51 protein-coding genes (2 of these 51 only partly in view) are annotated in these 57,671 nt (G+C 63.0%); 30 read left to right on the top strand and 21 right to left on the bottom strand.

The features are described 5' to 3' along the window. The 10 genes from ACVJ19_RS41615 to ACVJ19_RS41570 form a co-directional block, all read left to right on the top strand. Positions 1–784, top strand: partial view of a chemotaxis protein CheA gene (locus ACVJ19_RS41615; RefSeq protein ID WP_453954846.1) — the final stretch only. Its footprint begins 1,292 nt before the window's first position; only the last 784 of its 2,076 coding nucleotides appear in the window; its start codon lies off the left edge, out of view; its stop codon occupies positions 782–784. Next, entirely contained in the window at positions 784–1,245 is a 462-nt protein-coding gene (locus tag ACVJ19_RS41610; RefSeq protein ID WP_453954845.1) for a chemotaxis protein CheW, read from the top strand. Before ACVJ19_RS41615 ends, ACVJ19_RS41610 begins: the two co-directional genes overlap by 1 nt. Before the next feature lie 37 nt (positions 1,246–1,282). Further along, positions 1,283–2,980 (top strand): methyl-accepting chemotaxis protein, encoded by a 1,698-nt coding sequence (locus ACVJ19_RS41605; protein ID WP_453954844.1) that lies wholly within the window; start codon positions 1,283–1,285, stop codon positions 2,978–2,980. 64 nt (positions 2,981–3,044) lie between these two features. Continuing rightward, positions 3,045–3,533, top strand: a complete 489-nt coding sequence (locus ACVJ19_RS41600; protein WP_260385685.1) for a chemotaxis protein CheW — start codon at positions 3,045–3,047, stop codon at positions 3,531–3,533. A 61-nt stretch (positions 3,534–3,594) separates the two neighbouring features. Next, positions 3,595–5,397, top strand: coding sequence for a methyl-accepting chemotaxis protein (locus ACVJ19_RS41595; RefSeq protein WP_453954843.1), 1,803 nt, complete (start codon positions 3,595–3,597; stop codon positions 5,395–5,397). A 132-nt stretch (positions 5,398–5,529) separates the two neighbouring features. Beyond that, a complete protein-coding gene (locus ACVJ19_RS41590) occupies positions 5,530–6,384 on the top strand; it encodes a CheR family methyltransferase (RefSeq protein WP_453954842.1) in 855 nt (284 codons plus the stop codon). Positions 6,385–6,400: 16 nt separating this feature from the next. Continuing rightward, positions 6,401–7,492 (top strand): protein-glutamate methylesterase/protein-glutamine glutaminase, encoded by a 1,092-nt coding sequence (locus ACVJ19_RS41585; RefSeq protein ID WP_453954841.1) that lies wholly within the window; start codon positions 6,401–6,403, stop codon positions 7,490–7,492. 5 nt (positions 7,493–7,497) lie between these two features. After that, positions 7,498–9,225 (top strand): chemotaxis protein, encoded by a 1,728-nt coding sequence (locus ACVJ19_RS41580; RefSeq protein ID WP_453954840.1) that lies wholly within the window; start codon positions 7,498–7,500, stop codon positions 9,223–9,225. A 157-nt stretch (positions 9,226–9,382) separates the two neighbouring features. Further along, the gene (locus tag ACVJ19_RS41575; RefSeq protein ID WP_453954839.1) at positions 9,383–9,829 is read left to right on the top strand and encodes a hypothetical protein; all 447 of its coding nucleotides are present in this window, start codon (positions 9,383–9,385) and stop codon (positions 9,827–9,829) included. A gap of 125 nt (positions 9,830–9,954) precedes the next feature. Beyond that, a complete protein-coding gene (locus ACVJ19_RS41570) occupies positions 9,955–10,239 on the top strand; it encodes a hypothetical protein (RefSeq protein ID WP_453954838.1) in 285 nt (94 codons plus the stop codon). 22 nt (positions 10,240–10,261) lie between these two features. Here ACVJ19_RS41570 and ACVJ19_RS41565 read toward each other — a convergent pair whose 3' ends face one another. The 3 genes from ACVJ19_RS41565 to ACVJ19_RS41555 form a co-directional block, all read right to left on the bottom strand. Then, positions 10,262–10,627: a VanZ family protein gene (locus ACVJ19_RS41565; protein ID WP_453954837.1), complete on the bottom strand. Its 366-nt coding sequence runs from the start codon at positions 10,625–10,627 to the stop codon at positions 10,262–10,264. Positions 10,628–10,803: 176 nt separating this feature from the next. Beyond that, a complete protein-coding gene (locus ACVJ19_RS41560; protein ID WP_453954836.1) occupies positions 10,804–11,055 on the bottom strand; it encodes a hypothetical protein in 252 nt (83 codons plus the stop codon). A 237-nt stretch (positions 11,056–11,292) separates the two neighbouring features. Continuing rightward, positions 11,293–11,466 (bottom strand): hypothetical protein, encoded by a 174-nt coding sequence (locus tag ACVJ19_RS41555; RefSeq protein WP_183246004.1) that lies wholly within the window; start codon positions 11,464–11,466, stop codon positions 11,293–11,295. A gap of 716 nt (positions 11,467–12,182) precedes the next feature. Between ACVJ19_RS41555 and ACVJ19_RS41550 the strand changes: the two genes are divergently transcribed. The 3 genes from ACVJ19_RS41550 to ACVJ19_RS41540 all read left to right on the top strand — a co-directional run bounded on the left by ACVJ19_RS41550 (position 12,183) and on the right by ACVJ19_RS41540 (position 13,312). Next, positions 12,183–12,338 (top strand): hypothetical protein, encoded by a 156-nt coding sequence (locus ACVJ19_RS41550; protein ID WP_212346726.1) that lies wholly within the window; start codon positions 12,183–12,185, stop codon positions 12,336–12,338. A 197-nt stretch (positions 12,339–12,535) separates the two neighbouring features. Next, on the top strand, positions 12,536–12,838 hold the full coding sequence (locus tag ACVJ19_RS41545) for a hypothetical protein (protein WP_453954835.1): 303 nt from the start codon (positions 12,536–12,538) through the stop codon (positions 12,836–12,838). 51 nt (positions 12,839–12,889) lie between these two features. After that, positions 12,890–13,312, top strand: a complete 423-nt coding sequence (locus ACVJ19_RS41540; protein ID WP_211414815.1) for a hypothetical protein — start codon at positions 12,890–12,892, stop codon at positions 13,310–13,312. 18 nt (positions 13,313–13,330) lie between these two features. Here ACVJ19_RS41540 and ACVJ19_RS41535 read toward each other — a convergent pair whose 3' ends face one another. Beyond that, positions 13,331–14,065 carry a metallophosphoesterase family protein gene (locus tag ACVJ19_RS41535; RefSeq protein WP_453954834.1) on the bottom strand — a complete coding sequence of 245 codons (735 nt, stop codon included), beginning with the start codon at positions 14,063–14,065 and terminating at the stop codon, positions 13,331–13,333. A gap of 170 nt (positions 14,066–14,235) precedes the next feature. After that, positions 14,236–14,514, bottom strand: coding sequence for a hypothetical protein (locus tag ACVJ19_RS41530; RefSeq protein ID WP_453954833.1), 279 nt, complete (start codon positions 14,512–14,514; stop codon positions 14,236–14,238). 341 nt (positions 14,515–14,855) lie between these two features. Here ACVJ19_RS41530 and ACVJ19_RS41525 point away from each other — a divergent pair, with 341 nt between their 5' ends. The 3 genes from ACVJ19_RS41525 to ACVJ19_RS41515 all read left to right on the top strand — a co-directional run bounded on the left by ACVJ19_RS41525 (position 14,856) and on the right by ACVJ19_RS41515 (position 18,707). Further along, on the top strand, positions 14,856–16,280 hold the full coding sequence (locus ACVJ19_RS41525; RefSeq protein ID WP_453954832.1) for an undecaprenyl-phosphate glucose phosphotransferase: 1,425 nt from the start codon (positions 14,856–14,858) through the stop codon (positions 16,278–16,280). Between the two features lie 144 nt (positions 16,281–16,424). Next, positions 16,425–17,519 (top strand): hypothetical protein, encoded by a 1,095-nt coding sequence (locus ACVJ19_RS41520; RefSeq protein WP_453954831.1) that lies wholly within the window; start codon positions 16,425–16,427, stop codon positions 17,517–17,519. 27 nt (positions 17,520–17,546) lie between these two features. Beyond that, entirely contained in the window at positions 17,547–18,707 is a 1,161-nt protein-coding gene (locus ACVJ19_RS41515) for an acyltransferase family protein (RefSeq protein WP_453954830.1), read from the top strand. Positions 18,708–18,831: 124 nt separating this feature from the next. Here the strand turns inward: ACVJ19_RS41515 and ACVJ19_RS41510 are convergent, their stop codons facing one another. From ACVJ19_RS41510 to ACVJ19_RS41485, 6 genes are all read right to left on the bottom strand, one after another. After that, positions 18,832–19,626, bottom strand: a complete 795-nt coding sequence (locus tag ACVJ19_RS41510) for a hypothetical protein (RefSeq protein WP_453954829.1) — start codon at positions 19,624–19,626, stop codon at positions 18,832–18,834. Continuing rightward, positions 19,610–21,820 (bottom strand): GNVR domain-containing protein, encoded by a 2,211-nt coding sequence (locus ACVJ19_RS41505; protein ID WP_453954828.1) that lies wholly within the window; start codon positions 21,818–21,820, stop codon positions 19,610–19,612. The genes ACVJ19_RS41510 and ACVJ19_RS41505 overlap by 17 nt, the downstream gene beginning before the upstream one ends. 20 nt (positions 21,821–21,840) lie before the next feature. Continuing rightward, positions 21,841–22,425, bottom strand: a complete 585-nt coding sequence (locus tag ACVJ19_RS41500; protein WP_453954827.1) for a hypothetical protein — start codon at positions 22,423–22,425, stop codon at positions 21,841–21,843. A gap of 336 nt (positions 22,426–22,761) precedes the next feature. Continuing rightward, positions 22,762–23,403 carry a transglutaminase-like cysteine peptidase gene (locus tag ACVJ19_RS41495; RefSeq protein WP_453954826.1) on the bottom strand — a complete coding sequence of 214 codons (642 nt, stop codon included), beginning with the start codon at positions 23,401–23,403 and terminating at the stop codon, positions 22,762–22,764. A 159-nt stretch (positions 23,404–23,562) separates the two neighbouring features. Continuing rightward, positions 23,563–24,213: a hypothetical protein gene (locus ACVJ19_RS41490; RefSeq protein ID WP_453954825.1), complete on the bottom strand. Its 651-nt coding sequence runs from the start codon at positions 24,211–24,213 to the stop codon at positions 23,563–23,565. 23 nt (positions 24,214–24,236) lie between these two features. Then, positions 24,237–25,616: an O-antigen ligase family protein gene (locus ACVJ19_RS41485; protein WP_453954824.1), complete on the bottom strand. Its 1,380-nt coding sequence runs from the start codon at positions 25,614–25,616 to the stop codon at positions 24,237–24,239. 366 nt (positions 25,617–25,982) lie between these two features. On the opposite strand from ACVJ19_RS41485, the gene ACVJ19_RS41480 reads away from it, so the two are divergent. From ACVJ19_RS41480 to ACVJ19_RS41455, 6 genes are all read left to right on the top strand, one after another. Continuing rightward, positions 25,983–27,173 (top strand): acyltransferase family protein, encoded by a 1,191-nt coding sequence (locus ACVJ19_RS41480; RefSeq protein WP_453954823.1) that lies wholly within the window; start codon positions 25,983–25,985, stop codon positions 27,171–27,173. Positions 27,174–27,179: 6 nt separating this feature from the next. After that, positions 27,180–28,532, top strand: coding sequence for a hypothetical protein (locus ACVJ19_RS41475; protein WP_453954822.1), 1,353 nt, complete (start codon positions 27,180–27,182; stop codon positions 28,530–28,532). A 263-nt stretch (positions 28,533–28,795) separates the two neighbouring features. Further along, positions 28,796–29,668, top strand: coding sequence for an acyltransferase family protein (locus tag ACVJ19_RS41470; protein WP_456739511.1), 873 nt, complete (start codon positions 28,796–28,798; stop codon positions 29,666–29,668). 48 nt (positions 29,669–29,716) lie between these two features. Continuing rightward, positions 29,717–31,171 (top strand): lipopolysaccharide biosynthesis protein, encoded by a 1,455-nt coding sequence (locus ACVJ19_RS41465; RefSeq protein ID WP_453954820.1) that lies wholly within the window; start codon positions 29,717–29,719, stop codon positions 31,169–31,171. Positions 31,172–31,202: 31 nt separating this feature from the next. Then, on the top strand, positions 31,203–31,754 hold the full coding sequence (locus ACVJ19_RS41460; RefSeq protein ID WP_453954819.1) for a serine O-acetyltransferase: 552 nt from the start codon (positions 31,203–31,205) through the stop codon (positions 31,752–31,754). A 343-nt stretch (positions 31,755–32,097) separates the two neighbouring features. Next, positions 32,098–32,829 carry a class I SAM-dependent methyltransferase gene (locus ACVJ19_RS41455; RefSeq protein WP_453954818.1) on the top strand — a complete coding sequence of 244 codons (732 nt, stop codon included), beginning with the start codon at positions 32,098–32,100 and terminating at the stop codon, positions 32,827–32,829. A 64-nt stretch (positions 32,830–32,893) separates the two neighbouring features. On the opposite strand, the gene ACVJ19_RS41450 is transcribed toward ACVJ19_RS41455, so the two are convergent. After that, complete coding sequence (locus ACVJ19_RS41450) at positions 32,894–37,252, bottom strand: RHS repeat protein (RefSeq protein WP_453954817.1); 4,359 nt, start codon at positions 37,250–37,252, stop codon at positions 32,894–32,896. A gap of 877 nt (positions 37,253–38,129) precedes the next feature. Here ACVJ19_RS41450 and ACVJ19_RS41445 point away from each other — a divergent pair. Further along, positions 38,130–39,350 carry a glycosyltransferase family 4 protein gene (locus ACVJ19_RS41445; RefSeq protein WP_453954816.1) on the top strand — a complete coding sequence of 407 codons (1,221 nt, stop codon included), beginning with the start codon at positions 38,130–38,132 and terminating at the stop codon, positions 39,348–39,350. A 123-nt stretch (positions 39,351–39,473) separates the two neighbouring features. On the opposite strand, the gene ACVJ19_RS41440 is transcribed toward ACVJ19_RS41445, so the two are convergent. From ACVJ19_RS41440 to ACVJ19_RS41420, 5 genes are all read right to left on the bottom strand, one after another. Continuing rightward, a complete protein-coding gene (locus ACVJ19_RS41440) occupies positions 39,474–40,865 on the bottom strand; it encodes a hypothetical protein (protein WP_453954815.1) in 1,392 nt (463 codons plus the stop codon). A 71-nt stretch (positions 40,866–40,936) separates the two neighbouring features. Beyond that, the gene (locus ACVJ19_RS41435) at positions 40,937–42,148 is read right to left on the bottom strand and encodes a glycosyltransferase family 4 protein (protein ID WP_453954814.1); all 1,212 of its coding nucleotides are present in this window, start codon (positions 42,146–42,148) and stop codon (positions 40,937–40,939) included. Between the two features lie 57 nt (positions 42,149–42,205). Continuing rightward, a complete protein-coding gene (locus tag ACVJ19_RS41430; protein WP_453954813.1) occupies positions 42,206–43,402 on the bottom strand; it encodes a glycosyltransferase family 4 protein in 1,197 nt (398 codons plus the stop codon). Between the two features lie 33 nt (positions 43,403–43,435). Continuing rightward, positions 43,436–44,749: a hypothetical protein gene (locus ACVJ19_RS41425; protein ID WP_453954812.1), complete on the bottom strand. Its 1,314-nt coding sequence runs from the start codon at positions 44,747–44,749 to the stop codon at positions 43,436–43,438. A gap of 139 nt (positions 44,750–44,888) precedes the next feature. Further along, complete coding sequence (locus tag ACVJ19_RS41420) at positions 44,889–46,118, bottom strand: polysaccharide biosynthesis/export family protein (protein WP_453954811.1); 1,230 nt, start codon at positions 46,116–46,118, stop codon at positions 44,889–44,891. 431 nt (positions 46,119–46,549) lie between these two features. Here ACVJ19_RS41420 and ACVJ19_RS41415 point away from each other — a divergent pair, with 431 nt between their 5' ends. Continuing rightward, positions 46,550–46,693 (top strand): hypothetical protein, encoded by a 144-nt coding sequence (locus ACVJ19_RS41415; protein ID WP_453954810.1) that lies wholly within the window; start codon positions 46,550–46,552, stop codon positions 46,691–46,693. A gap of 7 nt (positions 46,694–46,700) precedes the next feature. On the opposite strand, the gene ACVJ19_RS41410 is transcribed toward ACVJ19_RS41415, so the two are convergent. After that, on the bottom strand, positions 46,701–47,861 hold the full coding sequence (locus tag ACVJ19_RS41410; RefSeq protein WP_453954809.1) for a glycosyltransferase: 1,161 nt from the start codon (positions 47,859–47,861) through the stop codon (positions 46,701–46,703). An 82-nt stretch (positions 47,862–47,943) separates the two neighbouring features. Further along, positions 47,944–49,059 carry a glycosyltransferase family 4 protein gene (locus ACVJ19_RS41405; protein ID WP_453954808.1) on the bottom strand — a complete coding sequence of 372 codons (1,116 nt, stop codon included), beginning with the start codon at positions 49,057–49,059 and terminating at the stop codon, positions 47,944–47,946. 276 nt (positions 49,060–49,335) lie between these two features. Here ACVJ19_RS41405 and ACVJ19_RS41400 point away from each other — a divergent pair, with 276 nt between their 5' ends. From ACVJ19_RS41400 to ACVJ19_RS41380, 5 genes are all read left to right on the top strand, one after another. Further along, positions 49,336–50,364: an NAD-dependent epimerase gene (locus ACVJ19_RS41400; protein ID WP_453954807.1), complete on the top strand. Its 1,029-nt coding sequence runs from the start codon at positions 49,336–49,338 to the stop codon at positions 50,362–50,364. A 161-nt stretch (positions 50,365–50,525) separates the two neighbouring features. Next, on the top strand, positions 50,526–51,596 hold the full coding sequence (gene gmd, locus ACVJ19_RS41395; protein ID WP_453954806.1) for a GDP-mannose 4,6-dehydratase: 1,071 nt from the start codon (positions 50,526–50,528) through the stop codon (positions 51,594–51,596). Then, positions 51,577–52,518, top strand: a complete 942-nt coding sequence (gene fcl, locus ACVJ19_RS41390) for a GDP-L-fucose synthase (RefSeq protein WP_456739510.1) — start codon at positions 51,577–51,579, stop codon at positions 52,516–52,518. Before gmd ends, fcl begins: the two co-directional genes overlap by 20 nt. Before the next feature lie 176 nt (positions 52,519–52,694). After that, the gene (locus ACVJ19_RS41385; RefSeq protein WP_453954805.1) at positions 52,695–54,008 is read left to right on the top strand and encodes a UDP-glucose dehydrogenase family protein; all 1,314 of its coding nucleotides are present in this window, start codon (positions 52,695–52,697) and stop codon (positions 54,006–54,008) included. Between the two features lie 133 nt (positions 54,009–54,141). Next, entirely contained in the window at positions 54,142–55,032 is an 891-nt protein-coding gene (locus ACVJ19_RS41380) for an aldose 1-epimerase family protein (protein ID WP_453954804.1), read from the top strand. Between the two features lie 13 nt (positions 55,033–55,045). Here ACVJ19_RS41380 and ACVJ19_RS41375 read toward each other — a convergent pair whose 3' ends face one another. Both ACVJ19_RS41375 and ACVJ19_RS41370 read right to left on the bottom strand, forming a co-directional pair. Then, positions 55,046–55,894, bottom strand: a complete 849-nt coding sequence (locus tag ACVJ19_RS41375) for an MBL fold metallo-hydrolase (RefSeq protein WP_453954803.1) — start codon at positions 55,892–55,894, stop codon at positions 55,046–55,048. 91 nt (positions 55,895–55,985) lie between these two features. Further along, positions 55,986–57,143, bottom strand: coding sequence for an acyltransferase family protein (locus ACVJ19_RS41370; RefSeq protein WP_453954802.1), 1,158 nt, complete (start codon positions 57,141–57,143; stop codon positions 55,986–55,988). Between the two features lie 296 nt (positions 57,144–57,439). On the opposite strand from ACVJ19_RS41370, the gene ACVJ19_RS41365 reads away from it, so the two are divergent. Continuing rightward, positions 57,440–57,671, top strand: partial view of a response regulator gene (locus tag ACVJ19_RS41365; RefSeq protein ID WP_453954801.1) — the beginning only. It continues 584 nt past the right edge of the window; 232 of the gene's 816 nt are visible here — the first part of the coding sequence; it begins with the start codon at positions 57,440–57,442; its stop codon lies beyond the right edge, outside the window.

The raw sequence follows: 57,671 nt of genomic DNA, 5'->3' as shown, positions 1-57,671 counted from the left end.
CAACGGCAAGACCGGGCAGGGCCGGATCGAGCTCGCTGCCGTCCATTCGGGCGCGCAGGTGCTCGTCACCGTGAAGGACAATGGCGGTGGCCTCAACACCGCGCGCGTCCGTGCCAAGGCGGAGGAGCAGGGGCTGATCGCCGCCGGCGCCGTGCTGAGCGACCACGAAATCCACCAGTTTCTGTTCCACCCGGGCTTCTCGACCGCGCAGACGATCTCGGCGCTGTCGGGCCGGGGCGTCGGCATGGATGTGGTCAAGCGCACCATCGAGAACATGCGCGGCTCGATCGACCTGTCGACCAGACCCGGCCAGGGCACGACCGTGACGCTGCGCCTGCCGTTGACGCTCGCGATCATCGAAGGCCTCCTGATCCGCGTCGGCGAAGGTCGCTACATCATTCCGCTGTCGGCTGTGGAGGAATGCGTCGAGCTGACAGCCGAGGACGAACGCTCGCGCGGCCGCAACTTCCTCAACGTGCGCGGCAACCTCGTGCCGTTCCTGCGTCTGCGCGAGCTTCTGACGGCCTCAGGTTTGCCCGACAAGCACCAGAAGACGATCATCATCTCGACCGGCGAGACCCGCGTCGGCCTCGTCGCCGACCAGATCATCGGCAACCACCAGACCGTGATCAAGTCGCTCTCCAAGCTGCATTCCGACGTCACGATCTTCTCCGGCGCGACGATTCTCGGTGACGGCACGGCGGCGCTGATCCTCGACGTCGCCCAGCTCGTCACGCTGGCGCAGTCGAAGGTCGAGAAGCAGCACATCAGCGAGGCGGCGTGATGAACGAAGGTTCGGCCGGAGAGCATCAGACGGGCGCGATGCAGGTCGTGATGATCGGGCTCGGCGAGGAGAAGTTTGCGCTCGACGCCGGCCTCGTGCGCGAGATCATCGATCCCGTCCCCGTGACCAAGGTCGCCGGCGCCCGGGCTTTCGTTCCCAGCGTGATCAACGTGCGCGGCAACGTCATCCCGCTCGCGGATTTGCGCATCCGCTTCGGCATGCCGCAGCTCGACAATTCGGCCGACACGCGCGTCGTCGTCATCGAGCTCGATCTCGACGGCGAGCCGGTGCTGGTCGGGGTCACCGCGGACAAGGTCTACGAGGTCACGGAAATTTCGCAGACCGACGTGCAGCAGACGCCGCGCGTCGGCATGCACTGGAAGCCGGAGTTCATTCGCTTCATCGCCAAATGGCGTGAAGAGTTCGTCATCGTTCCCAACATGGAACGCATCCTGAATTGAGATGAGGTCTCGGGCGAGACTGGGGTAGGGGCTGGAAATGAGATTTACGGTCAAGGCAAAACTTGCCAGCGCGTTCGGCGTGGTCCTGCTGCTCTCGATGGCGGCCGGCGGCCTCGCTTATGTGAAGCTGAGCGACATGATCGACACCGCCGACAGCCTCGTGTCGCGCGCCGGCCGGATGGATCGTGCGGCGGAAATCGAGAAGGGAATCCTGCTCCAGGTCCGCGCCGAGAAGAACCTGCTTCTCGCGCCCGATAGCGAAGCCGACCGCTTCGTCGCCGAGATCGCCAAGCAGCGCGAGACGCTGCTGAAGCTGAAAGAGGAGATCCATGCTGCGGCCTCCGCCGAGGGCAAGAAGCTCCTCGACAATTTCGGCGCCGCCTATGCCCGGATGAATGCCGTTCAGGACGACGCCCTCAAGACGGCCCGGACCGACAAGGCGAAGGCCGCCGAGCGCTCGATGACCGAAGTCCGCAAGGCGGTCGGCGAAGCCATGGAAGCCGCCAACGCCTATGTCAGCAACGTCAAGAAGAACATGGCCGCCCAGGCGGCCCAGGCTCACGAGGACGGCAACCGGGCTCACATGATGCTGATCTCGGCCGTGCTGGCGTCGCTCGCGATCGGCCTGATCGCGGCGATCTGGATCTCGATGAGCATTGCCCGTGGCCTCGGCCGCGCGGTCGGCCTTGCCGGTGCGGTGGCGGGCGGCGATCTCAGCCAGACCATCAACGTCTCCAGCAATGACGAGATCGGCGATCTCGTCAAATCGCTGAACCTGATGGTCGAGAAGCTTCGGCAGGTCGTCGAGGAAGCGCTCACCGCGGCCAGCAACGTCTCGGCCGGCAGCCAGGAACTGTCCGCCAGCGCCGAGCAGCTGTCGCAGGGCGCGACCGAGCAGGCCTCGTCCGCGGAGGAGGCCTCGTCCTCGATGGAGGAAATGGCTTCGAACGTGAAGCAGAACGCCGACAACGCCAACCAGACCGAGAAGATTGCGGCGCAGTCGGCCAAGGACGCCGAGGCCAGCGGCGTCGCCGTCGGCCGCGCCGTCGAGGCGATGCAGACCATTGCCGAAAAGATCACCATCGTGCAGGAAATCGCCCGCCAGACCGATCTGCTCGCGCTCAACGCAGCGGTCGAGGCCGCGCGCGCCGGCGAGCACGGCAAGGGGTTTGCGGTGGTTGCTTCCGAAGTGCGCAAGCTCGCCGAGCGCAGCCAGGCCGCGGCTGCCGACATCGGCACGCTGTCGACGGAAAGCGTGAAGGTCGCGCAGGAAGCAGGCCACATGCTGTCCAAGCTCGTGCCCGACATCAAGAAGACCGCCGCGCTGGTCCAGGAGATCACCGCGGCTTGCCGCGAGCAGGACGTCGGCTCGGCGCAGATCAACCAGGCGATCCAGCAGCTCGACAAGGTCGGCCAGCAGAACGCCAGCGCCTCCGAGCAGGTCTCCTCGACCTCGGAGGAACTCGCTTCGCAGGCCGAGCAGCTCCAGTCCACCATCTCCTTCTTCCGCACCGAGCATGCCGGGCGCAGCGAGAGCGCCGCGCCCGCGCCGATCGATCGCGCCGTCACCCAGCTGCGCGCCAAGGCGGCGCACATGGCGGCAGTGGATCGCGGTGCGAAGAAGCCCGCGCCCGTCCGCAAACCGGCACGTGCGATGAAGGTCGCGGGCGGTGGCGGTTTTGCCTTCGACATGCATGACGGCGAAGACGACCGCGACGCCGAGTTCCAACGCTGATCAACCGGTCCGGCTCGCGCCGGACCGTGCTCGTTTCCAAACCCTGAGATCCCTGGACTGCATCATGGCCGCAACCTCGCAATATCTGACGCTCGGGCTCGCCGGCGAGACGTTCGGCATCAGCATCCGCAACGTCCGTGAGATTCTCGACATGCGACCGATCTCGCGGCTTCCACACGCGCCGAATTTCCTGCTCGGCATGATCGACGTGCGCGGCAGCGGCTATCCGATCGTCGACCTCCGGACCAAGCTCGGCCTGCCCAGCGTCGCGGCCACAGAAGCCACCCGCATCATCATCCTCGACGTGCCGATGAAGGACCGCCTGGTCGGCGTCGGCTTCGTCGCCGACTGCGTGTTCGAGGTCACCGACATCGACGAGCAGGCGATCGAGCCGATCCCCGAGGTCGGCGGGACGTGGCAGTCCGACTACGCCGCTGGCATTGGTCGCAAGGGCGAAAAATTCGTCGTCATCTTCGACCTCGCCAAGCTGATGGCGAATGACAGGATCCCGGAAGCAAGCGATGCCGGCGCCGATGCGCCTCGCGCCGCCTGAGTTTGCAAGAGTGAAGCGTGGTCAAGCGTAAGCACCTCAATTCGAACCAACGAGCCTAACAATGAGATTCACCGTCAAAGCCAAGCTTGCCAGCGCCTTCGGCGTCGTCATCCTGCTCTCCATGATCGCCGGCGCGGTCGGATACATGAAGCTGGCCGACATGGTCGGCACCACAGAGGTTCTCGTCGCCCGTGCGGGCCGCATGGAGAAGGCCGCAGAGCTGAAGGAAGGCATTCTGTTCCTGGTGCGCGCCGAGAAGAACTCGATCCTGGCGGCGTCCGACGCTGAATATGACCAGTTCATCGCCGACCTCGCCAAGAACCGCGAAGCGATCGCCAAGTCCAAGGACGAGATCCACGCAGCGGCCAGCGAAGGCGGCAAGAAGCTGATGGACGCATTTTCGGCGGCCTTCACCAAGCTGAACGCCTACCAGGACGAGACGGTCAGGCTTGCGAAGACCGACAAGCCGAAGGCGCTGGACCGATCCATGCATGACGGCCGCAAGGTCATCGCAGACGCGCTGGAAGCGGTCGACGGCTATATAAGGAACACCAAGAAGAACATGGCCGACCAGGCCGAGCAGGCGAAGCAGGATGGCGCTCGCGCCGAGCTGCTGCTCATGAGCCTGGTCATCGCCTCGCTGCTGATCGCTGCCGTCGCCGCGACCTGGATTGCGATGAACATCAGCCGGGCGCTGGCCCAGGCCGTCGGCCTCGCCGACGCGGTCGCGATCGGCGATCTCAGCCGCAAGATCGAGTCCTCCAGCAACGACGAGATCGGCGACCTCATCAAGTCGCTGAATGCGATGACGGTGAACCTGAATGCCACTGCGGCCGTCGCCAACGAGATCGCGCAGGGCAATCTCATGGTCGAAGCCAAGCCGCTGTCGGAGAAGGACACGCTCGGCCTCGCGCTCGAGCGCATGGTGGAGAAGCTCCGCCAGATCGTGTCGGAAGCCTTGACCGCGGCGCAGAACGTTTCGGCCGGCAGCCAGGAGCTCTCCGCCAGCGCCGAGCAGCTCTCGCAGGGCGCGACCGAGCAGGCCTCGTCCGCGGAGGAGGCCTCGTCCTCGATGGAGGAGATGGCCTCGAACGTGAAGCAGAATGCCGACAACGCCAACCAGACCGAGAAGATCGCCGCGCAGTCCGCCAAGGATGCCGAGGCCAGCGGCGCAGCGGTCGGGCGTGCCGTCAACGCGATGCAGACCATCGCCGAGAAGATCACCATCGTGCAGGAGATCGCGCGCCAGACCGATCTGCTCGCGCTCAACGCGGCGGTCGAGGCCGCGCGTGCCGGCGAACACGGCAAGGGCTTTGCGGTGGTCGCTTCCGAAGTGCGCAAGCTTGCCGAGCGCAGCCAGGCGGCCGCGGCCGAGATCGGCACGCTCTCGGCCGACACCGTCAAGGTGGCCCAGGAGGCCGGCGCCATGCTGGCCAAGCTCGTTCCTGATATCAAGAAGACCGCGGAGCTGGTCGAGGAAATCACGGCGGCCTGCCGCGAGCAGGACGTCGGCTCGGCGCAGATCAACCAGGCGATCCAACAGCTCGACAAGGTCGGCCAGCAGAACGCCAGCGCCTCCGAGCAGGTGTCCTCGACGTCGGAGGAGCTTGCCTCTCAGGCCGAGCAGCTCCAGTCGACCATCGCCTATTTCCGTATCGAGCAGGGTGGAAAGGGCCAGGCCGCGCCGATCGATCGGGCGGTGACGCAGTTGCGCGCCAAGGCGGCAACCATGGCGGCGGTCGAACGTCCGGCCAAAAAGCCCACGGCGAGGCCAGCGCGCGCTCTGAAGGCTGCCGGTGGCGGCGGCTTCGCCTTCGACATGAACGACGGCGAGGACGACCGCGACGCCGACTTCCAGCGCTGAGTTTCTTTGTGGGATCGGCCCCCAATGGGGGCCGATCTGTCTTCAGCGATTGCGTAAACGTGTAGGATTCCAGATGGCCCGTTCGGCCCGACATTCAGTGCAGGCGGCCATCCTGGACCGGGGCATGCGGCCATGATGCCCGCCATGCAGGATACGGCCGTGCATCTGTCGGACCGGCACTTCCGAACCATCGCCGAATTGATCGAGGGCCAGGTCGGCATCAAGCTGCCGCAGGGCAAGCGGCTGATGCTGGAGGGGCGGCTGCACAAGCGCGTGCGCGCGTTGAATTTTTCCGACCTCAACGAATATGTCGACAACCTGTTCGAGGCCGACCATTTCGACACCGAGCTCACCCATCTGATCGATGTGGTGACGACCAACAAGACCGACTTCTTCCGCGAGCCCCAGCACTTCACCTTCATGCGGGACATCGCCGTCCCCGCTCTGCTCAAATCGCATGGCCGCAGGAACGCGAACCTGAAGATCTGGAGCTCGGCGAGCTCGACCGGCATGGAAGCCTACACGACGGCGATGGTGCTGGACGACATGACGCGGAACGGCTCGCGCTTCCAGTATCGCATCCTCGGAACCGACATTTCGACGGCCGTGCTGCGCCTCGCCAAGACCGCGATCTACACCCGCGATGTGCTTGCGCCGGTGCCCGAGAGTTTCGTGAAACGATATTTCCTGTCGTCGCGGGACAAGTTGCGCGGCGAGGTGCGGGTTGTGCCGGAGCTGCGGCGCATGACGCATTTCATGCGCATGAACCTCATGGATGCGTCCTATCCCGTCGATCGCGACGTCGACATCATCTTCTGCCGCAACGTGCTGATCTATTTCGAGCGCGAGACGCAGCGCAAGGTGATCGAGCAATTGTGCAACCATTTGCGGCCGGGCGGCTATCTGCTGGTCGGACATTCGGAATCGATGATTCACAGTGCAGTGCCGGGCTTGAAGCAAGTTCAGCCAACCATTTTCCAGGTCTAGCCGGAGCGCAACCAGAATGCCGAGGGAGAAAGTTCGCGTGCTGATCGTGGACGATTCGGCGTCGGTGCGCCAAATCCTTCAGACGATCCTTTCCGAAGACCCTGATATCGAGGTGATGGCGACTGCCTCAGATCCCTTCGTCGCGGCCCGCCGCCTCGAGAAGGAGCTGCCCCACGTCATCATTCTCGATCTCGAAATGCCGCGCATGGACGGCATGACGTTCCTGCGCAAGATCATGGCGCAACGCCCGATTCCGGTGATCATCTGCTCCTCCCTCACCGAAGAGGGCTCCAACGTGATGTTCGAGGCGTTCGAGGCGGGCGCGGTCGACATCGTGCCGAAGCCGAAGATCGACACGCGGCAGGCGCTGCTCGAATGCTCCACGCGGCTGCGCGAGGCGGTCAAATCGGCAGCGCGCGCGCGGGTCCGTCCGCGTTCGGAGCGGCGCGTGGTCGAGAAGAAGCTGACGGCCGACGCCATCATCCCGCCGCCGGTGCAGGGCAAGTCCCGGCCGACGACGGAACGCATCGTGTGCATCGGCGCCTCGACGGGCGGCACCGAAGCGCTCAACGACGTGCTCGAGATGCTGCCGCCGCATTGTCCGCCCATCGTCATCGTCCAGCACATGCCGGCGGGCTTTACCGCGGCCTTTGCCAGACGCCTCGACAGCGTCTGCCAAATCCGGGTCAAGGAAGCCGAGGACGGCGAGCCGGTCCTGCCGGGCTGTGCCTATATCGCGCCCGGTGCCCGTCACATGCTGCTCCAGCGTATCGGCTTGCGCTACCAGATCGCGATCAAGGACGGCCCGCCGGTGTCGCGGCATCGCCCCTCCGTCGACGTGCTGTTCCGCTCGGCGGCCCAGCATGCCGGCGCCAACGCACTCGGCGTCATCATGACCGGCATGGGCGATGACGGCGCACGCGGCATGCTGGAGATGCGCAAGCTCGGCGCCTCGACGCGGGCGCAGGACGAAGAGAGCTGCGTGGTATTCGGCATGCCCAGGGAAGCCATCGCCCATGGCGGTGTCGAGAAGGTCGTGTCGCTGCACAATATCCCGCGCGAGATCATGCTCTGGTACCAGGCCGGACATGCCGTGATGGCAGGTTGAGCGCGATGTCCGCCATTCAACCCAACACGCTCACAGAGGCGATCGCCGCAATCGAGGATGTCTCTTCCCGCATCGAGGACGTCTTCGCGCGGGTCGGTCACGAGCTCGGCCGCGGCCACATCATCTTCAAGGAGCTGAACCAGGGTCTAGCGACGCTCTCCGGGGAGCTCTCGGGCGCCGAGATCGAGGGCGCCGCGACCGCGTTGCAGGAGATTGCCGCCCGGCTCAGCGAGCTGGCGCAGGCGCTGCCGGCCGAGAGCGCCCTGCTTGCGACGATCGGCGCGAGCACCGCAGAGGCGTCCTCGCTGCTGAAGCCGTTGTTCAAGCACATCCAGATGATCACCATCATCGCGCGCAGTGCGCGGATCGAGGCGGCCTCGCTCGACGGCGACCGCGAGGGCTTTCTTGCCTTCACGCAGGAAGCCTACGATCTCGGAAAGGCCGTACAACGCTCGCTCGAGGGCTGCGCGAAGGACCAGCAACGTCTGTCGGAAGCCGTCGCCACCGCCTCTACCCGGCAGAAGGAGTTCGAGAGCCGCTACCGTAATCAGCTGGTATCGGAGAGCGCGGAGCTCGGCGCGGCCTATAGCGGACTTCGCGACCAGCGCAGCAAGAGCAGCCATCTCGCCGACCTCGCGAGCGCCAGCACCAAAAAGATCGCCGAGGCGGTCGGCAGCGCGATCATCTCGCTGCAGGCCGGCGACAGCACGCGCCAGCGCCTCGAGCACGTCTGTCACGGTCTCGGCCTTGCATCGGGATCGGCCCCGAGCCTCGTGCCCGAACCGGTTGCGAGCGACGACGGCGCGCGCGCGATCTGCCAGTTGCAGGCGGTCCTGCTCAGGGACGCCCAGCGCGAGTTCGGCGCCGACATCGGACAGATCGTCCGTGCGCTGACGGCCATCCTGCACGATGCCGGCAGCGTCGTCGGCCATGGCCGCACGCTGTTCGGCGCTGAGGATGGCGGCTCGTCGTCGTTCCTGGCACGCATCAAGCAGACGCTGGCACATGCCTCGACGTTGATCTCCACTTGCGAGGGCGCCGGCCGCTCGGTCGACGACGCGCTCGCGATCGTCGAGGACACACTGGCGAAGTTTCGCCAGGCGATCGCGGGCCTTGCCGAGGCCACCGTCGACATCACCCTGATCGGGATGAATGCCGGCCTCAAGGCAAGCCATCTCGGCAGCCGCGGCAGCGCTTTCGTCGTGATCGCCAACGAGCTCAAGGCGACCGCGGACCAGGTCTCGGCGGGGGCGGCGCGGTTGAGACCCGTGCTCGACGGTATCGAGCGTTCGTCCAGGGAGCTGAGGGAGCTGCGCGTGCAGGGCGATCCCACGCAGCTTGCCAAGCTCGAGCCGCAGATCCTCCAGGCGCTGCGCGAGGTCGAGGTGGGCAACCAACGGCTCGACAAGCTGATGAGCCGGCTCGTCGACGAAGGCGCCGAATTCGAAGGCCTGATGAATTCGGCGCAAGGGCTGATGACCACGCTTGGCGAAGGCTCCGCGGCCTTGCCTGCTGTTGCCGCGCGCCTCGAGACCGCGAGCGCGGGCGCACAGCGGCCGCAGCCGCAAGCGCAGGACGAGGCTCTGCTCGACGATCTCTTCGCGCGCTACACCATGGAGCGCGAGCGGGACGTCCACCGCGAATTCTTGCAGACGCTCGGGCTTGCGTCGAGCGCCGCGACGCGGCGCGTCGAGGCGGTCGAGGCCGCCGATGACGGCATAGAGTTGTTTTGACGTCCGCGTCCCCGTCCGCGCCGCGCGCCTCGGCCGCAATTCGATGGATCGGGTTTTCGGGGCGTTAACCTTGCCGACAGCGCTGGCGGGTTGGCCATTGTCGCGCCCCAGAGTTGGTCGCAAATAGCCCGTCAACTTCGCGTCGAGAAATTTTCGTATGTTGAGAGACGGCAAATACGCTGCCTGGTTCAGGACCGCGCGTGGCCAGGGCACTGGCGTGGTGGATCTCGCCGAGGGCCGGATTTCGGGCCGCGACAGCTTCTTCACCTATGGCGGCTCGTATCGTGTCGATGAGAAGCGCTTCTCGGCGGTCTTGACCGTGAACCGGCACTCCGATGGTCCGCCGAACGTGTTCGGGCCGGACCGGGTCGAGGTCGACCTCTCGGGCGTATGCAACGGCCTGCTGGCGACTTGCACGGGAACGGCCAGGGAAGCACCCGACGTGAAGTTCGAGGCGACGCTGATCTACAGCCAGGAAGAGACGCCGGCCTCCGACGCCCGATGTGCGGTCGTGAGGCTCAATGCCGACAAATTGCCGAAGGGCCTCGACAACCGGACCCGACCGCGCCCCGTGTTCACACCGACCAAGGCTCCCCTGTCCTGAGGCGCCGCGGTCTTAGCTTTGCATTGACGCTGATGTCGCGAAAACATCGCCAGAGTGTACTGCAGCAACGCTGCTTTTAGAGGTGACGTCTAGGTTGAGATCCATAACAAAAGGCGGACAGGGACATGCCTCAGATCTGGATGACATATGACGAACTCGCGACACTCAACGGCTGCAGCGCTGCCGAAGCACGGCTGCAGGCGCTGCATCTGTCGCTCGATCGCCGCAAGAGCCGCGACGGGAACACGCGCGTCAAGCTGAGCCCCGCAATGATGGCTCGGTTCTTCGAGGCCGTTCGCGAAGCCGACTTCGCTCTCGACGATGCGATCGCGGCGCTGCGCGAGACCCATCGGCAGATGTCCGGTGTTCTCACGACCGAGCAGGAGAGCCCCCGGCGCGGAGTGGCGTAGGTTCGCCGCACCGCCGGCCACCCTAGGACGGTGGCCGCGGCAGGAAAGCCAGGATGGTCTGGGCCAGAAGGACGCCGACGGTGCCGCCGGCGGCCTTCTGCAGCACATCTATGAGCCGTGGATCGCGATCCGGCGTGACTGCTTGCAGAACCTCGAGTCCGATCGCGACGCCCACCACGAACATGCAAGCCAGCTTGAGCCGCCCGGGTAACAGGAACGACAGAAGGAAGCCCAACAGGCCATAGGCGCTGAAGCGCTCAATGACGACGACCCAATAGGCCTCCGCGTGGCCCACGAGCACCGGCCTGCCCGCGAGCTTGGCGAGGGTGGCGTAGATGATGAGCGCGAGGCAGATTCCCGCGGCTGCGATGAGATGGTTGCGGCGCATGGCGCCAGCATAACGGCTCCGCCGGCCGGCCGCTTTCGAAAGCCAAGAACATCGTTAAAGTTCACGAACCTTCAGGAGATGAACCAGGGTTCGCGGTCGAATCGCAGATCGGTGATGACGATCAGGCGCGAAGCCACGCGCCTGACCGTGACTAAGTCGCTCGCGGGACGTGACGTTCAGCGCCGATTGTAGGACCAGCCCTTGTCGACATCGGTCGGGTAGCGGGCCGCGAAGTACGGATTCTTGAGGCAGTTCCGCGCCGGGTCATAGATCCAGTCCGCGCATTCCCGGTAATTGAGGAACCTGCAATCGAAGCCGAAGGCGCACCATGGCGCACCGTTCGGAAATCCGAACCGCACGGGGACTTGCGCCGACGCCATTGAAGGCAGAGCCAGGAGCAGAGCTACGGCGAGTGCGCGGGACAGCATGGTGCATTCCTCCAACAAACAATCAGGCGGATTTCGCAGCCGGTCGCGCGATCGTTCTCCGCCGAAAAAAGGGACGACGCTCAATCTTCGTCGCTGGGCAGCTTAACATCCCGGCGCGGAGAGATCGAGTGTGCTGAAGGTATTTGGGCTTGCGTCGTTTGGCGGCCTTCCATCGTCGCTTGATGCGGGGAGGCGCGCACGTCCGTGAGCTGTCGCGCGTGACCGGCGCGGCGGGCGCTAGTTCTTCTTGGTGCTCTTGGATTTCAGCGACAGGCCGAGCCGCAACGCCATGCGCTTGATCGCGTCGGGCGAGCGACCGAGAAGTTTCGCCGCCTCTTCCAGCGATGTCGAAGACTTGGCCAACTCCATCAGCCGGCGGTCTTCCTTGAACGACCAGGGCCTGCGCGCCATAACCGAAATCATCCTCTCGTCGACACAACGACAAAGCCGCCAAGCGGACCCACGTTCGCTCGACGGCTTTGCTTGGTGGGGCCGGGCCTTGGGGGAGCCCGGTGTGAAGATGGATATGCGATCCTTCGGCATTCGCAACAAACACCGCGGATTAAGCTAACCGCTCAACCTTACCGCGATGAAATCGGCGCGCGGCGCTCCGTAGTACCACGGAGTTTTCGCCGGCCGAGATCGATCCGCGCGCTCTGATGGCCGCAACGGAGTTATCCCCGCAAGGATGCGGGGCGGGGCTCGCGTTCGATCTCGCGCGATTCACTCAGGGGGGCGTGAAGTCGTGGCGGCGCCGATCGGCCGTGGATCTTTGTGCGAAGCCGGGGCCGTCGAAGTCGGCGCGCCAACCGCCGCATCCGCGAATGACGGGCGCCGCGCCAAACCCGCAGACATCGCCTCGCCACGATCACTTGAGTGCGATTGCAGAATCGTTGTCGCGACGGCCGCGCTTTGCGGAGCGTGGAGTCGATTTGAATTGAATCACCGCGCGGCGCTGATCGCAACCGTGCCGAACCAGAATCGATCCAGTCGTGACGGCACGCGAGCCGCACTCAATCTCGACGAGCAGCATTGCGCTTCGCTCAGACGAGACGTCACGAGATCGTCGAATTCGTTCGGCTATGGTCGCGCCCACCACGAGCAATCAAACAAATCAGAAGACCGAGATGCTTCAGAAAGCGCGAGCGGCACTTCCTCTCACGAAGATCAGAGAGTGGGCATTCGAAGGCGCATTTTTCAGCGTTGCGCTGATTGCGATGGCGGGATGGGTGTATTTCATCACGCTGTTGCTGGTGAGGTTGTTCCTCTGGTTCTTCAGCTGAGCGCGCGACGGATCGCTTCGCGAGCACGGTGCTGCCCAAAAAATCTCGGGCGTGGCAAGAAAATCAGCGGCGCTCATCATGATCTCGACACAACTCGAAGACGAGACTGGCAAATCACGTCGGCGAGGGCGTTGCGTGTATTGTGATGATTTACAACCGGCGTGCCGCGCCGGCTGTATTGCGGCAGGGAGTGGATCATGACGGGAACGCGGGTGGACGCCTTCACCAGTGCGACGAACACCGCGCCGCGGCGGTATTTCGTCGATGCGGGAGGCCGGCGCGTCCTGATTGGACTGACGCCCGAGGAGACGTTCGAGTTCGAGCGGCTCGACAGCGGACAGGCGCCGGGCCGGGTGCAGCTGGCGTCTGACGGCTGGGATACGTGGCCGGATGCCGGTGAGCGGCGCCGGCTTGAGCTCTACGAGAAGCACGAGGGCGCCTGGAAGGCATGGATGGCGCAAAGCCGCACCGAACGACGCGAAGGATTCAACCTTTATTAACCATCCCGGACCCATTTTCTGGTCTGGCGCCTCGAACCGGAAAGTGCACGCATGTTTCAGCTCTTCTTGCGGGCCCGCACCCATAACTTCCTGAAAGACCGTTTCGGGGGAGAGCAGACCTTCCGGGCGCGCTCGCCCGAGCGAGATGCCGAAACCGATCGCACGCGCATCGAAGCCATCATGACCGCGATCGAGGATGCGCTCCACGCCGCGGAGCGGGAACAGTCGGGCTTGAACCGCCGGGTCGAAGACGTGTTGGCGCGTGCGGCGGTGACCATCGGCAACGGCGACGACGAATATCTCGAGCGCGAGGCGCTCGACAATCATCACCAGGATTTGTTCGACAAGGAAATCCTGAACGGCCAGCGCCGGCTCAAGGAGCTTGGCGCTTCGATCGCTCATTTCAAGTTCCTGAAGGCGGCGATGCTGAGCCGCTTTCCGGAATACAAGCCTCCGGCAAGCTCCACCAATTAGCGTGTCGGGCGTAGGCCGCTAGATCGCCAGCATGCTGTTGCCCTGGATGGACAGCAGTGTCAGATTTCCGGTGGCATATGCGCCGGTATCGATGTTGGCGCGGTTCTCCAGCAGCTCGGCCTGCTTGACCGGCGTGTGACCGTGCACGACGTACTTGCCGAACCGCCTCTTGCTCTGCAGGAATTCGTCCCTGATCCACAACAGATCGGACTCGCGCTGTTCGGAGAGCGGGATGCCCGGGCGGACCCCGGCATGGACGAAGAAGAAGTCGCCGCATGTGAATGTCGGCCGCAGCTGGCGCAGGAATGCGATATGCTCCGGCGGCATCGCGGCTGTGAGCTCGCGCACGAGTTCGGACTGTTCGTCCTTGCCGAGGCCGGGCGCCGCCGACACGCCGTAGGACATCATGGTCTGGAGCCCGCCGAACTGAAACCATTCGGTGGTGCGCGAGGGGTCCTCCAGCACCGAGGTGAAATAGGCCTCGTGATTGCCCTTGAGAAACACCGTGTTGCGGCGGCGGCTGCGCCTGATCAGGAGTTCGAGGGTGTGGCGTGAATCCGGCCCGCGGTCGATGTAGTCACCCAGGAAGACCTCGATGGCGCGATAGGGCCGGCTGTTCGCCATGTCCGCGTCGATGACGGCAAACATCTGTTCGAGCAGATGCGCGCAGCCGTGGATGTCGCTCATCGCATAGATGCGCACGCCATTGGGTAGCTTCGGCCGGGGCGAATTTTTGGGCGCGGTCGTGGGCATGGGGTGCAACTCTTTCAGAGAGCTTCGCCCGGGATGTCAATATCCTATCGACCAAAACCGGGCGCCACGAGCCGCTTTTTTCCTACCTTCCGCGCGTAAAGGTTGATTTTTGCGGGCTGATCGATATCCCGCCGCTTGGCGCGCCGTCGATCCCCGGCGCGTCCAGCCGACTAGCCGAAGCTCCGGCCGTCGAACGAGGGCGCGGCCTTGCCGCGATAGGCGGATGCCCGCGCGCGGACCACAGCCGCGCCGCAGAAATAGCCGAGCTGGAGCACCGCCGCAAAAACAAGAATCGTGACAACGATGTGAGCCGAATCATGTCCCTGCCAGGTCAAGCCCGCACCGAGGATCGCCGCACCGACAATGATGACGGGCGGCAGGATGAAGACTCGGAATCGGCCTCCCAGCAACGATCCGATCAACAGGCTGAAAACAGCAACCGTACTCACGACACAACTCCCTGAATTGGTCACGAGTGTTAATGGCCGCGAGCTAATAACGGATTAAGCGGCATGGTTGAACAGCCGTTCAAATGCGCGCGACATGTTGCGCTCAAATGACGCGATTTGACGGAAATCGTGGCGTGATGCCCGCATAATTGTCACATGCGTGACAGTAGTTTGTGCATTCTCTTGCAGCGACGCTGCGTTGCAGAAAAATCGGTTTGATTTTTTCGGTGCACTGCCGCAATGTCGCTTTGTTTAGTTAAGATATACTTCGGCGCACGTCGAGAATTTTGGATCGAATGCTCGCATTCATTGCGAGAGCGTGACGAGGCAGCGAGGTTCGGATGGCTGTAGCAACTTACGGTTCGGAAAACTATTATTCGGGTATATCGAACCGCCGCGGTGCCCTCCAGAGACCCCTCCAGGTGGCTTTGATCGCCGGTGACTTCGTCGCGGTGCTGCTCAGCTATTTCGTGGCGAGCGGTTTGTACCGCGTGCTCGTGGTCGAGCAGGATTCATCCGTCGGAGCCGGTCTCGTCGTCGCCGCGGTGTTCGTGATGATCGCCTACTTCCAGGGCGCCTACGATCACCATCGCCTGCTGAACACGATGTGGCAGCTGCGCAAGAGCCTCGCGGTCTGGCTGATCTCGCTGACCATTCTCGCCGTCGAGGCGTTCCTGCTCAAATCGTCTGCGGATTTGTCGCGCGGAACCACGCTGCTCTTCGCCGCGACCGGCGGCATCGCCTTAGGCGGACTGCGCGTGCTGTGGCGCCTGGGTCTCACCTCGAGCTATGCCAAGGGCCGTCTCGTCGACCGGAAGGTCGTGCTGCTCAGCCTCAAGCCGCTCGATTTCACCTCGACCCGCTTCAAGGATCTGCGCAAGCACGGCTTCAACGTCGTGCGGCATTTCGTGCTCGAGCCGTCCGAGGAGGGCGCAGGCTGGGATCGCGAGATCCGCGACATCATTCGTCAGGCCCGGACCGCGGACGTGGAAGAATATCTCCTGGTCATCGACTGGGACGAGATGCCGCTTCTCCAGAAGCTGAGTCAGCACCTGCGCGTCGTTCCCCAGCCGATCCGCCTTTTGCCGGATTTTCCGATCGCCGATCTGGTCTCGCGTCCGTTCCAGCCCGTCAGCGGCACGGTCGCGATCGAGATCCAGCGTGCACCGCTCAGCGTGTTCGAGCAGGCGCAGAAGCGCTGCCTCGACATCGGCATTGCCTCGTTCGCCCTTTTGTTGCTGGCGCCGCTGCTGGTGACGGCCGCGATCATGATCAAGCTCGATTCCAAGGGCACGGTGATCTTCAAGCAGTTCCGGCGCGGCTTCAACGGCAAGCAGTTCGAGATCTGGAAGTTCCGCTCGATGACCGTGGCGGAGAACGGTCATGTCGTCACGCAGGCGACCAGGAGCGACGCGCGGGTCACCCGTGTCGGCCGCGTGCTGCGGCGGACCAGCATCGACGAGCTGCCGCAGCTCTGGAACGTTTTGCGCGGCGAGATGTCACTGGTCGGGCCGCGCCCGCATGCGCTCGCGCACGACAATTACTACGACCAGCTCATCAGCAACTACGTCTACCGGCATCACATGAAGCCGGGCCTGACCGGTTGGGCCCAGGTCAACGGCTTCCGCGGTGAGACGCCGACCATCGATCTGATGGAAAAGCGGGTCGAGTACGACGTCTGGTACGTCAGTAACTGGAGCATTTGGCTCGATATCAGGATCATCCTGAAGACCGCACTGGCGCTGATCCACCAGGAAGCCTACTGAGCCGAGCCGCATCTGGCGCGCATTCGTCGCGCTGGATGTGCACGATCGCCCCGGGCAGAGAGAGAAACGGCCTGCATCTTGCAGCACGCGGATCGTTGCTGCCCATCCCGCCATTGGCACCACCGAAACGCGGAGCATTGCAGATTGAGCCATCGCCTCGCCAGGTTCGCCGTCCTGCCGCTGTTGCTCGCCGTGGCAATCGCTGCGTCATGCTCCGATGCAGTCGCCTTGGAATGGGGCGTCGGCGGGCCGCCGCAGAAGCGCAGGGATCTCGAGCCCATCTTTCAGCTGATGAAGGCGCGAGGCCTGACGCAATACCGGACCGGCCTCAATCTCACGCAGGATGCCGAGCAGGTCGAAGCGCCGATGTTCCGGAAAACCGTCGCGCTGGCCAAGAAGTATTCGATCACGCTTCATCCTCTCGTCAACTTCCCCTTCCGCTATGGCGACCGCACTGACAGGGGGCGCTATCCGAAGGGAGACGGGGAGGCCCTTTACAGGCAGGGCTACGATCGCACCTACGCGTTCGTCCGGCAGTTCAAGGACGATGTCTTCGACTGGGAGCTCGAGAACGAGATCAACCTGCTCGCGCTCGATTCCGACGGGAAGAAGCTGTTCGGGCGCGGGATGACCGCGGCAGACTTCGAGATGCCGGTGATGGAGGACTGGGCCCAGGTGTTGCACGGCGCCTCGGACGCCATCGATCAGATCAATCGTGAGACCGGAAGCCGTCTGCGCAAGGTGCTGAACACGACGTCGACGATGCTGGGCTTCCTGGACTTCATGGAGTCCAGGGGCGTCAAATACGACGTGATCTCCTACCACTACTACGAGGTGGCGGGGCAGAATCCGCATCGGCACTGGAATGGACGAAATCTGCCCTTCGACCTGTTCAAGAAGCTCGCGTCCTATCGCCGCCCGGTGACGTTCAACGAGGTCAATTGCGGCGAGATCTACAAGCCGGCCTATGGCAATCAGCCCGGCGATGCCCTGACGGAGCAATGCCTACGGTCGCTGCGGGACACTTTTCAGTTTCTGAAAAACCAGAAGGACGTCGAGATCGAGAGCGTCATGGTCTACGAGCTGTTCGACGAACCGCAGAAGAAGCCGCCGGAGAACAGGTTTGGGCTGATGTACGAGATCGACAGGCCCAAGGTCGCGCTCTTTCTGCTCACGGAATTTGCCGGCGGCCGTCTGTCGGCCGAGGAATTGGCAGAGTTGAGAACCAGGGGACTGTAGGTCTCCACGCAAAAAGAAGAACCAGCAATGCCCCTACTTGGATCTGACCGCCCCAATGCCGAGAAGTCGGCCAGCATTCTAGGCTTCAACGGACTGCGCGGCCTTTCGGTCATTCTGGTCTATCTCAATCACAAGTGCGGTCTGCAGTTCTACTCGGGCAGCGTCGGCGTCTGGATATTCTTCATCCTCAGCGGCTTCCTGATCATTGGCGAGCTCAACAGGCAGCGAAGCAAGGCCGAGACGGCCGCGTCCCGGCCCGCGGCGGAAATCGTCACCTTCTGGGTCAAGCGCGCGACGCGCATCTTTCCCGCATATTATGCGCTTCTGGCCATCCTGTTCCTGACCCGGTCGTATTTTCAGCACGCAGGTCCCGACCTCGGTTTCCGCTATCACTTCGTGTACCTGTCCAACTATTGGATCGGCAGCGTCATCGGTGGCACCGCGGGTCCCTTCGGTGTGCTCTGGACGCTCTCGGTCGAGCAGCAGTTCTACGTGGTCGCGCCCTTCCTGTTCATCCTGCTTCCCCTGGAGCGCCATTTCGTCACCTGCATGTGCGTCGTCGCCCTCGGGTTGATCGGCCATTTCCTGATGTATTCATCGGGCTTCAACCACACCGCCATCCACACTCTGTCGCCCTGGAATTTCAGCCTGATCGCGTTCGGCGGCGCGATCACGATCCTGCATCTCCACAGGCAGGGATGGGCTCCGAACGGCCATGGCACGTTCGCTTGCCTGCTCGTCGTCGCCTTCGCGTTGTGCTCGAACGGCGTGATCTACGACGCCCCTTCGTATCTTTCCCCTGCGATCGACATTGCGATCGGACTTTGCCTGGTCGCCCTGGTCTGGTGGGTTCGCGCCAACCAGGAGAGCGTCTTCGTTCAGGCGCTGGAGTGGAAGCCGCTCGAGCATCTCGGGAAGATCAGCTACGGCTTCTATCTCGTTCATAACTTCATCCCGAACCCGCTCGGCAAGGCGCTCACGCTCTATGGAGGGATGTCGGTGCCCAACAGCGTGAAGGTCACCGCGGGCGCAGCCATCGGCTTCGTGATCTCCTACGCTGTCGCGCATGTGTCCTGGAAGTACTTCGAATCGCCGATCCTGCGCAGCCGCCGCGGGCTGACCAGGTTCTTCCTGCAATATCTGCCCGAAACCCGCTCGCAGGGCGTGCCGCGAACCGAGCTGAAATAGCTCTAAAGCGCGATGAGATTTGGATGAAGCGTCATCGCGCTTCAGGTTGTTGTTTACGTATGATCTTTCCGGAAAACCGCTTCGCACTTTGCGCTAACGCGGCCCTCCGGGTCCGGATCATGCTCTAGCGGCTCACACGAAAGCCGTCGGCTGGATAGCAGCGGTGACGAATCCGCAGACCCTTCTCCGCGACGAAATGCGAGAACAAGTCGCGATCGGCTTCGGGCGCCGTGCAAGTGCGGTCGAGCAGCGCGACCCGCGCCTCCGTTCCTGCCGCCTGATAGAGCGTGGCGGCGGCAGGGAACAGGCGGGCCTGGAAGATGTCCGCGAAGTCCTGGGCGGCGTAATCCCTGAGCGCGGGCGAGGCCGCGTGGAAGACGCGAAGTGCCAGCGGGGCGCGGATGAGCTGGAGCCAGGCCTCGTGCGGCGCGAAACGATAGGAAAGGTCGAGCAGCTCCGCCGTTCGCGGTCCAAATCCGACCTGGCGAATTTCGGCCCAGTAGCTGCCGAACCAGCCCAGCCCTTCGGTCGGTGCGCACGCCAATAAGGCCCGGCTCGTCGACGCGACCGCGTCGGCGTCGACGTCGATCTGTTTCAGGTCGCCTGTGCGCGTCGATTCGTCGGCGATGGCGAGCTGGAGCAGCAGCAGTTCGCGCAGCGTCTTGGCGCTGCATAACCGGCGCGCGGACGGCAGATTGTCCGCGACGATCCATCTCAGCCGGTCGATATCATAGCGCTCGCCGCGCGCGATGCGGCCGGCGATCTGCGGAACCGCGGGGTTGGTTACATCGGGGACGACGGCAGCGATCCAGACCAGCGTGACCGCAGCGAGTGCGACGGTCGAGCCGCGCAGAAGCCAGCGAAACGCCTTGTCTCCCGCCTGCGCCGCCGGTTCGGTGGCGCTAGGCTCCCTCGACATAATAGCTGTTGTAGTGCGAGCCCTTGTACGCCTCGATCCGCTTCAGCATCTTCGGATTGGCGCGGTTGAGCACGGCGCCGAGGAGCTTCTTCTGGATGCCTTCGGAGCTCGCCATCGACTCCTGCAGCGCGTTGCGGCTCGTGCGGCCCCACTCGATGACGTAGACCATGGCGTCGACCAGATGGCTGACCGCCTTGGCATCCGCCACCGGCATCACCGGCGCGAGATCGATGACGATGTACTCATACTCCTCGCGCACCACCGCGAGCAGGTCGGCCATCGCCTTGGAGGCAATCACGTCCGCCGAATTGACCATGCGCGATGCGACGACGGATGGCAGGAAGTCGAGCCCGCTCTCCTTGCTGCGCTGGATATGATAGCCGAACGAGCGCGGATCCCTCAGGGCCTCGACCAGGCCGGACTTGGAATGGGGAGCCAGCGCCCGCGTCAGCGAACGGGTATGGAGGTCGCCGTCGATCAGCAGCGTGCGGTGGCCGGTCAACGCGGTCAAATGACCGAAATTGGCGGCAACCGTGGTTTTTCCCTCCTTCGGCAGGGACGAGAGGATGCCGATCACCTTGACCTCGCGCGAGAGGCGGGCGACGTCGATCGACACCTTGATGTTTCGCAGCGTCTCGGCAAATCGCGAGAACGGGTGCTCGACGACGTAACTGGATACGTTCGCTTCCGGATGGTCCGCAGACGTTCTTGCCGGGCGAATGTCGGGAAGGACGCCGAGGCATTTCACCCCGAGCTGATCCTCGACGTCGGTCGGAGACCGCAGCACGTCGCTCATCAGCTCCTTCGTGAAAGCGGCACCGAAGCCGAAACAGAGACCGCCGAGCAGGCCGCCGGCCAGCGCCAGCAGCGTCTTGGGCGAGCTCTTCTTGTCGGGCTTGACCGCCGTGCCGATGATGCGTGCTTCGCTGATCGGGAAGCTCTGGTTCTGCGTCGCGTTCTGGAGCTTCTCGAGGAAGTTGTTGTAGAGGTTGCGGTAGGTGTCCGCCGCGCTCTCGAGATCGCGCAGCTTGACCTGGGCCTGGCTGGTGCTGCCGGCCTGGGAGACGAGGTTCTTGAGGTTTTCCTCGAGCGACGTCTCGCGGCTCTTGGCGATCTCGTATTCGCTGCGATAGGCGTCCGCAATGCGGCGGACTTCGTCCGCGATCGCCTTGCGCAGCTCTTCCATGCGGTTGGACAGGTTGACGGCCGCCTGATGGGTCTTGCCGTAACGGCTCGACCAATCGGCATACTGGGCCGCCAGGTCGAGATATTGGGCGCGCAGGCGCGTGATGACCGTGTTGTTGAGGGCGTCCGTCACCGTCGGCTGGACCAGATCCTTGTCGAGCAGCGCCTCGATGCGGTCGAGGCGGGCCTTGGCCTCAGCCGTTGCGGCGCGCGCGGCGACGAGCTGCGAGTTGGCGTCGGCGAGCTGTTGCTCGCTCATCAGACCGCGGCTGGTGCCGACGATGTTGTTCTCGGCCTTGAACGTCTGCACGGCGCGATCGCTCGCCGTCGCCTGCTCGCGCAGCTCGGCGCTGCGCTGCTGGAGCCATTCGCCGGCGCGCTTGGTCGACTGGTATTTCGCCTCCAGCGCGCCCACGATGTAGGCGTCGGCGATCGCGTTGGCGATCTGCGCGGCCTTGTTCGGATCGATCGAGCGGAAGTTCATCGACAGGACATAGGTCGTCAGCACGCGCTCGACCTTGAGATTCTTCTGGAGCAGCTCGACCGCGCCCCGCTCGACCCGCTCCTTGCTCGGAGGGCCGTCCGATCCGAACAGCGCGATGACCTTGCCAATGACCAGCGGAATCAATCCGGGATCGGAGCCATTGAACTCCGGATCGTCGGTGAGCTTCAGGCGACGGACGATCGACAGGATCAGGTCGTCGGACTGGAGGATCTCGACCTGGCTGTCGACAAAGCCCGGGTCGATCAGCGCATTGGCCGTGCCGCTGTCCTTGTCCAGCACCTGGGTCTGACGCGTGTCCATCAGGATGCGCGCGTTGGCCGTGTACATCGGCGTCGCCAGGATCAGGTAGACGAGAACGAGCGCGAGCGTGCCGGCCAAGACGGCCGCGATCAGCGGCCATTGGCGGCGCACGATATCCAGAGCGCGCTCGGCGCTGAGCGTCGTGCCGCCGACCTCAATGGCGTATCGCGGGCGTTGAGGAAACTGGTCTCGTGGCTGAAACATCTCTGGGAATCTTGGGGTTGTCACTCGGGAAGGGGAACGGGCTTGAACGGATCGGCGAGTTCGGTCTTCCATTCACCCGACATCAGGCCCGCGGCCGGACTTGATGCTGCGGGCACGGCATTGGCTGCAGAGGGAGCAGGGGGTGCAATTCCGGCATCCTGATCCGCGAAATATCCCTTGAGCACGGAGCCGTCGTGCAGCTTGGTGACGAATTCGCTGATCCTGCGCGCCACGTCGGGCTTGCTCGCGACACAGCGCTCTTCGGCGCGATGAAGCGCGCTGCCGATCGCGATGCGGTCGGCCTGGCTGGCTTCACGCAACATCTCCCGGACCGGCTCGAGCGCGGCGACGTCAGTCACGACCAATCCGGCAAGCCGGCCCGACAGCTTGTCCCTGTCGTTCTTGGTCTGGCGCAGCAGAGCCGAGGGATCCGCGACGAAGGCGCTGATAGCCGCCTGCGGGGCGCGTTCGGTGCGATCGACGCATTGCGCCCGCGCCTGCGTTGCGAATGTCGCGGACAGCGCGACGGCGAGGACCGCAGCGATCCGTGAGGCCGCAGCATGGCCACGCAACAAGCTATCGAGTTTGAGGAGGATCGCGCTCATATCTCGTTGCGAAGGATTGATGGCAGTGTGGTGATTTAGGCCGTAGGTCCTTGATGACCCAAAACTATGTCAAATTCTTGTGCGGCGCAAAATATAAACCAGCGCGGACCGAATTGCCATCCTTGCCTGGTCTCCGATCGCGATTCAACATGAACGAAGCTCGTGCTGCGATCAGGCGCAGATTCAGCGAACGTTTGCACATGTCGTCATGCGTGAAGCACGATTCTTAGGCAAACGCCATACCAATACGAAGGCGCGAGGGACGGTCCATCGACCATCTCCTCGCGCCTGTCGGAACTTGTGACTGAGAGGCGGATGGACTGAAACGTCGTGCGTTTATTCGGCGGTCCGCAGCATCGCGAGGCGGGTGGCGCGAAGGCGCTCGCCATGCTCGCCGATCGCGACCCAGAACCGCGGATTGCCGGCGGACTGCATCGAGATCCACTCGTATTCCGCCGCATTCCAGGGGCGCACCGAAGCGGACAGATTGTCCAGGACGAAGTCGCCGTCGGCGAGCCGCGCGACCAGCACGAGATGGCCCTGGCCGCCATTGGTCAGCACAACTGCAAGTCGCAGCGCCGAGCTCGGCCAGCCCATCTCGATCAGCTGATGACGTTTGGTGACTGCGTAGTCGTTGCAGTCGCCGGCGGACGGCGCAATCGTCCAGCGTGCCACCATCGGATTGGTCGATTTCTGCATCGGCGTGATCGACGCGTTGATCGCGCTGTTGACCTCGCGCAGCATGCTCATTGCCCGCTCGCCCGAGGGCAGGGTCCGCTCCGCGCTGTCGGCGGCGCATTCGCTACCGTTGTTCATGCAGAACTTGACGAACTGCAGCGGCGCGAGCGCATTGTCGTACTCGCGGATGAACGCACCCTTCGCCCGATTGAGCAAACCGTCGTTCACGATTTCGGCCTTGGCGGCCATACCGGTCGAAGCGATCCCGATCGCGACCAGCGATTTGATGATCCAGCTCATGACATCCCCGTCTCGTCTTTTCTTGTTGACGCTACGGGTATCTCACAAACGATTTGAGCTTTGGTTCCGCGGAAATTTACAATTCTAACGAAATCGGCCGGTCGCTGGACCGGCCGGAGAGGGGTGGTTAATGCGCTGCCAACGCAGCCATTCCCGTCATCAGCGCGACGGGCTTACCGAGGTCAGAACCGAAGTCGAAGTCGTCGTCGCCGCAAACAGGGTCTGCGACGCCGCGCTGGGACCGGCCTGGTTCAGGACCGTGGGCGTGGTCGAGCTTGCCGCACCACCGCGGGCTTCCGCCGCGGTCGAGCCCGGGCCGCCTCCGGCCGTGGTCTCGCCGGTCGGATCGGCGCCGTTCGTCGCTTCGGTCGGGATATCGCCGGTGATGCTGGTGAATGAGGTGATGAGGTCGGGATTCTCCGTCCTGAGCACCGCTTCCTGGATCAACTGCGCAACTTGAGGCTGCGACAGCACACAGGTCGAGGCGGCAGTGCCGAGGCCCGCGCCGATGGCGCGGCTTTGATCCGCGCTGCTGGCCTTCGCCAGCGATACAATGCCTTCGACGGTCTCGGGGCGGGCGGTCAGGAGGTCGCGAACAGCCGAGGCAAGACCGCCTTGTCCGTCCTTGAACTGGTCGAGCAGGCCGCTCGGATTGGCGAGAAAGTCGGTCGCACGTTCCGCCGAAACAATCCCAGTGTTGGCAACGCAGCCCGAGCTGACACCCGTTGCGCCGAATGCCGCCGACGTTCCGGCGAACATCGCCAGTGCCCCGACGATCGCGCCAAAGCGCCTACCAAAATTCCAAATCATAACCCTGCCCATTTCCAATATTTTTAGTTTAACTCGATTTGCACCAATTTGCCACGTTCTTTTCGAAACTGTGACGGTAGCGATTGCGCGAGGCCGCATCCGACAATGGCCGCGAAAAACACGCCATAGCCAGGGATTTGCAGCGAGAAATCAATGCAGCTATGTGCAACCCCCAGCATCGCGACGCTTGCGCCGATAACGGGTATGTAGCGATCGCGTTTCCGGCGCAAGCTGCCGGTGAACAAATGGTAAAAGCACCAGAGGCCGACGAACGCGATCACCGCGAAAGCGGGAATGCCCAATTCGACGGCAATTTCCAGCGGAGTGCTGTGAGCGCGATCCCAGATGCCGAGACTGCCAAGTGCTGCGGGCCGAATGGCGGGAAAAACAGCGTCGAAGTTACCCAGTCCGATGCCAAGCAGCGGGTGATCGGCGATGATTCCCGCTGATGCCTGATAGGCGGCAAGCCGCTGAGGATCGATCAGCCCGTATTCGATGATTCGGCCGGCCACGAGGCCGCCGACGAGTTGCAACAGCACCAGCCCCGCTGCCGCCGAACCGCCGAGGACCAGCCATTTCCTTGATCTGCCGAGCTCGAGAGGGATGAGATAAAGGACGATGGCGAGGGCAAACGCGCCAACCGACAGCAGCAGGCCCGCCCGCGATCCGGTCATGGCGAGCGCGATCGTGCAGATCGCGAAGCCTGCGCCGAGCGCGATCGGCGTGGAAAGGACCTGCTCCAGTCGCGATCGCCAATCTGGTTGCGCTGGCGCGCCGCCTTCCTGACGGTGCATGCTGCGCAGGAGTGGCACCAGAAACAGCAGGGCGCAGGTGCCCCAGAACGTTGCCGCTGTATTTCGATTGACGAACGTGCCCGTGGCAAAGCCCAGATAGGCTTCCTTCTGCCTGAACAGGACCATGTCAGGCGCGATCAGTTCGGCGAGAATTCCATAGAGTGCATACAGGCAGCCCGCCCACGCCAGTATTCGTAGCAGTGCGCGCGCGGCTCCCGCATCGCTTGCAAGAATGACCGCGCGGGTGAAGGCGAGTGCCAGCAGCAGGACCGAACCGAATGCCAACCACGGGCCGCGCGCGGTCGCGGAGAGGCGGTCCGGTGGTGCGAGGCCGAACAGCCGTCGTGGCAGTTCCCAGATGACTGCGGATTGTGCAGCAGGGTCGCTCCACATTTGTAACGCGACCATGACGCCCATTGTTGCGACGGCGACTGCCACCGGAATCAGCAGTATGGCGTTGCGACGGCTCACGACCGAGAGATCAGCCGTCAGCAGGCTGCAAACGAGCAGAAAATTCCAGAAGCAAATCCACACGAGGTCGAGGGATCCGAGCGGAAGTGGCGCCAGCACAAACACGGCCGTGGCGAAAAATCGCGATATCGCGCCCAAAGGCCCCTCTGTCATTCAGCTCAGCGGGGACGGAGCTATCAGAACTTCGCGCGAGATCAAGTTATTGCACGCTGGTGAGTTGACCGTCATTCGCATCGTCGCGCGGAGCGCTGCATTGGTTTGCGTGCGCAGATCTGATCTGTGCCAAACGCAGGGCCGGTTGCCTCACGAAAGCTGGAGTTTGTGAGCACGTCGCAGCAGCTGAAGCAAAATTGGCTGCGGGCTTCATGCTGCCTCATCTGCCGTGCACTGTCCGCCGCGCGGATTGGTGGTTAACACCGCTTTTCAGTTGAATAACTCAACCGGTGGAGGCATTATATTGCACCGCAGCATTTCGTTTTGGTCGAATCGTAGAGCGTCTTTCACGTGCTAGCTCATCAAACAAAGGCGCACTACGTTCCGCTGGACAGTGTCCGCGGTCTCGCCGCTCTCTGCGTGGTCGTCCATCACTTCGTCGGATCGGATCCGCTTGCCGCCGCGCTGCCTCATCGCGCCTGGATCGACGTCGCGTTCTTTCACAATTCCTGGCTCTTCGTCGACCTGTTCTTCGTGCTGAGCGGAATCGTAATCTCGATGAGCTATGTGCAGTCGGAGTTCAGCGAATTTGATTTCCGGACCTTCACCTTGCGCCGTCTCGCGCGCATCTATCCGCTGCACATCGTCATGCTGTTCGCGTTTCTGGCGTTCCGCCTGATGCGGCTCACGCTCACCGAACTGGACCTGCTGCACTTCTCGACCAACGAATCGGCGGACCTGCAGGTCAACAATGTGTACTCGTTCGTCGCGAATGTGTTCTTGCTCCATGCCATGGGCGTGCTCGACTATCTGAGCTGGAACGGCCCGAGCTGGAGCATCAGCGCCGAGTTCTACACCTACCTCGTATTTGGCGCCGTCGTCGTCCTGGCGCAGCGCCTCGGCTACATCAAGCTCGTCTATGTCCTGAGCGCCGTGCTGGCCGTGCTGGGCGCGGCTCTCATTATCTTCGTGCTCAGGAATGAAACGCTTGATTTCCAGACCAACGCCTTCACCCGGTGCTTTCTCGGCTTCTTCGTCGGCGTGCTCACGCTTCGTTTCGTCTCCGGGAGGGGCCGCTCGGTGAGCCCCTTGGTTCAGTCGGCCTGTCAGCTCGGTGCTGCAGCCGTTGCAATCGTGCTGGTTTGTGTCGTCGGTTTCGACGAGCGGCTCAGCTTCGTGGCGCCGATTGTGTTCGGCGCCCTGCTGGGCTCGCTGATGGCGTTTCCCGAGCGGCTTCTGCCGAAGCTGCTATCCGTTCGTCCGCTGGTCTGGCTGGGCAAGCGCTCCTATTCGATCTACATGACGCATGCGCTGATCCTCGTTCTCATCCAGTACTTCGCGCGCGGCGTGGGGACCGGGCGCCTGCAGATGGTCGACAACATTCTTCCCGGGCTGGCGGCCTCGCTGCTGCTCGCCATCTTCGTGGTGGCCGTGCTCGTGCTCTCCAACTTCACCTACCTCTGGGTTGAGATGCCCGGTTCGCGGTTCGTGCTTCGGCTGTTCAGCCGTCGCGCCGTTCCCTCTGTTGCCGCGGCGGAGTGAGGCGCGATGTCCAATAGCTCCTCGGCTCTCCCGAATTCGGACTGGCGCATGGTCGATCCGATGCGCCTGCCCCTGCATCACCAGGCGGAGGGCAGCGCATTCTTCAATCTCGAGGCGATCGCGCTCCTGCTCTATTTCTACCGCGACGCGCTCGCAGGCGCGCTGCGCTACTATCTGGCGGTCCTCAAGATCAGCCCGTTGTGGTTCCTGCCCGACATTTTTGCCCTGGTCTGCATTCTTGCCTTCGTGCAGCGCTACATCCTGATGGGGCGAAGCCTCGTCGCGATTCTCACGCTGTTCTACATCTGCTTTGCGCTCTACCTCGGATACGTGTTCCTGGGTTATTTCAGCGGCATGATGTCGTCGTTCAAGATGATCGCGCCGGTGTTCGTCGGCTTCTGCTTCTGCGGGCGCAATTTCGGCGATTACGAGCGACTGCAGCGCTGGCTTCACCCGATCTTCTACCTGACGATCGTCGGGATCATATTGTCGTCCCGCATGCAATTGCCTTGGGTGGGCTATGCCTACGAGACCTTCGGCACGACGCGGCAGGCGACGCGGCTGTGGTGGTCGGCCTCCGAGACGCGCCTCGCAGGCCTGGCCGCCGACAGTACGATGGCCGCGTTCTTCGTGTTCATTTCCTTCGTGATCATTTCGGTGCGCCGAAGCCTGTTGTGGTGCCTGTTCTGGACGCCCATCGGCCTCTACGCCATCAAATTGACCACGAACAAGACGTCGCTCGGCGTGATGGTGATCTACGTTCTTTGTCTGATCATCGTTCGTCTCGTTCCCGAGCGCGAGAAGTTTCCCATGCTGCGGCGAATGGCGCTGCTTTCGTTCCTGTCGATCCTGGTGCCGGCTGTGCTGATCGCCTTGTTCTCCGGCAACGGCCTCGTCAGCATGTCGCGCGGCCTGTTCAGCCTGCAGGATCGCGTCAACAACAGCTGGCAGCTGCCGTTCGTCTACATGGCCGATCTCATGCCGGTCGGATTCTTCGTCGGCTGCGGCCTCGGTTGCTTCAACTATCCGCAGCTGCTGTTCTCGAACAAGCTCAGCTATTACGTCCCCGTGGACAATTTCTACCTCGGCACCTACCTGATGTTCGGGCCGATCTTCGTGGTGTTCATGATCCTGGTCATCATCGCGGTCGCAAGGACCAGGGACATCTACAAGCTGTCTTTCGCGGTCGCGATGAATCTCTTCACCATCACGGTTCTGGCCTATGGTCCCGCGAGCGGCTTGATCATGCTGGGCGTGGCATTCAGCGAGGTCTTCGCGCGAGACAAGGGTGACAGCATCGTCCCGAGTACGGCGCCGCTAGCGCCCGACGTCGACGATCTGGTTTCGCGGCCGGCGTGATTGCCATGCATGCAATGAGCTGCGGTGCGCAGCGCGGGCTCCGGTCCGGAACTCTCCTTCATCTTGGGATCGGATCGCAGCAGTGAGCGGAGACAGCAAGAATTTCGTGGAGGCGATCCAGGGGCTGCGCGGCGTCGCGGCGCTCAGCGTGCTGATCGTGCATCTTCAGGACATGCCGCTTCTGGCGGGCTTCCTGCCTCCGATCTGGCCGTGGCTCGAAGCCACGGTCAACATGGGCGGGGCACGGGGTCGAGCTGTTCTTCATGATCAGCGGCTTCCTGATCCCGGCGAGCCTCATGCGTCACCGCAGTGTCGGAAAGTTCTTTCTCGATCGGGCCCTGCGAATCCTGCCCGTGTTCGTGATCCTGCATCTGATCCTGTTCACAGCGGGCCCCCTGGTCGGCTACAAGTTCTTCAAGGGGATCGACCTGGCGACATATCTCAAGCTGTTCTTCGTCAATCTCGCGTTCCTGCCGGACGCGCTGGGATTGCCGATCGGCCAGCAGAATGCCTGGACGTTGGCTTACGAATGGGCATTCTACATTCTGTTCGCGCTGGTCTTCGTGATGGTGGTGCAGCGGAGGAACTGGCTGCTGGCGGCGCCGTTCATCCTGTTCGGTGTTGCGGGTATCGCCTTCCGGCCGATCGCCGCCTTCTTCCTCGTCGGATTGTTGTTCAGTCTGATCGACTGGCGGATCCGGATCGGCGGCTGGCCCGGGTTGCTGGCCGGCATCGTCTGCGGCGCCGCCATGTACGTGTCGATCGAATATGTGCATCCGCTGGTCGGGCTGCTCCCGGGGGCGCTGCTGTTTGGAATGGTCCTTGCTCCGGACTCCGGTGTTGCCGTGGCGCTGAGCGGCAGGTTCCTCCAGTTCCTCGGAAAGATCAGTTACAGCCTCTATTTGGTCCATCCTTTTGCGCTATTCCCGTTGCAGGTCATCGGCGTGAAGCTGGCGGCGCATGGCGTCAATCTGTGGCTGCTCTGGGCCGCCTTTGCGGGCCTCGGCCTGGCTGCTTCCCTGATCGCGGGTGCGGTCAGCTACGAGCTGATCGAGGTGAGACTCCGCCGCTTGCTCGATCCGACGCTGCGGGGCCTGTTTTTCGGAGTGCGTCGTGAAGCCCGTTATGTCGCCTGAGCGCGTCCCCATGCCATCGTTTCAGCCGGATCACGTACGGGTAACGTCATGATCATCAAGAATCTGCTCTCGATGTCGAGCGTGAACGTCGTGAAGTCGGCCGTTCAGTTCCTCATCACGCTGCTGATCACCTATTTCGTGACGCCGACCGAATTCGGGCTCGTGGCGTTTTCGCTGCCGTTCATCGCCTTCATCTCCATGCTGACCGATCTCGGGCTATCGAGCGCGATGATCCAGAGGAGCTCGCTGACGAAGGAGGAAGCCGGTGCGGCGACGACCCTGATGGTTGCGATCGGGATCGGCTGCGCCCTGGTGCTGGCCGTAGCCTCCAAGCCGCTCGGAGCTGCGGTCAACATGCAGGGCCTGCCGGCCGTGCTGGCTGCGCTCTCCGGTTCGGTGGTCTTGTCGATCTCCGCGATGGGACCGCGCGCGGTCCTGGAGCGATCCCTGCGGTACCAGACGATCGCCCTGATCGAGGCTGGAGCGGCGCTGATTGCTGCGATCGTCGGCGTGGTCGGGGCCGTGCTGGGGTGGGGAATCTGGGCGCTGATCGCGTATTACGTCCTGATGCAGGCGGTACGCGCCGTCGCGTTCTACGTGAACACCAGGCGCCACATTCACCTGTCCTTCAAATGGCGCAGCGTCGCCCTGATGCTGTCGTTCGGCGGCTGGGTGCTGGCTTCGAATGTCCTCAACTTCGCTGCGAGAAATGTCGGCAATCTCATGATCGGCGCCAAATTGGGCGCGGCGGCGGTCGGCCTGTTCGGTCTCGCCTTCCAGTTCATGACGCTGCCGCTGATGATCCTGTCGTGGCCGGGCGGCGGAGTTCTGATGGCCACCTTGAGCCGGATGAACGGCGAGCGGGAACAGGAACGGCGCCGGGCGGCGATTTGCGCGGTTCTCGGCATGACGGCGATGATCACGTTCCCGGCGATGATCTATCTGACATTCGGGCTGAAATATCCCGTTGCGACATTCCTGTCGGCCCACTGGCAGGAAGTGTTGCCGCTGATCGCCATTCTCGCGCCGGCAGGCGCCGCGCAGTCGATCGCAGCCTATGCCGGCCCGATTCTGCTGGCTCACGACAAGGCACGACTTCAGTTCTGGGTGAGCACCGCCAACAGCGCCAGCATGATTCTCGCCTTCCTCATCGCGTTGCCGTTCGGGCTCACGGCCGTAGCCGTCGTGTATCTGGTCGTATCGATCCTGGTTTGCGCGCTCATGCTGATGATCGGAGCTAGGCACTGCGCGGTTCCCTATGCATCGTTGTTCGGAGCTCTGATGCCGGCAACGGTCGCCACGACGCTCGGCGCTGTGTGCGCGCTCGTCGCGACGAAGGGGGATGTCGCAAGCCTGTCGCATTGGCTGATCGCGACGGCGGTCTATGCGCTGATCGTGCTTGGCAGCTATGTGGTGTTCAGGCGCCGGATCTGGAGCAGCGTGCAGTCGCTGCTTGGTGGATCGGCTCCGCCGATTCAGGCAAATCTTCCCTCGGCAAGTTAACAGAGATTGGTGGATGTCTTCAGGAGCGGGAATGGGGAGCGAGCCTCAGGCGGGAATTCCGTGGCGCGAGGACCTGATGGCGAATACCGGCAAGTCCGGTGTCGGGGCAGCCTTCATCGCCTTGCTCACGAGCCCGGGTTTTGCCGTGATCACGACCTGGCGAATAGCCAAGATGCTGCGCTTCCAGACACGCTGGGGGCACCAGATCACCTGGCTCTTGGTGCGGGCGCTGATGCGCCGCGGCTGCTACATCTCCGTGCTCGCAGAGATCGGCCCGGGGCTGATCCTGCCGCATCCGACTGGCGTCGTGATCGGCGAGGGGGCGCGGATCGGCCGTTCCGTGATGCTTTATCACAATGTCACGCTCGGACGGCGCGCCTGGGATGAGCCGGGTTGCCCGACCATCGGCGACAACGTTGTCATCTATACCGGGGCCGTCATCGTCGGGCCGACGTCGATTGGCGAAGGCGCCAACGTCGCGGCCAATGCGGTCGTGACGCGTGATGTTCCGCCGCATTCCGTTGTCGCGGGAGCACCCGCGCGGGTCGTGCGCTCGGAAGCACCGGGCCGGATGCGCGCCTAGCAGCGGCGGGCGCGCGCAAGCGCTCTGTCGATTGTCGGCTTGTTGCGCTTCAGAGAGACTTATCCTGGCGCATATTTTTCGCGCGCCTCCGTGCCACGCGAACCAAGGCGGGTTCCGCATCGTTCATTTGTTCCGGATCGGCGGCGGCTGTCGGGCGAACGAACTGACCAGGTTCCATTCATCGCACCGAGGTCACGGTGGCGATGATGCGACGATGGCAATTGCATAGATTCTGCCCGTCGCCTGAGCTTCTTCTTTGCGCGCAGAACCGGTCACAATTCTGATTGCTGGCCATGTATAGTTGTGTCGGCAAACGTCCAATCATGTCAGCGAGGGCCAGCCGATGTCGTCGATCATTTCCGACTTTTCGCAAGTCTATCCCTATCTCGACGGCTCGAAGTTCAAGGACACCATCGTCGTACAGTACGGGGGAGACGGCGACGTCAGATACAGATGTGACGTCCTGGTGGACATCTGTCGGGGCAAGCGGGTCCTGCATGTCGGATGCTGTGACCACCTGCCGCTCATCAAGCGAAAGATCGACAACCGGGACTGGCTGCACGGCCTGATCACGGAGGCTTCCGAATACACGGTCGGCGTCGACATCGATGCAGATGCGGTGCGAGAGGCATCGCGCATATCCGGGCTCGACAACATGGTCGCGGGCGACGTGACGTCCGCTCAGAAGATCGACGCGATATCCGGCCGGAAGTTCGACATTGCCGTGTTCGGCGAAGTCGTCGAGCACATTCCGAACCCGGTCGCGTTCCTGTCGCGGTTCAGGGAGAACTACGGCGACGTCGTCGACCAGATCGTGATCACCGTTCCGAACGCCTTCAGGGGCGGCAACATCAAGGGCATCCTGAAGAACGTCGAGACGATCAACAGCGATCACCGGTTCTTCTTCACGCCCTATACGATCGCGAAGGTCGCAATCGACGCCGGCTACGCCCCCGTCGAGGTGAAGATGGCGACCTTCATGCGGGCCGGAAAGCTGAAGTCGATGCTGCTGCGGCAGCTTCCGCTGCTCGCCGAGGACATCATCTTCATCGGCGCGGCCATGCGGCCGCACTGACGCCGTTTCATCGGTGATCCCGACATTACAGGGCCGGCAGGTTTACCTGCCGGCCCTGTGCGTGTCAGACGAACAGGAAGTTGCCGTGATCGAGCGTCGTCGAGTTCACATTCTTCAAGAGGATGGAATCGGCCGAGTTGAGCTGGACCAACGTGTCCGAGCCCGATTGCGAAATCTGGAGGTGGCTGTAGTCCGCCACCAGTGATTTCAGGATCTCGATCGTGTCGTGGTTGGACGCGGTTCCGGCGTGGAAGCTCTTGATCTGGTCGTTGCCGCCGTCGAACATGACGGTGGTCGTGCCAGGTGCCGTGGAGAAGACGTCGTTGCCACTGCCGCCGGTCAGCGTCAGCCCCGCGGTCACGGCCGTGACCGCGTGGGTGCCGTCGGTGTTGCGCACGTCGATCGTGAGCAGAGAGCCACTGCTGTTGTAGCTGTCGTGCTCGACGGCGCCCGGCAGGCCGGAAACCGCGAACTTGAAGACGTCAGTCGTTCCGTCGGCGTTGTTGAGGGTCTCCGTCGTCTTGACCCCGGTGGAGTCGTAGACATCGGTGACCTTGCTGCCGTCCGACTTGATGACCTGCGTGTAGTCGAGCGTGCCGTCAGCGTGCGAACGGATGAGCGACGTCATCTTGCCCGACGAGTCGATGTGCTGCTGCTCCGTGACGTAGCTCTTGCCGGTGATGCCGTAGATCGTATTGTCGTGCGAGCCGTCGGCGTTGTTGGCGTAGACCGCGGTCTTGACCCCGGACGAATACACGGTCGTCGAGTTCGAGCCGTCCTGGTTCAGCACGTAATCGCTGGTCAGGCTGCCGCTGCTGTCGAACAGCTTCGTCTCCTTGGTGCCGTCGGCATTGACGACATAGATCGACGAGTTCAGGCCGTTCACGTAGTTCGTCGTCGTCACATCGCCGCCGGCGGTCTTGACGACATGCTGGGTGACGTCACCGGACGAATTGTAGAGGTCCGTCGTGGTCGACCCATCGGTGCCGTTGAGCACCTCGCTCGTCTTGTGACCGGTGCTGTCGTAGAGGTCGGTGATCTTGCTGCCGTCGCTGTTGATCACCTGCTTGTAGGCAAGCGTGTCATCGGCATGAAGCCGGGTCAGGGTCGTCAGCGTGCCGGCCGCGGTGAGGTGCTGGATCTCGGTCGTATAGCTCTGGCCCGTGATGTTGTAGAAGGTGTTGTCGTGGCTGCCGTCGGCATTGGTGACGTAGAGCTTCGTCTTGACGCCGGCCGAATAGACCGTGTTCGAGGACGAGCCGTCCGTGTTCTGCACCAGGTCGCTGGCGAGCTTGCCGCTGGAATCGTACAGCTTGGTGTCCTTCGATCCGTCGGCATTGACCACGTAGACCGACGCCAGCAGCGTGCCGTTGTAGTTCGTCGTCGTGGTGCCGGAGCTCGTCTTGACGATCTCCTGCTTCAGCGCGCCGGACGACGGGTCGTAGGTGTCGGTCGTCGTGCTTGACGACGTGACGGTGACGACCGAGGTCTTGTGACCCGTGGAGTCGTACTGGGTCGTGACCTTGCTGCCGTCGCTGTTCAGCACCTGGCTGTAGGCCATCGTGCCGTCGGCATGGGTGCGGCTGACCAGCAGCAGCTTCCCGCTGGGATCGATGTGGTCGTGCTCGGTCGTGTAGGACTGGCCGGTGATGTTGTAATAGTAGTTGTCGCGGCTGCCGTCGGCGTTGGTGACGTAGACCTTGGTCTTGACGCCGGCCGTGTACAGCGTGTTCGAGGTCGATCCGTCCTTGTTCTGAACGAGGTCGCTCGCGATGATGCCGTTGGAGTCGTAGAGCTTCGAATCCTTCGAGCCGTCGGCGTTCACCACGTAGACCGACACCAGCAGCGAGCCGTTGTAGTTGGTCGTTGTGACGTTGCCGGAGGTCGTCTTCACGACGGTCTGCTTGAGTGCGCCGGCGGTGGTGTAGAAGTCGGTCGTGGTGGCCGTCGACGTCGTGGTGACGACCGAGGTCTTGTGACCCGTGGAGTCGTACTGGGTCGTGACCTTGCTGCCGTCGCTGTTGAACACCTGGCTATAGGCCATCGTGCCGTCGGCATGCGTTCGGCTCACCGACACCAGCTTGCCGCTTGCATCGAGATGGTCGTGCTCAGTCGTGTAGGACTGGCCGGTGATGTTGAAATAATAGTTGTCGCGGCTGCCGTCGGCGTTGGTGACATAGGTCTTGGTCTTGACGCCCGCCGTATAGAGCGTGTTCGACGACGAGCCGTCGGCGTTCTGAAGCAGGTCGCTCGCGATGATGCCGTTGGAATCGTAGAGCTTCGAGTCCTTCGAGCCGTCGGCATTGACCACGTAGACGGACACCAGCAGCGAACCATTGTAGTTCGTGGTGGTGACGTTGCCGGATGTCGTCTGCACGACGGTCTGCTTGAGCGCGCCGGCCGTGGTGTAGAAGTCGGTCGTGGTCGCCGTCGACGTGACGGTGATCACCGTGGTCTTGTGACCCGTGGCGTCGTACTGGGTCGTGACCTTGCTGCCGTCGCTGTTGAAGACCTGGCTGTAGGCCATGGAGCCGTCGGCATGCGTGCGGACGACGGACAGCAGCCTTCCGCCCGCGTCGAGCTGGTCGTGCTCGGTCGTGTAGGACTGGCCGGTGATGTTGTAATAGTAGTTGTCGTGAGTGCGGTCGGCATTGGTGACATACATCTTGGTCTTGACACCGGCCGTGTAGAGCGTGTTCGAGGACGATCCGTCCTTGTTCTGGACGAGGTCCGCGATCAGATTGCCGCTTGCGTCGTAGGTCTTGGTGTCCTTGTCGCCGATCGGCGAGACCGTGACGTCACGCACCATCTTGCCGTCTGTATAGGCGATGTTCTCCGACGAGCCGTCGGTATTGAGCGTGACCTTGCTGGTGATGACGCCGTTCGTGAAGTTGGACGTGCTGGTCGATACGAGCCTTGCTGAGGAGTCGTAGACCCTGGTCACGCTCCAGGTGTCGGTCGAGTTGGTGATCGAGAACTGGTAGCCGCCCTGGATCGCCGCCAGTGCGTTCGTGTAGTGCGAGATCATGTACTCCATGGTCGCGATCGAGGCGACCGGAAGCACGTGCGTGTCGGTGAGCGTGATGGTCTGAAGCGAATCCGAGGCGTTCAGCTCGGACATCTGCGACACGATGTCCTCAGCGGTTCCGCTGACATCGGTCACGGCAGGCGGTGTCGTGCCGCCTCCGGTCGGAGCGTCGATCTCGATGATCAGCGGGTGATCCGAGATCGGAACCACGATCTGGCTGACGTCGGTGTAGGTGGCGATGGGCGTGCTGCCCTTTAGCGGATCGTAGACGCTGATCAGGTGATGGACGCTGCCGAGGTTCACCGTGACGGAACTGGTCGGGTTCGAGATCTCGGTGTCGGTCGCGTCGTTCCAGACCTTGGGTTCCGCCCAGACCACCAACTCATAGGCGCCGTTGCTCTTGCCGAGAACCATGCTGTTCCCGCTCGCAGGCAGACCGTCGAGCGTATAGTTCAGCGAAGCAGTCGGCGTACTGCCGCCCTTGCCGTCGTCGGCCAGGATCGTAGTCAGGTTGTGGACCGCAGTTGCCGCGAGCTTCGGAGTTCCATCGCTGTTGAACAGGCCCCAGTTCGATTCGGAGTTCGTGGGGTCGTTGGTCCCCGAGGCGTCGAGCAGCTGATAGAGATAGGTGGTGCTGACGCCGTCCTTGTAGGCGTCGACCAGTGTGTTCAGGATCGATTTCGCCTGCACGTTCTCGGAGGCGCCGACATAGGGCGTGTCGCTCTTCGTGGTGTAGCCCGTCTCCGTGATCACGACCGGCTTGCCGCCGGTGACCGACGTGGCGTTACCGAGCAATTGCTCGAGGGCAGCTTCGGGCGTCAGGCTCGTGCTGACATAGGCGTGGGAATTGGCATAGTCGGTCGATCCCGACATGTCGCCGAGATTGGCGTAGTCGGCCAGATCGTTGTAGCCGATCGACAGATTGTAGACGGGAATGTCCTTGAGCGCGGCATCGGCCTTGATGGCCGCGTAATAGACCGCCTGGAACTGGGCTGCGGCCGCGATGCTGGAACTCCCGTTATAGGAGAACTCCTGGATGTTGACCTCGTTCAGGCCTTCCAGTGCGATCACGCTGCCGGGGTTCTCGGCCGCGAACTCCTTGACCGCGTCGAGATAGTCCTGAAGCGCAGCGGTACCGCCGGCCGGAACGCCCGATGGAACCACGAGATCGAACTTGTATCCGTCGTGTGCGAGACCCGCGACGATCGGCTCCGCCTCGGGACTTATTGCGAGCCCGCCGCGCAGTTTCGTCACGCCGAGATATTTGAGATCGTCTTCGACGAGGGCGAGGTTGTCGTAGGCGCCCCACGAATACCCCACATGAACATTGACGCCGATGGAACTGATGAAGGTGCTCGCCGACAGGATCGTTTGATCTGGTGATGCCGTGGTCATCGGTATTTCAGAGCCTTTTCTGGAACGCGAGAGTCCGTTGCCGCTTGCGTCTGTCGTATCGGCCAATCTCTGTTTTTCGAGTTGGTGAGATCGGTAAAAATGGAAGCACCCCGGAGATTTTCTCGCCGAGACTTTCCTGCGCGACGCTCACAGCGCACGACTCTGCTTACATTGAGCTTCATCTGTGAAGACCACGCTAATGTGCTTGCAGCATGACGTCGCGATGGCGATGCAACGACGATGTTCGAGCGATGTTGTGCCGATGCCTAATCGAAACGCATTTGCTTCTCACGCGGGCAGATTTGTTTCCAATGTCTTGCGTCAAGCGCTCTTAAGAGTCGTAGAAACACGGATCGAACTTCGAATGTGACACTTGATCTCGCGCCGAGGTCGACTGGAGCCTTCCAAATTTTCCCGAGGAGCTGGCAAGCACGTGCCACGGAACTTTCCGCACGTACATTGTTCTTCTCTCTTGGTGTTGTGGTGGTCGCGTCGATGTCGATGAAATTTTCGTCTGCCTTCCGAACGGGCAAGAGATGATCTTCACCGGCATCGAAGCTGGAGGTTGGTCGAACGAACGACGCGATCGGACAGGCGCATCTCGCGGAGGCGGGGCGAATATCGACGATATGCAACCGGGCGTTGCTTTCGCGATCCGCGCGGCAGGCTCACCCCGACCGGGTCGGCAGGGCGCGCGAAGGCGACTTCCAGCAACGCCGCCATGCCGAACGGAGCGTCGCAGATCCGCAACGTCAATATGTTAGGCGCGCAACGCTATGGCGGGCAAACCGCTGGCACGGCACGAAATTTGCCGCTAAGCACTGCTTAAAGTCTCGTTGATCGAACGGAGTAGAAGGCCATTCCTATGAAGGATCCCATGTCGGGCCCCCCGAATGTCATGTTTCTGGTTGAGGTCGTGAACTGCAATGACGGGATTGCATCCTATTGCGAGACCTTGGCCACGGGGCTGCACGCCCGCGGCGTCCAGATCCACCTGGTCTCGGGCATCGTGCGGTCGGACGAGAAGTCGGAATACAAGCGCCAGAAGCTGGCGGCGGCCGTCAAGCAGTGGCACGTCGTTCCCGGACTTCGCAAGCTGCCCTCGCTGTCGATCTTCATGCAGCTCTGGAAGTTGATCCGGGAGAACGACATCTCCGTGATCAACGTCCATGGGCTGGGCATGCTGATGTGGGGTCGGCTGCTGTCGCTGCTGACCGGCGCGCGCTGCGTGGCGACGTATCATCCATCGGTGCTCGGGAACATCGACAAGGTGCAGAATGCGCCCCAATCGACGTTCAGCCTGGTCCAGATCCTGTTCTTCAACCTGTTCTTTCCGCACAGCCTCATTCTGATGTCGGAGGAATCGCTCCGCCATCTCAAGCGTTACGTGCTGTTCGGCAAGAACCGGATCGCCAAGGTGTATGGCGGCGTCGATACCGTGCATTTCCGTCCGCCTTCGGACGCCGAGCGCCGCGATGCCCGCGCGAAATTCGGCGTTGCCGAGGGCGAGTTCATGTGCCTGCTGGCGGCCCGTCTCGCCTGGGTGAAGGGCCACGACCTTCTCATCAAGGCGGCACGCAAGATCCGTGACAGCGCCACGCCTTCGCCCATCGATATCAAGTGCTACTTCGTCGGCAGTGGCGGCGCCGAGCGCGAGAAGGAGATCAAGTCGTTTGCCTTCGCCGGCGAGAAGGACAAGGACACCTTCAAGTTCCTCGGCTTCATGGGCGACGTCCGCGAAATTCTCTGGGCCGCCGACGTGTTCGCGCTGCCGAGCCGGTTCGAAGGATTCCCGCTCGGCGTCGCCGAGGCCATGGCGACGGGATTGGTTCCGGTGCGGACCCCGGCGGGGGGCGCTTCAGACCAGATCATCGAGGGCCAGACCGGCTTCATCGTGCCGTTCGAGGACGTCGATGCGCTCGTCGGGGCGCTCGAGAAAGTGGCCGATCCCGCAACGCGCGCTGCGCTGTCGCGCAATGCCCTTGCGCGCGCCCAGCAATATTTCGGTGTCGGGCCGATGGTCGATGAGACCCTCAGGATCTACGGCCTGACCGGCGACACCAGCGGCAATGCGCTGGCTCACGCGGTGAAGGCCTGATCTAAAGCGCGATGGCATCAGGATGAAGCGCCATCGCGCTTGAGGTTATTGTTTACGCATGATCTTCCCGGAAAACCGCTGCGCACTTTGCGCTAACGCGGCCCTTCGGGTCCGGATCATGCTTTAGCTGCGCGCCGAAGCCAGCAGGTCGCCTCGCCACGTCACCAGGACAACGGCGAGGCCGGCAACGGCGATCTTTGCCGCAAGCCAGAGCAGGGAATCCGACGGCGCCGCCGCGAGCATTGCGACCGCGGCGGCCGCGACGGTTGCCTCCACCATCAGCAGCGCTCGCGGCGCCGCCCGGAACCGGATCAGCGGGCCGCTGGCGAAGAGGATGACGAGCGCGGTGGCCAGCGCCGCGCTCGCGATTTGTCCGGCGACCGATATGTGCAGCAACGCGCCGATCGAAGCTGCCGCTGACACCAGCACCAGCTGGCACGCCGCGACGACCACCAGCCGCGTTGCCGATTTGGTCAGATGCGGCACGATCGCGAGGGTGGCCTGAAGGTGGGTGTGGAGAAAATAGAAGATCGCCGCGACTGGCGCTGCGCCGAGAAAATCGACCAGCAGATCGGCCGGAACGAACAGGTGCGCCGCGTCCGGCAGAAGGCCGATCAGCCCGCCCAGCATCACGATCGTCGCACACAGGATGAAGTCGAGCATGCGGGCGGTCGTCCTGCGCGCTTCGCCGTCGACGCTGCGCTCGAACTGGACGACGACGTTGGGATAGCAGACGGTGTGAATGGCGGCCACGAGAACGGAGAACGGCCGTTGCAGGAGGTCGATCGCCATCGAGAAGCCGGCGGCTGCCGTCGAGGCCCGGCCAAGCGTGGCGATCACGATCAGGCGCAACGTGACGGGGACGGAGAGATGGATGACGGAGGCGGCCGCGGCCATGATGCCATAGCGGCAGAAATTGCCCCAATCCGCCAGCATCGCTTGCCGCGACGGTCGCTGCAGCGAGGTGCGATGCACGATCAGGCTCACGAGAAGCACAGCGCCATAGCCCGCGGCGATGCCGCACAGCGTTGCCGCCGCGGTGCCGTGGAGGTGCGCGGCCGCGACGGCGCCGGCCAGAAGCACGCTGGCGCGCAGGATCAGCAGGGCTGATGCCGTCGCCAGCCGATCGGACACGCGCACGATCATGAAATACAGGTCGGTGCCGCCTTGCAGCACGGCCAGCGCCAGCGCCAGGGCGACGACGCTTGCCTCCAGCGTGCCCACTAGCCCCGCCACGCTGCCGACCAGCAGCAGAACCAGCGCACTGAGCCCTCCCGCGGCAAACAGCGAAAATCGCAGACGCGCCGCCTCTGCTCCCGAAGCGGCGGCGAGGAAACGGACGCCGGCCAGCTGCAGCCATTCGAACACGAAGACGCAGAACAGCTGGCTCGTGGCCAGCGCCAGCGAGAACGAGGTGTACTGGGCCGGGGAGAGGATATGGCTGGCGGCGAAGATCAGAATGATCGCGGACGCACTCTGGTAGATGTAGCTGCCGAATGCGAGCAGGCTGGTCATGTCTGACGATGCGCGAGAGGGAATATGGGGGAATGGTCGAGGGGCATCAGCGGCATCTCAGTCCGCCTGTCTCAGGTGCGAGCCATGCTGCGGCTGCGCATGATCTGGTCGAAGGCGGTGCGATAGCCGGTGACCACGTCGTCAAAGGCCCATTTATCGATGCCGGACTTCAATCGATCGCTCATCTCCCGAATCTGTTGGGGAGATTCGACGATCGCCAGAATGCTCTTGGCGATCGAGGCAGGATCGGGTGACGTCAGCCAGCCGGTCAAACCGGGCTTGATCGCTTCCTGGATGCCGCCGAAGGGGGTGCCGAGCAGGGGTTTGCAGGCGGCTTGCGCGTCGGCGACCACGAGCGGACTTGGATCTTCCCAGACCGAGGGCACGACCACGACGTTCACCTGTTCGTAAAACTGCTTCGGCTGCACGAAGCCGAGAAACTCGATCCGCGCGTTCGGGGCCAGCTCCTTGATCTGCTTGCGCTGGCTCTCGGATGCGTGCCCCGCGATGACGAGCCGGATCCGCTCGGGCGGAATCGTCGCGATCGCGCGAACGAGATTGTAGATGCCTTTTTCTTCGGTCAGCCGGCCGATGAAGCCGAATGTGACGGTGCCGTCGATCATGGCCGTCTCTTCGCCGCCGACGTCGGCCGTCGAGGCGTTTCGAATGACGATCTTCAGCGGCGTCTGCGTGAAGAGACCGAGCCGGGTATGGATGTCGAGAATGCGCTGGCTGACGCCGACCACGGCGTCCAGATGTCTCGTCGCCCCGCGGCGGCGATAGGTCAGCAGCTGACAGCTCATGCAGCTCGCCTCGCAGGCGTGTCCGTCCGAGAAGCGCGAGCAGCGGGGGCAGGTGAGATAGTAATCGTGAAGCGTGTGCAGGACCGGAATGCCGAGCTCCGCCGCCGTTCGCCACACGGCCGTGGTCAGTCCGCTGAGGTTATTGGAGTGCAGGATATCAGGCTTGAACGCCTTGATCCTCGCAGCGACGATCTCCGACATCTGCTGCCAGTCCTCGATCGCGTGCCAGATGCCGCGCACGGGCGCGCTGTGCTGCTTGGCGAAGGGGAAATAGATGTTGTGCACGGGCGCCGAATGCACGTCGATGCCGTTGCAGGTCTCCATTGGCTGGTTCGAGACAGACGCGGCACGTATCACTTCCACGCTGTCGTTCTGCCCCACAAGAGTCTCGGCGAGGCGGCGGACGAAAGTTTCCGCGCCACCGACCACCTTCGGAGCCAACGGCGTCGGATAGAGGGATGACGTGATAAGGATCTTCATCGGAAAAGGTCTGTCCAGCTTCCCAGCCAAATGGCTTTTTGAAATCTCCGTTTCGGCCTATTGCCGGTTGGCGCGATTGTTATTCAAATAGACGTCCAAATATTGTCCTGTCACTGAATCCGCCGAGAACCTTTCGGCAAATCCCGGCTGTGGAGGCCGCGCAACCTTCCAGCGCGATCTCTCGTTGAGGGCCTTCAGCATCAATTCTCCCAGTCGATTGTGGTCGTTGGGCTCGTAGGACCCAACCATGTTGGAGAACCCCGCGATCTCGGGAATCCCTCCCGCTGTCGAACAAATCGTCGCCCGGCCGGCGTTGATGCTTTCGATCAGCGTCCGCGGCAGCGGCTCCGGCCAGACCGAGCTCACCAGGCAGATGTCGATGCCGGCATAGAATTCGGCCGCCCTGGCAAAGCCGAGCCATTCGATGTTGCCCTTGCTGCGGCTTTTGAGCGCCCGTACGTAGTCCTCAAGTCCCTTTCCGGCAATTTTCAGCCGCCACCCCTCGTTGGGGAGCTGCTCGGTGGCTTTGAGGACTACTTCGATACCTTTTTCGGCCTCGATCCGGCCGATGAACCCGAAGGTCAGATCATTCGAGCTCGAGGGAGGTGAGGGCACCACCGAGCTCGGATCGGCGATGTTGAAGATGACGCGGCCGTCGGTTCCGGGGAAATATTTCAGCCTGGTGTGCTGGTCGAGCACGAACTGGCTGTTCGAGACCACGGCATCGACCATGCGCGAGGCCAGCAGATAGGGCGAGGTCATGGCCGCGCACAGCGTGCAGCGCTGCGTGCATGTCGCGTCTCCGCGAAACAAGGTCGAGCGCTTGCAGAGCAGGGAGTAGTCGCGCAGCGTATGCACGATCCGGATGTTGCGCCGCTTGGCCTCTGACCACAACGAGACCGAAAATCCGGTGAGGTTGTTGGTGTGGACGACCTCCGGCTTCTCGATGTCGAGAATTTCGGCGAAGCGCGCCGCGGACTTGCGGTTCCAGGTATCCTGAAGATGCCACTTCAGACGTTGGACCGAAGAAGGCTTCCTGTCGTTGCCGAACGGCCAGTAGTCGTTGTCCAGCGGCACACGATATACCCGCACGCCCTTGCGATCCTCGATGCTGCGATCCGGCTCGTTTTGAAGGCAGACCACCGAAACCTGGTGGCCGCGCTGGACCAGCGCTTCCGCCAGCAGCGACACGGACACTTCGGCACCGCCGATGATTTCTGGCGGATAGAGCGTGTTAACGATCAGTATCTTCAAGGGGAGCCCCGGATTCAGCAGCCAGCCGCAGCGTCAGTTCGATGGCCGAATCTCGAAATCCGGCACGGCCGAGCCCTTGACGCTGACAAGCAGCGGCGTCGTCGACAACGCCGTCCAGGCGCCAGGCGCAGAATTCGGCGCTTGCTGACATACATAGCCGATCTCGATATTCGGTTCTGCATTTTTTAATCGGACCTCGAAGCGCTTCGACGGATTCTCCGACCAGAGCGCCACTTTCGTTTCCGGTCCGCTCTCGCTGCGGATTTGCACGACGCCCGGCACCGGCGTGGTTCGCGTTGCCTTCAGGCTGCTGCGGATGAAGGCCCAGCTTTCGCGAACGGAGCACACCGCGGGCTTCGGCGAATTGTCGAAATGATAGATGCCGAAATTGTGCTCGAGCTCACCCGGCTTCGTCCCGCTGTCCTTCAGCTCGTAGAGCCATATCCCCTTGAGCCAGGGACCCGCAGTCGACGCCCAGAGGATCATCTGCGCCATGTTGTCGGCGGACAGCTGCTCGTTGACGCCGCATTTCGCGTTTGGTGTCGGCCATCCCGTCTCGGTCAGATAGATCGGATAGTTCGGATTGCCCGTCGCCTTTGCGACGCGCTGATGAAAGTTTTCCAGCCGTTCGATCGCCTCGGTGGCGGTGCGTCCGACCGGCGGCAGGCAATGGTTGTAGATGTGGATCGACATGCCGTCCGCGATGCGGGCCACGTCGGTCTTCAGAAGCGCGTCGGTGAATTTCCAGCCTGGATCGTCGCCGAGCGCGCCGATCACGAAGGGCGCGGAAGGGACCGCCTGCTTGACCGCAGGCTGCACCAGACGGGCAAGCGTCACGTAATTTTCGACCGTGAATTGCGGCTCTGCGCGCGCTCGCAGATTGTACTCGTTCCACAATTCGAAGATCGGCTGCCGCATAGCGACGGCTTGCGCGGCCGTCGCGGCATAGGTGACGAATCTCTGGCGCGCATCGTCGGTCGTCGGCGGATCGGAGTTCGGGACGAGATGATGGCCGGCGCCGAGAATGAGCAGCGGGATGCCGCCGCTGGTTCTGATCTGGGTTTCGAGGCGGCCGTTCAGGGCATTGAAGCCGAGCCGTTTGCCGGGCAGCTCGAAATCCGACCACGGGAAGTCGTCCCGGAACGAGGTGACCCCGAGTTCCTTCATCTGCTTGATGGCGGTCGCGGGCACATAGCCGCGCTCGCTGGTGACGCCGCCGAGGCCCTGGTGCGTGCCGACGCCCAGCAGGAGGCGCTGATCGAGTGGTTGCGCATTCTGCGCGTTCGCAGGATAGACGAGGCCGGCCGCGGCGCAGAGCCCACATATCAGCGTCCGGAAACGACGCATCGCGCGTTTCCTCTTTTGCTCCGTCACGCTCGTATCCACTCCTGCTCGCGTCAACCCGACAAGGCTAGTCCTCTTCTGTGGCCCCAATTGGGTGAGGCGACCTTGCCTGCGCGCTCGTCATTGAGCGCGCCGAGTTGGGCTATTTGGAGTTCACGACCACCGTGCTGATGTTGTCCGCGTTGACGCTCGCCGCGTTCAGCGGGTTCATGAGCTTGACGAATTCGGTCGACGGCGATTCCGCCACCGAGATCACGTCATGGTCACGCATCCTGAACGTATCCGCCTGGAACCAGCCGTCGGGCTTGCTCATGTCGAACTTGTACACGGCAGGGACGGTCTTGGTTGGGAACTGGGACACGTCGACGCCGATACGCTCGAGCAGCGGCTTGGGTTCGAACCGGTAGACGTAGATGGACTTGGAGTCCGCACGATTGCCGTCGAGGCCGCCGGCCTTTGCGATGGCTTCGGCCAGCGACATGTTGTCGTTCTCGAACGAGAAGCGACGGTTGTTGGTGCCGCCGATCGATCCCGGCGACGGCGTCGAACCGAACACCATGTAGACGCGCGGAATGCGGGTCAGGAAGACCACGTCGCCCGGCGCCAGCAGGATGTCCTCGCCGGGGTGGTGCACCACCGTCGACATCGACTCGTTATAGGTGCGGCCCTCGCGCTTGATCGTGATCGTGCTCTCGTAGGAAGGATATTTGGGGCCGCCGGCGCGCGCGATCGCGCCCATCAGGCGAATTCCGCCCGGGTCGACCGGAAAGCGCAGCGGCGAGTTGACTTCGCCGAGCACGCTGATCTGGTTGCCGCGCTGTTCGGCGACGCTGACGACGGCCTGTGGGTCGATGGCGCGGTCCTTGAGGCGCTCGCGGATGATGTTCGAAACCGCGCGCGGCGTCAGCCCGGCGACCTTGATCGAGCCGGCGTAGGGAATGTTGATGTTGCCGGACTGGTCGACCTGCTGCCGCGGAATGTCGACGAAATTGCCCGGCCGCACGCCCGCTTCGCGCGGAATGAACAGGCCGCCCGCCTGGGCCTCGTAGACGGTCACGGTGACGATGTCGCCGATGCCGATCGTGACGTCGCGATAATTGCCGCCGGGAAGACGCGAGAACACCATTCCGGAGGAGTCCGTGAACGCGTTGGTCGCCTGCATGATCGCCGGATTGACCGGCATCAGAGCATAGGCCAGCGGCACCGACGGTTCGGTGACCAGCGCGGCATTCGTATGCGTGGCGACGGCATCCGGAGAGTCCAGGGGAATGAAGCCCGCGCAACCCGCCAGGGATACGCTGATCGCAGCAACTGCCAGGATTCGGCTAATCCCGAAATCAAAAGAAAAACGTTCGGTCTTAGCCACCGCCATTCCCTCGCACTCATCTAAAATCGGAAACACCGTACAAATCCCGTGCTGCAGAGTCACTGCTGCCTCTTCGACTTTATGGTAAAGCACTCATGGCTGTGACCTTATTGCCACTTGTGAACTGCGATTCACGCAAGAATGGCTGTTCAAAATCTGTGCGACGGGTTCCTGTTTTATAAGCAGTTTGCAAACTAGACATACACGTGTCGGATCGATGTCACGATTGAGGCTGTTGTCGAACTTGTTGGCGCAGGCGCGATGATGGTTCGAGTGCTCTCGTGATCGGCCATGGGGTGCCAGGGGAAATTTCTGCGGCAGGATTCCGCCTCCGTTAACGCTTAGATTCGGAAGCTGGCGTCACGCTGATGTCCGTAAGGTCTTCCTAATCCTGATCCGGCTAGCTGCACGGTCAAACAACAGGGAAGGCGAAGACAATGTTGCAGACCGGATCACTGCTGTTCGCAGCCGGCTTTCTCACCTGCGCGATGATGGTTGCCTCCGCAATCGCCTGGTCGTTCTCCGACAACCGGGTGACCGACGGCGAGTTCGCGCGGCAAGATGGCCGCCGCATGGCCTGATCGGTCGTCACGGTCGCAGATTGTTCGGAAGATCGGACTGCAGCTTCGCCTGCTGTCCGGATTCGCTCTGGCGCATGTGCAGGACGTCGGCATAGACCTGGCTCAAGGTCCGGTGCGTCTGCTCGATGTCGTAGAGGCGGGCGAAGCGCTCATAGCCGGCCCGGCCGACCGCAGCCAGGTCCATTCGGGTCGCGCGCTGAAAACCTTCGGCCAGCTTTTCCGCCGAGACCTCGTCGCATAGCACGCCCGTCGCGCTGTCTTCGACGATTTCCGGCAGGGCGCCGATGCGGAAGGCGATGATCGGTTTGGCCGCACGCATTGCCTCGATCGCGACCAGTCCAAACGCCTCCCAGCGTGAAGGAATTGCGACCATGTCGGCCTGGTCGAGCTCGGCCTCGATCTGGTTGCGATTCATCCAGCCCAGAAACGAGACATTGGCCGGCAGGTCGCTCTGGCGGAATTTGCTGACGACCGAAGCGCCGATCAGGCGTACGTCGAGCGTGTCACGAAGCGCACGGGCCGCCTCGATCAGGAGGTCATACCCCTTCTGACGGTCGAGGCGTCCGATGAAGAGCACCTTGATCTTCTCCGACCGCCACGGCGCTGCGCTCTGGTCGAGCGCGGGACGCTGCCTGGAAATCCCGTTGTGCACAAGAACGAGGCGATTCGCTGCGATTCCGACCTGCATGGCGTCGATACGCTCGCTCTCCGAGATGCACACGATGCGATGGGTGAATTTCGACAGCACCAGCTCGGTGAACTTGGTGACTTCGCGGCTGAGGCGGCCGGTCTCGCGGCCGAACGCCCATCCGTGCGGGCAATAGACGATGCGCGAACGCCGATAGGTCAGCCAGAGCACCGGGCGCACCACGAGCCCGGCGAACGACGAGTGAAGATGGATGATGTCGGGCCGCAGCTGCCGGACCGCGCGCATCGTCGCGAACAGCATGCGAAACAGGCCGAACGCATTGCGGCCCTCGCGCGGAAACGTGGTGACGGCATCATCCTCGATGTTCACCAGATCGCCGCGATGGTCGGACGGAACGACATAGTTGACGTTGCCGCGGCCGAAGCTGGCGCACTGATGCGGATGCAACTCGTTGAGATAGGTCGCGATGCCGCCTCTGACCGTCTCGGCGACATGCAGAACTTTCAGGCCGATGGACAACGGTCATTCCTTCCTTGACTTGCAGGCGCCGGGTCTTGCGGACGCACGTCTGGTGCCGCCAAGCAGCAATATTCGGGCCGCTTCATTGTACGAGGCGCCCCGATGCGGTTTGCGGGGCCGGTTTGGCGAGGAATTCGAGCATTGCTGCGGCCGACTTGGCCCAGGAATATGTCGCAAGGCGCTTTTGCTGCCTCTCCTGTTCCGCAGGTGAAATCCTGCCGAGTTCAATTCTTTCGTGCATCCGCACCGACAGCCCCTCCGCATCGAGCGGATCGAAATAGACGGCGGCATCGTCGCAGGTCTCGCGCACGGCCGCGGCGGAACTCGCAATGACCGGGCAGGCGAAGTACATCGCTTCCAGGGGAGGGATGCCGAAGCCCTCGTAGAGGCTCGGAAAAACGAACGCCGCGGCCTGCGCGAAGAGCGCCGCGATTTCCTCGTCCTTGAGGCGGCCGGCGACAACGATGCCGGTTCGCGATTCGGTGGCGCCGCCGCCAAAGACCTTGCTGTTGTCACCCCCGACCACGACCAGCGGAAAATCGGCGCGGCCGAGCCGCTCGGCGGCGCCAACGGCGGTGTCGACATTCTTGTTCTTCGTCATCGAGCCGACGAAGAGGAAGAACTGGTGGGGCGCAAGACGCAGTCGGTCGATGATCGAGAAATCCGGCGCGACGGTCGCGAAGTGCTCCGCGCTGTTCGGAATGACGGGGATCGAGGCGGGATCCAGCGACAGCACTTCGGCAAGTTCGTTGCGCGAAAACGCGGAAACTGTTGCGATCGTTGCGGCGCGCGCCAGCAAATGGCCGAGCGTCCGATGCAGGGCGAGGTAGCGCCAGCTGAAGAAGTCCGGCCGTCTGAAAACCTGCGCGTCGTGGATCACGACCAGATGGTCGCGATGGAGCACCGGGCCGGAATTGGCAAGGCTGATGAGGCGCGTGCCGGCGGCTGCGCGCGCCAGGTCGATCTGGTCCCACGCGTGGCCCTGCAACGATCCGACCTGCTTGACTTTGATGCGGCGAAGACCGGGAAGCGTCTGCGCATTTGGTGGCGCGAGAATCTGCCATTCTGCGTCCACCAGTTGTCGTGGAGCCTCTCCGCTCGCGAGCAAGCGGTCCATCGCCTTGACGATTTCGGCGGCATAGCGTTGCACGCCCGTAAGCGATTGTGACAGGAACCTGCCGTTGATGGAAAGTTTCAAAGCCGATCTTTTCTTGGTGGGTGTTTTGTTCTTGGTGAGAGTGGTGCGAACGTTGCCTCAAGACTAAGCATTCGCGCCGAAGATACGATCTATGACGTGTAGCACAGTTGGCGCTATCGTCCGAGCATCTTCGCGAGGCCGATAGCATGCGACGATGCATGGCGCCATCATGTTTCCTACACATTTCGATGCGCTTACATGGACGCCTGATTTGATGATTGTCGCAATCGTCCAAACCTTGCCTCTCATGTCCTGGTCTGGCATTGCATTCGCGGAATGAACGAGGTGACAACTTTGCGGCCAGTGATCGTGACCGGTGCTGCCGGCTTTATCGGAATGCACGTTTGTGAACGGCTGTTGGCACGCGGCGAGCAGGTCGTTGGCATCGATGCAGTCACGCCGTATTACGATCCGGCGCTGAAGCGTGCGCGTCTTGCAACGCTCGAGAACCGTCCGGGTTTCAAATTTGACGAGATCGATCTTGCTGATTTCGCCGCAGTGACGCGCGTGTTCGACGAGGTCTCACCCGACCGCGTCGTGCATCTGGCGGCCCAGCCCGGCGTGCGCGCCTCGATCGACGACCCCATCACCAGCATCCGCGCCAATTGCGACGGCTTCGTCACCGTGCTCGAGGCCGGCCGGCGCCATGCTCTCAAGCATCTCGTCTACGCCTCGTCGAGCTCCGTCTACGGCGCCAACCGCACCTTGCCGTATTCGACCGAGCATTCGGTGAACCATCCGGTCAGCCTTTACGCCGCGAGCAAGAAGGCGAACGAGCTGATGGCGCACACCTTCGCGCATGTTCACAAGCTGCCGGTGACCGGCCTTCGCTTCTTCACCGTCTACGGTCCGTGGGGCCGGCCCGACATGGCCGCCTGGCTGTTCACGCGCGCGATCTTCGCCAATGAGCCGATCAAGATTTTCAACAATGGCGACATGTGGCGCGACTTCACCTATGTCGACGACATCGTCGAAGGCGTGATCCGCACGCTCGATCGGCCCGCGGCGCCGAATCCCGCGTGGAACGCGGAAGCACCGGAAAATTCGTCGAGCTATGCGCCGTATCGCGTCTACAACATCGGCAACAACCGCTCGGTCAATCTGATCGAGTTCGTCGAGACGCTGGAGAAGATCATCGGCAAGCCCGCGATCCGCCAGTTGCTGCCGATGCAGGCCGGCGACGTCCTGGAGACGCGCGCCGACATTTCCGCGCTCCAGCGCGATGTCGGCTTCTCGCCGTCGACGTCGATTGCGGACGGCCTCGGCCGTTTCGTCGAATGGTATCGCGGGTATCACGGCGTCTGATGTCCGCGATCGGCGGCACCTTCCGCGCCGCCCGCCGTTCTTGCGGGGGGTCTTGCGCTTTTGGCCGCCGGCGACCTTGTCAGCGGGCGCGAACGGTGGTTATCCGTCCTCCGAACCCCTTTTGACCCGGAACCAGGCGCAGGCCCAAAGCTGAGCGGATCATGGCTGAGCGGATCGCTCTCATCACCGGCGTGACCGGCCAGGACGGCGCCTATCTCGCCGAATATCTGCTGTCGCTCGGCTATGTCGTGCACGGCATCAAGCGGCGCTCGTCCTCGTTCAACACCGCGCGTGTCGATCACCTCTACCAGGACCCGCATGTCGGCAACGTGCCGTTCCTGATGCACTATGGCGACATGACGGATTCGACCAATCTGATCCGCCTGGTGCAGCAGATACGCCCCACCGAGATCTACAATCTCGCCGCGCAAAGCCACGTCGCCGTCAGCTTCGAGAGTCCGGAATACACCGCCAACGCCGACGCCATCGGCGTGCTGCGCTTGCTTGAAGCGATCCGCATCCTCGGCATGGAGAAGGAGACGCGGTTCTACCAGGCCTCGACCTCCGAGCTCTATGGTCTCGTGCAGGAGATCCCGCAGAAGGAGACGACGCCGTTCTATCCGCGCTCGCCTTACGGCGTCGCCAAACTCTACGGCTACTGGATCACGGTGAACTACCGTGAGGCCTACGGCATGTTCGCCAGCAACGGCATCCTGTTCAACCATGAAAGCCCGATCCGCGGCGAGACCTTCGTCACCCGCAAGATCACCCGTGGCGTGTCGCGCATCGAGGTCGGGCTCGAGGACACGCTCTATCTCGGCAATCTCGAGGCCAGGCGCGACTGGGGTCATGCCAGGGACTACGTCGAGGGCATGCACAAGATCCTGCAGGCCGACAAGGCGGATGATTTCGTGCTCGCCACCGGCGAGATGCATTCGGTGCGCGAGATGGTCGAGCTGTCGTTTGCGCAGGTCGGCCGCCGCATCGTCTGGCGCGGCAAGGGCGTGGAGGAGACCGGCGTCGATGCGAAGAGCGGCAAGACGATCGTAAAAATCGATCCGACCTATTTTCGCCCGACCGAGGTCGATCTCCTGATCGGCGATGCCAGCAAGGCGCGCGAGGTGCTCGGCTGGACGCCGAAGCGGACGTTCACAGAGCTCGTCGCGGAGATGATGGGAAGCGATCTGGCCGAGGCGAAGCGGGACGCAGGCCATGGCCAACACAGCGTTTGAGCTCAAGGGCAAAAGCGTCTACGTCGCCGGCCATCGCGGCATGGTCGGCAGCGCGATTGCGCGCCGGCTCGCAACGGAGGATGTCCGGCTCGTCACCGTGGGTAGGGGCGAGGTCGATCTGCGCAACCAGGCCGCGGTGTTCGACTGGTTCGCGCAGGTGCGGCCGCAGGTCGTGTTCCTCGCCGCGGCCAAGGTCGGCGGCATCGTCGCCAACGACACGCTGCGCGCCGAGTTCATCTACGACAACATCGCGATCGCGGCGAACGTGATCCAGGCCGCGCATCAGAGCGGCGCAGAGAAATTGATGTTCCTCGGCTCCTCCTGCATCTATCCGAAGCTGGCGCCGCAGCCCCTGCGCGAGGACTCCGTGCTGACCGGCCCGCTGGAGCCGACCAACGAGCCCTATGCGATCGCCAAGATCGCAGGGATCAAGATGGTCGAGGCCTATCGCAGCCAGTACGGCTGCGACTTCATCAGCGTGATGCCGACCAATCTCTACGGCCCCGGCGACAATTATCATCCGGAAATGAGCCACGTCGTCGCCGCCCTGATCCGCCGCTTCCACGAGGCGAAGCAGTCGGGCGCGAAGAACGTCGTGGTGTGGGGCACCGGCACGCCGCGGCGCGAGTTCCTTTATGTCGACGACATGGCGGATGCCTGCGTGCACCTGATGAAGACCTATTCCAGTGCGGAACTGGTCAATATCGGCACCGGCAAGGACATCACCATCGCCGAGTTCGCGCGTCTCGTCGCCGGCATCGTCGGGTACAACGGAGAGATCTTTTTCGACACTTCGCGGCCCGATGGAACACCGCGCAAGCTGCTCGACGTCAGCCGTCTCGACAGGCTCGGCTGGCGCGCCACGACCTCGCTCGAGTATGGCTTGAAGCGTGCATACGCGGCGTATCTGTCGCATACGTAGAATGCAACAAATGCATGTCGCGTGTTTCAGGAGTTGTCCGCAACGCCTGTCACGCGCGGCGGCTAAGATTTATTCGGTTCGCGCGGCAACCTGCCCTAATGTTGGGCGCGCGGTCGGATAGTGAAATGGTCTAGGGTGTTCACTGGAACATCCGTCTTCAACGGAAAGAGTTTTTCATGCGAATCGCGATGATCGGAACGGGCTATGTGGGACTGGTGTCCGGAGCCTGCTTTGCGGATTTCGGTCACGACGTCACCTGCGTCGACAAGGACGAGAAGAAGATCGCGGCCCTGCACCGCGGCGAGATCCCGATCTACGAGCCGGGTCTGGATGAGCTGGTTGCAACCAACGTCAAGGCCAAGCGGCTCGACTTCACCACCGACCTGTCCAAGCCGGTCGCCGATGCCGACGCCGTGTTCATCGCGGTCGGCACGCCCTCGCGCCGCGGCGACGGTCACGCCGATCTGTCCTATGTCTACGCCGCCGCGAAGGAGATCGCGCAGTCGCTCACCGGCTTCACCGTCGTGGTGACCAAGTCGACCGTGCCGGTTGGCACCGGCGACGAGGTCGAGCGCATCATCCGCGAGACCAACCCGAAGGCGGACGTCGTCGTTGCCTCCAACCCCGAATTCCTGCGCGAGGGTGCGGCGATCCGCGACTTCAAGTTTCCCGACCGCGTCGTCGTCGGCACCTCCGATGAGCGTGGCCGCAAGGTGATGGGCGACATTTATCGCCCGCTGTCGCTGAACCAGGCGCCGCTGATGTTCACCGCGCGCCGTACCGCTGAGATGATCAAATACGCCGCGAACGCGTTCCTCGCGACCAAGATCACCTTCATCAACGAGATCGCCGATCTCTCCGAAAAGGTCGGTGCCAACGTGCAGGAGGTCGCGCGCGGCATTGGCCTCGACAACCGCATCGGCACCAAGTTCCTGCATGCCGGCCCCGGCTTCGGCGGCTCGTGCTTCCCGAAGGACACCAAGGCGCTGATCAAGATCGCGCAGGATTATGACGTGAATCTGCGCATCGTCGAATCCGTGCTTGCCGTGAATGAGAACCGCAAGCGCGCGATGGCGCGGAAAGTGAGCCAGGCGCTCGGCGGCTCCTTGCGCGGCAAGACCATCGCCGTGCTCGGCCTCACCTTCAAGCCCGACACCGACGATATGCGCGACGCGCCGTCGATCCCGCTCGTGACCGGACTGATCGACATGGGTGCGAAGGTCAAAGCCTTCGATCCCGTCGGCATGGAGCAGGCCAAGGGCGAGCTGCCCAACATCACCTATAGCGAGGACGCCTATTCCTGCGCGCAAGGCGCCGACGCGCTGGTCATCGTGACCGAGTGGGTGCAGTTCCGCGCGCTCGATCTCGACCGGCTGAAGGCGATCATGGCGCAGCCTGTCGTCGTCGATCTCCGCAACATCTACCGCCCCGAAGAGATGGCGGCCGCCGGCTTCACCTACGAGAGCGTCGGGCGCTCCTCGGAGACTTAAACAAGCCGTTTGAAGTTGAGCTTCGCCCGCCTCGTCCTGGGGCGGGCGAAATCGTCTCTGCTGCGATATGATCCGGTCGCATCAGCCTGCCGCGGTTCGGCCCGTCAACTTCGCTGCCGCCATGGAGATTGTCATGACCGACGACACGTACACGATCCGCAGCGGCGGGCTGACCGCGACCATCAAGGCGCAAGGCGCCGAAATGTGCTCGCTGAGGAGCGACGCCGGGGTCGAATTCGTCTGGCAGGCCGAGCCGGCTTGGCCGCGCCACGCGCCGCTGCTGTTTCCGATCGTCGGTCGTCTCGCCAACGACGAATTGCAGCACAAGGGCAAGACGTACCGGCTAACGCAGCACGGCTTTGCGCGCGACAGCCGCTTCCAGTGGGCGGAGCGCGGCGAAAGCCGCTGCGTGCTGGTGCTCGAAGACAACGAGACGACGCGGGCGCTCTATCCGTTCGCGTTCCGTCTGACAGCCATCTACACGATCGACGAGACCGGTCTCGACCTCTCGCTTACGGTTGCGAACACCGGCAAGGAAATCTTGCCGGCTTCGCTCGGCGGCCATCCCGCCTTCAACTGGCCGCTTCAGCCCGGTCTGCCCAAGGAAAGCTACGCGCTCACCTTTGCGAACGCAGAGTCGTCTCCCGTCCGCCGCCTCGACGGCGGTTTGCTGCGTGCGGCAGCGGAGGCGACTCCCGTCAAGGGCACGGTGCTGCCTCTGTCCGAGTCCCTGTTCGTCGACGACGCCATCATCTTCGACCGGATCGAGAGCAACTCGGTCCGCTTTGCCACAGGCGGGGGCACATCGACCGGGCCCTGGCTCAAAATGTCATGGCGCGGCTTTCGCGAGCTCGGTGTCTGGTCGAAACCGTCAGGCGCGCCGTTCCTCTGCATCGAGCCCTGGCGCGGCCATGCCAGCCCCGCCGGATTCGACGGCGAGTTCAGCGACAAGCCCGGCCTGATGCATATCGCGCCCGGTGCGGAAGAGCGATTGTCGTTCCGGATCGAGGTCGCATCGTCCTGAGATCGACGATCCCTCAGACCTCGATCCGTGTCAGGTCCTCACCGAGCACGACCGGACCCGAATAATCCTGTCGCACATCCGCGAGCAGTGCATTCAGCATGGCATCATCGGTGCGCGGCCGGTGATGGGTCAGCGCGAGCTTCTTGACGCCGGCCTTGGCCGCGACCTTGCCGACGGTGTCGCCGCAGGCGATCGTGTATTTCGCCAGCCGGCGGAAGTGCTCGTTGTTGATCTCCGGTGTTGCGAGAAAGCAGACCTGCACCAGCAGGTCGGCGCCCTCGGCCAGCCGCTCGAGACCGGGGCAGGGGACCGTGTCGCCGGAGATCGCGATGACCTTCCCCTCCGCCTCGAAGCGATAGCCGAGACACATCCAGCGCGCCAGGAACGCCGGCGACATGTCGAGGCCGTCGCCATGCGAGACTAGCTCGGCGCTGATCTTCCAGCGGCCGGTGTCGAGAACGGGGCCGGGAATGATGTCCGTCGCGACGACCGGCTTCCAGCCGCCGAAGGTCGGCTCGCCCTGATCGCGCCAGGCGATGTCCTTGTCGTAGACCTGCGTGACGAGCGTGTTGACCAGCCGTTCGGTGTCCGGCGGCCCAAAGATGCGCAGATCGTCCTTGCGACCATGCATCCATGAATTCAGCATCACATCGTAGAGATCGCCGATGTGATCGAAATGATGATGGGTGAGAAAGACCGTGTTGATGGCGCCGAGCGGCACGCCGGCCTTGTGGAGCTGCACCATGACGCCGCGGCCGGCGTCGAACAGGATGTTCTCCTCGCCGAACCTGATCAGCGTGGTCGTCGCCATGCGGCGCGGGTCCGGTCGTGGGCCGCCGGTGCCGAGCAATATGACTTCCATGGCGTCTACTCCAGCGTGAAGAGTTTTCACAGTAGAGTCGAACGCGACAGCGAGGCAAGTCGCGTCAGACGGACCTGAATGGAGCAGCGTTTCAGTGCATGCCAGTCGCAGTGGCGGCCAGGGTCGTCCGCACGGTTGGCCGATCCGATCTCGCGGACGTCAGGCGGTGCGCGAGATCCTGCGCGTGCCGTTCGACCAGCTGCCAGGTCGCGCGCGCGAGGAGATAGCTGAGCGCGGCGGTGACGGCATAGGCGATGAGAAGCGAGACCGGCCCGTCCGCGAGCGGCCAGATCTGGCGCAGGCCGTAGATGACGGCGAAGTGCGACAGGTACATCGAATAGGAATTGCGGCCGAGCGCCTCGATCGGCGACCAGCAGATCGCCTGGCGAATGCAGCCAGCAACCAGCGCGCCGAGCACGAGATTGATCATCAGATAGTTGAACTCGTGCGAGCCGGTCGCGCGATCGGCGATGAAGGACAGCGCGATGAAGGCGGCGAGGATCGCGGCGTCCGACTTCGCGAAGCCGTCGCGCAGCGCGAAGAACAGGGCGCAGCCGACGAGGAAGACCGGAAGCTGGTTCAGGAAGCTGATGTGGAGCGCATTCCACACGAAGGCTTCGTTGCCCGGCCCGTAATAGGCGGAGAACAGCGCAAAGGCGAACGGCTTGAACAGGCAGACATTGACGAGATGCAGCACGATCGCGAGTACGAGATAGAGGTGGCGGCGCGCGCCGAACGCGGTGATCAGGAGCGGGAAGAGGACATAGAACGTCATCTCCGCGGCGATCGACCAGTCGCCCGGCACGACGCTGTTGACGCTGTCTGGCCAGAAGCCGTGCAGGAACGTCGCGGTCAGGATCACCTGGAGCGGCCCGATGCCGTTGGGCGCGTTGGCGCTCGGGCCCGTGCCGTTGACGGCGAGGTAGAGCGGGATCGCGAGCCAGAACAGCGGCGCTATTCGCAGGAAGCGGCGGATGTAGAATTTCCGCGTCGGATTCGTTTCGGTGCGCTGCGTCCACATCAGGCACATCGTCAGGGCGCTGACGAAGTAGAATACGTTGACGCCGGTCCACCCGCACATGAAGGCGAAGTCGACGACGCGGATGTTCGATGGGAAGGATTGTGAGACGTGGATCGCCATCACGCCGACGATGGCAAGACCGCGCAGGAAGTCGAGGCTGTGCGAACGACCGAAGGGCGTTGCAACTTTCTCGGTTCGACCGGCAACTGACCGGGGCTGCCCCTGCATCACGCCTGCTCCTTCGGTTTTCCATCTGCAGGCGGGACCATAGAGGCGCGGCCGGCTTTCCCGAAGCCGAAGGCATTCTTTACGTTAACCGGCGGTTGAATCCGGAACGGGGTGTGCGGGATCGGCGATATCAAGTTGGCGTCGCGGCGCTCGCACGGACCATGCGGGGTGATGGTGCGCCGGATGAGAAGTGTGGGGTAATTCATACTTAATACGGCGAGATCGTGACCAATATTGTTTGGGCAGCACAATACGCCTAGTATTCGTCAGGCAATTTTCGGGGGCTCGAACCAGCTGTGAATGTTCGTTCACATGGCAGTGCGTTGCGCGACGACGTGACTTTCCAGGCCGGGTCGCACGCACACAGGACATCCAACATCGTGGCTGATTCCGCACGTCAGGACTTGCGTCCCGCAGGCCGTGAGCGCCTGATCGTGGTCGAAGACGATCCGGTGACGCGGACGATGCTGGTCGGCTATTTCAACGATAACAATTTCGACGTGATCGGCGCCGGCTCCTGCGCGGAGT

Source organism: Bradyrhizobium sp. USDA 376 (assembly GCF_054063675.1).
This window is presented reverse-complemented; position numbering and strand designations above follow the sequence as displayed.

Bases quoted from the DNA above. Each gene is read 5' to 3' on its own strand.
- ACVJ19_RS41610 (WP_453954845.1), top strand. From the start codon at position 784: ATGAACGAAGGTTCGGCCGGAGAGCATCAGACGGGCGCGATGCAGGTC.
- ACVJ19_RS41605 (WP_453954844.1), top strand. From the start codon at position 1,283: ATGAGATTTACGGTCAAGGCAAAACTTGCCAGCGCGTTCGGCGTGGTC.
- ACVJ19_RS41600 (WP_260385685.1), top strand. From the start codon at position 3,045: ATGGCCGCAACCTCGCAATATCTGACGCTCGGGCTCGCCGGCGAGACG.
- ACVJ19_RS41595 (WP_453954843.1), top strand. From the start codon at position 3,595: ATGAGATTCACCGTCAAAGCCAAGCTTGCCAGCGCCTTCGGCGTCGTC.
- ACVJ19_RS41590 (WP_453954842.1), top strand. From the start codon at position 5,530: ATGATGCCCGCCATGCAGGATACGGCCGTGCATCTGTCGGACCGGCAC.
- ACVJ19_RS41585 (WP_453954841.1), top strand. From the start codon at position 6,401: ATGCCGAGGGAGAAAGTTCGCGTGCTGATCGTGGACGATTCGGCGTCG.
- ACVJ19_RS41580 (WP_453954840.1), top strand. From the start codon at position 7,498: ATGTCCGCCATTCAACCCAACACGCTCACAGAGGCGATCGCCGCAATC.
- ACVJ19_RS41575 (WP_453954839.1), top strand. From the start codon at position 9,383: ATGTTGAGAGACGGCAAATACGCTGCCTGGTTCAGGACCGCGCGTGGC.
- ACVJ19_RS41570 (WP_453954838.1), top strand. From the start codon at position 9,955: ATGCCTCAGATCTGGATGACATATGACGAACTCGCGACACTCAACGGC.
- ACVJ19_RS41565 (WP_453954837.1), bottom strand. From the start codon at position 10,627: ATGCGCCGCAACCATCTCATCGCAGCCGCGGGAATCTGCCTCGCGCTC.
- ACVJ19_RS41560 (WP_453954836.1), bottom strand. From the start codon at position 11,055: ATGCTGTCCCGCGCACTCGCCGTAGCTCTGCTCCTGGCTCTGCCTTCA.
- ACVJ19_RS41555 (WP_183246004.1), bottom strand. From the start codon at position 11,466: ATGGCGCGCAGGCCCTGGTCGTTCAAGGAAGACCGCCGGCTGATGGAG.
- ACVJ19_RS41550 (WP_212346726.1), top strand. From the start codon at position 12,183: ATGCTTCAGAAAGCGCGAGCGGCACTTCCTCTCACGAAGATCAGAGAG.
- ACVJ19_RS41545 (WP_453954835.1), top strand. From the start codon at position 12,536: ATGACGGGAACGCGGGTGGACGCCTTCACCAGTGCGACGAACACCGCG.
- ACVJ19_RS41540 (WP_211414815.1), top strand. From the start codon at position 12,890: ATGTTTCAGCTCTTCTTGCGGGCCCGCACCCATAACTTCCTGAAAGAC.
- ACVJ19_RS41535 (WP_453954834.1), bottom strand. From the start codon at position 14,065: ATGCCCACGACCGCGCCCAAAAATTCGCCCCGGCCGAAGCTACCCAAT.
- ACVJ19_RS41525 (WP_453954832.1), top strand. From the start codon at position 14,856: ATGGCTGTAGCAACTTACGGTTCGGAAAACTATTATTCGGGTATATCG.
- ACVJ19_RS41515 (WP_453954830.1), top strand. From the start codon at position 17,547: ATGCCCCTACTTGGATCTGACCGCCCCAATGCCGAGAAGTCGGCCAGC.
- ACVJ19_RS41510 (WP_453954829.1), bottom strand. From the start codon at position 19,626: ATGTCGAGGGAGCCTAGCGCCACCGAACCGGCGGCGCAGGCGGGAGAC.
- ACVJ19_RS41505 (WP_453954828.1), bottom strand. From the start codon at position 21,820: ATGTTTCAGCCACGAGACCAGTTTCCTCAACGCCCGCGATACGCCATT.
- ACVJ19_RS41500 (WP_453954827.1), bottom strand. From the start codon at position 22,425: ATGAGCGCGATCCTCCTCAAACTCGATAGCTTGTTGCGTGGCCATGCT.
- ACVJ19_RS41495 (WP_453954826.1), bottom strand. From the start codon at position 23,403: ATGAGCTGGATCATCAAATCGCTGGTCGCGATCGGGATCGCTTCGACC.
- ACVJ19_RS41490 (WP_453954825.1), bottom strand. From the start codon at position 24,213: ATGATTTGGAATTTTGGTAGGCGCTTTGGCGCGATCGTCGGGGCACTG.
- ACVJ19_RS41475 (WP_453954822.1), top strand. From the start codon at position 27,180: ATGTCCAATAGCTCCTCGGCTCTCCCGAATTCGGACTGGCGCATGGTC.
- ACVJ19_RS41470 (WP_456739511.1), top strand. From the start codon at position 28,796: ATGATCAGCGGCTTCCTGATCCCGGCGAGCCTCATGCGTCACCGCAGT.
- ACVJ19_RS41465 (WP_453954820.1), top strand. From the start codon at position 29,717: ATGATCATCAAGAATCTGCTCTCGATGTCGAGCGTGAACGTCGTGAAG.
- ACVJ19_RS41460 (WP_453954819.1), top strand. From the start codon at position 31,203: ATGGGGAGCGAGCCTCAGGCGGGAATTCCGTGGCGCGAGGACCTGATG.
- ACVJ19_RS41455 (WP_453954818.1), top strand. From the start codon at position 32,098: ATGTCGTCGATCATTTCCGACTTTTCGCAAGTCTATCCCTATCTCGAC.
- ACVJ19_RS41450 (WP_453954817.1), bottom strand. From the start codon at position 37,252: ATGACCACGGCATCACCAGATCAAACGATCCTGTCGGCGAGCACCTTC.
- ACVJ19_RS41445 (WP_453954816.1), top strand. From the start codon at position 38,130: ATGTCGGGCCCCCCGAATGTCATGTTTCTGGTTGAGGTCGTGAACTGC.
- ACVJ19_RS41440 (WP_453954815.1), bottom strand. From the start codon at position 40,865: ATGACCAGCCTGCTCGCATTCGGCAGCTACATCTACCAGAGTGCGTCC.
- ACVJ19_RS41435 (WP_453954814.1), bottom strand. From the start codon at position 42,148: ATGAAGATCCTTATCACGTCATCCCTCTATCCGACGCCGTTGGCTCCG.
- ACVJ19_RS41425 (WP_453954812.1), bottom strand. From the start codon at position 44,749: ATGCGTCGTTTCCGGACGCTGATATGTGGGCTCTGCGCCGCGGCCGGC.
- ACVJ19_RS41420 (WP_453954811.1), bottom strand. From the start codon at position 46,118: ATGGCGGTGGCTAAGACCGAACGTTTTTCTTTTGATTTCGGGATTAGC.
- ACVJ19_RS41415 (WP_453954810.1), top strand. From the start codon at position 46,550: ATGTTGCAGACCGGATCACTGCTGTTCGCAGCCGGCTTTCTCACCTGC.
- ACVJ19_RS41400 (WP_453954807.1), top strand. From the start codon at position 49,336: ATGAACGAGGTGACAACTTTGCGGCCAGTGATCGTGACCGGTGCTGCC.
- gmd (WP_453954806.1), top strand. From the start codon at position 50,526: ATGGCTGAGCGGATCGCTCTCATCACCGGCGTGACCGGCCAGGACGGC.
- fcl (WP_456739510.1), top strand. From the start codon at position 51,577: ATGGCCAACACAGCGTTTGAGCTCAAGGGCAAAAGCGTCTACGTCGCC.
- ACVJ19_RS41385 (WP_453954805.1), top strand. From the start codon at position 52,695: ATGCGAATCGCGATGATCGGAACGGGCTATGTGGGACTGGTGTCCGGA.
- ACVJ19_RS41380 (WP_453954804.1), top strand. From the start codon at position 54,142: ATGACCGACGACACGTACACGATCCGCAGCGGCGGGCTGACCGCGACC.
- ACVJ19_RS41375 (WP_453954803.1), bottom strand. From the start codon at position 55,894: ATGGAAGTCATATTGCTCGGCACCGGCGGCCCACGACCGGACCCGCGC.
- ACVJ19_RS41370 (WP_453954802.1), bottom strand. From the start codon at position 57,143: ATGCAGGGGCAGCCCCGGTCAGTTGCCGGTCGAACCGAGAAAGTTGCA.